The organism is Pseudomonas sp. LS_2 (assembly GCF_042709235.1).
Lineage (GTDB): Bacteria > Pseudomonadota > Gammaproteobacteria > Pseudomonadales > Pseudomonadaceae > Aquipseudomonas.
Window position 1 is genome coordinate 114,088 of the sequence record NZ_JAVAYC010000010.1, and the last position, 53,889, is coordinate 167,976.

60 protein-coding genes (2 of these 60 cut by a window edge) are annotated in these 53,889 nt (G+C 64.5%); 22 read left to right on the plus strand and 38 right to left on the minus strand.

Features of this window, described 5'->3' with window-relative positions; translation table 11 throughout:
• On the minus strand, positions 1 to 70 hold the 5' portion of the coding sequence (locus tag RAC97_RS11730) for a YihY/virulence factor BrkB family protein (RefSeq protein WP_375099448.1). It extends 896 nt beyond the left edge of the window; the window shows 70 of its 966 coding nt (coding positions 1–70); it begins with the start codon at positions 68 to 70; the stop codon falls past the left edge of the window.
• Positions 71 to 198: 128 nt separating this feature from the next.
• Positions 199 to 378, minus strand: a complete 180-nt coding sequence (locus RAC97_RS11735; protein WP_375099449.1) for a CsbD family protein — start codon at positions 376 to 378, stop codon at positions 199 to 201.
• A 178-nt stretch (positions 379 to 556) separates the two neighbouring features.
• On the opposite strand from RAC97_RS11735, the gene RAC97_RS11740 reads away from it, so the two are divergent.
• Positions 557 to 937, plus strand: coding sequence for a hypothetical protein (locus RAC97_RS11740; RefSeq protein ID WP_375099450.1), 381 nt, complete (start codon positions 557 to 559; stop codon positions 935 to 937).
• 1 nt (position 938) lies between these two features.
• Here the strand turns inward: RAC97_RS11740 and RAC97_RS11745 are convergent, their stop codons facing one another.
• Complete coding sequence (locus RAC97_RS11745; RefSeq protein WP_375099451.1) at positions 939 to 1,775, minus strand: S1 RNA-binding domain-containing protein; 837 nt, start codon at positions 1,773 to 1,775, stop codon at positions 939 to 941.
• A gap of 107 nt (positions 1,776 to 1,882) precedes the next feature.
• On the opposite strand from RAC97_RS11745, the gene RAC97_RS11750 reads away from it, so the two are divergent.
• Positions 1,883 to 2,743 (plus strand): DUF6279 family lipoprotein, encoded by an 861-nt coding sequence (locus tag RAC97_RS11750; protein WP_375099452.1) that lies wholly within the window; start codon positions 1,883 to 1,885, stop codon positions 2,741 to 2,743.
• Between the two features lie 93 nt (positions 2,744 to 2,836).
• Here RAC97_RS11750 and aceK read toward each other — a convergent pair whose 3' ends face one another.
• Positions 2,837 to 4,552, minus strand: coding sequence for a bifunctional isocitrate dehydrogenase kinase/phosphatase (aceK, locus tag RAC97_RS11755; RefSeq protein ID WP_375099453.1), 1,716 nt, complete (start codon positions 4,550 to 4,552; stop codon positions 2,837 to 2,839).
• A gap of 310 nt (positions 4,553 to 4,862) precedes the next feature.
• Here aceK and RAC97_RS11760 point away from each other — a divergent pair, with 310 nt between their 5' ends.
• Positions 4,863 to 5,738: a DMT family transporter gene (locus RAC97_RS11760; protein ID WP_375099454.1), complete on the plus strand. Its 876-nt coding sequence runs from the start codon at positions 4,863 to 4,865 to the stop codon at positions 5,736 to 5,738.
• A gap of 12 nt (positions 5,739 to 5,750) precedes the next feature.
• On the opposite strand, the gene RAC97_RS11765 is transcribed toward RAC97_RS11760, so the two are convergent.
• The 4 genes from RAC97_RS11765 to cysK all read right to left on the minus strand — a co-directional run bounded on the left by RAC97_RS11765 (position 5,751) and on the right by cysK (position 9,078).
• Positions 5,751 to 6,632, minus strand: a complete 882-nt coding sequence (locus tag RAC97_RS11765; protein ID WP_375099455.1) for a DMT family transporter — start codon at positions 6,630 to 6,632, stop codon at positions 5,751 to 5,753.
• A 108-nt stretch (positions 6,633 to 6,740) separates the two neighbouring features.
• Positions 6,741 to 6,902, minus strand: a complete 162-nt coding sequence (locus tag RAC97_RS11770) for a hypothetical protein (protein ID WP_375099456.1) — start codon at positions 6,900 to 6,902, stop codon at positions 6,741 to 6,743.
• A gap of 96 nt (positions 6,903 to 6,998) precedes the next feature.
• Positions 6,999 to 7,934 (minus strand): aspartyl/asparaginyl beta-hydroxylase domain-containing protein, encoded by a 936-nt coding sequence (locus RAC97_RS11775; RefSeq protein ID WP_375099457.1) that lies wholly within the window; start codon positions 7,932 to 7,934, stop codon positions 6,999 to 7,001.
• 169 nt (positions 7,935 to 8,103) lie between these two features.
• Positions 8,104 to 9,078 (minus strand): cysteine synthase A, encoded by a 975-nt coding sequence (gene cysK / locus RAC97_RS11780; RefSeq protein ID WP_375099458.1) that lies wholly within the window; start codon positions 9,076 to 9,078, stop codon positions 8,104 to 8,106.
• A 126-nt stretch (positions 9,079 to 9,204) separates the two neighbouring features.
• Here cysK and RAC97_RS11785 point away from each other — a divergent pair, with 126 nt between their 5' ends.
• The 3 genes from RAC97_RS11785 (at position 9,205) to RAC97_RS11795 (ending at position 12,522) form a co-directional block, all read left to right on the plus strand.
• Entirely contained in the window at positions 9,205 to 10,278 is a 1,074-nt protein-coding gene (locus RAC97_RS11785) for a DUF748 domain-containing protein (RefSeq protein ID WP_375099459.1), read from the plus strand.
• 209 nt (positions 10,279 to 10,487) lie between these two features.
• Positions 10,488 to 11,333 (plus strand): MoxR family ATPase, encoded by an 846-nt coding sequence (locus RAC97_RS11790; RefSeq protein ID WP_060510353.1) that lies wholly within the window; start codon positions 10,488 to 10,490, stop codon positions 11,331 to 11,333.
• Between the two features lie 10 nt (positions 11,334 to 11,343).
• The gene (locus RAC97_RS11795) at positions 11,344 to 12,522 is read left to right on the plus strand and encodes a VWA domain-containing protein (RefSeq protein ID WP_375099460.1); all 1,179 of its coding nucleotides are present in this window, start codon (positions 11,344 to 11,346) and stop codon (positions 12,520 to 12,522) included.
• A gap of 51 nt (positions 12,523 to 12,573) precedes the next feature.
• Here the strand turns inward: RAC97_RS11795 and RAC97_RS11800 are convergent, their stop codons facing one another.
• From RAC97_RS11800 to RAC97_RS11815, 4 genes are read right to left on the minus strand one after another with little or no spacing between them, the layout of a single operon-like run.
• Positions 12,574 to 13,491: a biotin-dependent carboxyltransferase family protein gene (locus tag RAC97_RS11800; protein WP_375099461.1), complete on the minus strand. Its 918-nt coding sequence runs from the start codon at positions 13,489 to 13,491 to the stop codon at positions 12,574 to 12,576.
• Positions 13,488 to 14,183, minus strand: coding sequence for a 5-oxoprolinase subunit PxpB (pxpB, locus tag RAC97_RS11805; RefSeq protein WP_375099462.1), 696 nt, complete (start codon positions 14,181 to 14,183; stop codon positions 13,488 to 13,490). The genes RAC97_RS11800 and pxpB overlap by 4 nt, the downstream gene beginning before the upstream one ends.
• Complete coding sequence (locus RAC97_RS11810; RefSeq protein WP_375099463.1) at positions 14,180 to 14,959, minus strand: 5-oxoprolinase subunit PxpA; 780 nt, start codon at positions 14,957 to 14,959, stop codon at positions 14,180 to 14,182. Before RAC97_RS11810 ends, pxpB begins: the two co-directional genes overlap by 4 nt.
• A gap of 10 nt (positions 14,960 to 14,969) precedes the next feature.
• Positions 14,970 to 16,256: an MFS transporter gene (locus tag RAC97_RS11815; RefSeq protein WP_375099464.1), complete on the minus strand. Its 1,287-nt coding sequence runs from the start codon at positions 16,254 to 16,256 to the stop codon at positions 14,970 to 14,972.
• Positions 16,257 to 16,385: 129 nt separating this feature from the next.
• Here RAC97_RS11815 and RAC97_RS11820 point away from each other — a divergent pair, with 129 nt between their 5' ends.
• Positions 16,386 to 17,297 (plus strand): LysR family transcriptional regulator, encoded by a 912-nt coding sequence (locus RAC97_RS11820; RefSeq protein ID WP_375099465.1) that lies wholly within the window; start codon positions 16,386 to 16,388, stop codon positions 17,295 to 17,297.
• A gap of 122 nt (positions 17,298 to 17,419) precedes the next feature.
• Here RAC97_RS11820 and RAC97_RS11825 read toward each other — a convergent pair whose 3' ends face one another.
• Genes RAC97_RS11825 through RAC97_RS11835 form a run of 3 tightly spaced genes read right to left on the minus strand, consistent with a single transcriptional unit; the run spans position 17,420 to position 19,243 of the window.
• Positions 17,420 to 17,941, minus strand: a complete 522-nt coding sequence (locus tag RAC97_RS11825) for a DUF2937 family protein (protein WP_375099467.1) — start codon at positions 17,939 to 17,941, stop codon at positions 17,420 to 17,422.
• 9 nt (positions 17,942 to 17,950) lie between these two features.
• Entirely contained in the window at positions 17,951 to 18,718 is a 768-nt protein-coding gene (locus RAC97_RS11830; protein ID WP_375099468.1) for a class II glutamine amidotransferase, read from the minus strand.
• 15 nt (positions 18,719 to 18,733) lie between these two features.
• On the minus strand, positions 18,734 to 19,243 hold the full coding sequence (locus RAC97_RS11835; protein WP_375099469.1) for an MFS transporter: 510 nt from the start codon (positions 19,241 to 19,243) through the stop codon (positions 18,734 to 18,736).
• An 89-nt stretch (positions 19,244 to 19,332) separates the two neighbouring features.
• Between RAC97_RS11835 and RAC97_RS11840 the strand changes: the two genes are divergently transcribed.
• Both RAC97_RS11840 and RAC97_RS11845 read left to right on the plus strand, forming a co-directional pair.
• On the plus strand, positions 19,333 to 21,372 hold the full coding sequence (locus RAC97_RS11840) for a S9 family peptidase (RefSeq protein ID WP_375099470.1): 2,040 nt from the start codon (positions 19,333 to 19,335) through the stop codon (positions 21,370 to 21,372).
• A 104-nt stretch (positions 21,373 to 21,476) separates the two neighbouring features.
• A complete protein-coding gene (locus RAC97_RS11845; RefSeq protein WP_375099471.1) occupies positions 21,477 to 21,950 on the plus strand; it encodes a cyclic nucleotide-binding domain-containing protein in 474 nt (157 codons plus the stop codon).
• On the opposite strand, the gene RAC97_RS11850 is transcribed toward RAC97_RS11845, so the two are convergent.
• Entirely contained in the window at positions 21,947 to 22,222 is a 276-nt protein-coding gene (locus RAC97_RS11850) for a hypothetical protein (protein WP_375099472.1), read from the minus strand. The two genes, RAC97_RS11845 and RAC97_RS11850, sit on opposite strands and share 4 nt — an antisense overlap.
• Before the next feature lie 131 nt (positions 22,223 to 22,353).
• Here RAC97_RS11850 and RAC97_RS11855 point away from each other — a divergent pair, with 131 nt between their 5' ends.
• The 3 genes from RAC97_RS11855 to RAC97_RS11865 all read left to right on the plus strand — a co-directional run bounded on the left by RAC97_RS11855 (position 22,354) and on the right by RAC97_RS11865 (position 23,683).
• Positions 22,354 to 22,725, plus strand: a complete 372-nt coding sequence (locus RAC97_RS11855) for a YajD family HNH nuclease (protein WP_375099473.1) — start codon at positions 22,354 to 22,356, stop codon at positions 22,723 to 22,725.
• Positions 22,726 to 22,798: 73 nt separating this feature from the next.
• Positions 22,799 to 23,269 carry an RNA methyltransferase gene (locus tag RAC97_RS11860; protein ID WP_033699757.1) on the plus strand — a complete coding sequence of 157 codons (471 nt, stop codon included), beginning with the start codon at positions 22,799 to 22,801 and terminating at the stop codon, positions 23,267 to 23,269.
• 84 nt (positions 23,270 to 23,353) lie between these two features.
• Positions 23,354 to 23,683 carry a DUF2892 domain-containing protein gene (locus tag RAC97_RS11865; RefSeq protein ID WP_375099474.1) on the plus strand — a complete coding sequence of 110 codons (330 nt, stop codon included), beginning with the start codon at positions 23,354 to 23,356 and terminating at the stop codon, positions 23,681 to 23,683.
• Between the two features lie 70 nt (positions 23,684 to 23,753).
• On the opposite strand, the gene RAC97_RS11870 is transcribed toward RAC97_RS11865, so the two are convergent.
• Positions 23,754 to 24,959, minus strand: a complete 1,206-nt coding sequence (locus RAC97_RS11870; protein ID WP_375099475.1) for a hypothetical protein — start codon at positions 24,957 to 24,959, stop codon at positions 23,754 to 23,756.
• Positions 24,960 to 25,000: 41 nt separating this feature from the next.
• Positions 25,001 to 25,450: a YcgN family cysteine cluster protein gene (locus RAC97_RS11875; RefSeq protein ID WP_375099476.1), complete on the minus strand. Its 450-nt coding sequence runs from the start codon at positions 25,448 to 25,450 to the stop codon at positions 25,001 to 25,003.
• 145 nt (positions 25,451 to 25,595) lie between these two features.
• On the opposite strand from RAC97_RS11875, the gene RAC97_RS11880 reads away from it, so the two are divergent.
• Positions 25,596 to 26,189 carry a nitroreductase family protein gene (locus RAC97_RS11880; protein ID WP_375099477.1) on the plus strand — a complete coding sequence of 198 codons (594 nt, stop codon included), beginning with the start codon at positions 25,596 to 25,598 and terminating at the stop codon, positions 26,187 to 26,189.
• Positions 26,190 to 26,250: 61 nt separating this feature from the next.
• Here the strand turns inward: RAC97_RS11880 and RAC97_RS11885 are convergent, their stop codons facing one another.
• The 5 genes from RAC97_RS11885 to RAC97_RS11905 form a co-directional block, all read right to left on the minus strand.
• Positions 26,251 to 27,183: a D-2-hydroxyacid dehydrogenase gene (locus RAC97_RS11885; protein ID WP_375099478.1), complete on the minus strand. Its 933-nt coding sequence runs from the start codon at positions 27,181 to 27,183 to the stop codon at positions 26,251 to 26,253.
• A gap of 79 nt (positions 27,184 to 27,262) precedes the next feature.
• Positions 27,263 to 27,556 carry a YcgL domain-containing protein gene (locus tag RAC97_RS11890; RefSeq protein ID WP_375099479.1) on the minus strand — a complete coding sequence of 98 codons (294 nt, stop codon included), beginning with the start codon at positions 27,554 to 27,556 and terminating at the stop codon, positions 27,263 to 27,265.
• Complete coding sequence (gene rnd, locus RAC97_RS11895) at positions 27,553 to 28,686, minus strand: ribonuclease D (RefSeq protein ID WP_375099480.1); 1,134 nt, start codon at positions 28,684 to 28,686, stop codon at positions 27,553 to 27,555. Before rnd ends, RAC97_RS11890 begins: the two co-directional genes overlap by 4 nt.
• Positions 28,687 to 28,779: 93 nt before the next feature.
• Positions 28,780 to 30,417: a phosphoethanolamine transferase gene (locus RAC97_RS11900; RefSeq protein WP_375099481.1), complete on the minus strand. Its 1,638-nt coding sequence runs from the start codon at positions 30,415 to 30,417 to the stop codon at positions 28,780 to 28,782.
• A 161-nt stretch (positions 30,418 to 30,578) separates the two neighbouring features.
• Positions 30,579 to 30,944, minus strand: a complete 366-nt coding sequence (locus RAC97_RS11905) for a 5-carboxymethyl-2-hydroxymuconate Delta-isomerase (protein ID WP_375099482.1) — start codon at positions 30,942 to 30,944, stop codon at positions 30,579 to 30,581.
• A 118-nt stretch (positions 30,945 to 31,062) separates the two neighbouring features.
• Here RAC97_RS11905 and RAC97_RS11910 point away from each other — a divergent pair, with 118 nt between their 5' ends.
• Complete coding sequence (locus tag RAC97_RS11910) at positions 31,063 to 31,299, plus strand: YdcH family protein (RefSeq protein ID WP_375099483.1); 237 nt, start codon at positions 31,063 to 31,065, stop codon at positions 31,297 to 31,299.
• A gap of 132 nt (positions 31,300 to 31,431) precedes the next feature.
• Here RAC97_RS11910 and RAC97_RS11915 read toward each other — a convergent pair whose 3' ends face one another.
• The gene (locus RAC97_RS11915; protein WP_375099529.1) at positions 31,432 to 32,613 is read right to left on the minus strand and encodes a trans-sulfuration enzyme family protein; all 1,182 of its coding nucleotides are present in this window, start codon (positions 32,611 to 32,613) and stop codon (positions 31,432 to 31,434) included.
• 130 nt (positions 32,614 to 32,743) lie between these two features.
• Here RAC97_RS11915 and RAC97_RS11920 point away from each other — a divergent pair, with 130 nt between their 5' ends.
• From RAC97_RS11920 to RAC97_RS11930, 3 genes are all read left to right on the plus strand, one after another.
• Entirely contained in the window at positions 32,744 to 33,202 is a 459-nt protein-coding gene (locus RAC97_RS11920; RefSeq protein ID WP_375099484.1) for an Lrp/AsnC family transcriptional regulator, read from the plus strand.
• 124 nt (positions 33,203 to 33,326) lie between these two features.
• A complete protein-coding gene (gene moaA, locus RAC97_RS11925) occupies positions 33,327 to 34,331 on the plus strand; it encodes a GTP 3',8-cyclase MoaA (protein WP_375099485.1) in 1,005 nt (334 codons plus the stop codon).
• Between the two features lie 224 nt (positions 34,332 to 34,555).
• Positions 34,556 to 35,446: a LysR family transcriptional regulator gene (locus RAC97_RS11930; protein WP_375099486.1), complete on the plus strand. Its 891-nt coding sequence runs from the start codon at positions 34,556 to 34,558 to the stop codon at positions 35,444 to 35,446.
• A 66-nt stretch (positions 35,447 to 35,512) separates the two neighbouring features.
• On the opposite strand, the gene RAC97_RS11935 is transcribed toward RAC97_RS11930, so the two are convergent.
• Together RAC97_RS11935 and RAC97_RS11940 are read right to left on the minus strand one after the other, a co-directional pair.
• Entirely contained in the window at positions 35,513 to 36,025 is a 513-nt protein-coding gene (locus RAC97_RS11935; protein WP_375099487.1) for a nuclear transport factor 2 family protein, read from the minus strand.
• Positions 36,022 to 37,143: an amidase gene (locus RAC97_RS11940; protein WP_375099488.1), complete on the minus strand. Its 1,122-nt coding sequence runs from the start codon at positions 37,141 to 37,143 to the stop codon at positions 36,022 to 36,024. Before RAC97_RS11940 ends, RAC97_RS11935 begins: the two co-directional genes overlap by 4 nt.
• 148 nt (positions 37,144 to 37,291) lie before the next feature.
• Here RAC97_RS11940 and RAC97_RS11945 point away from each other — a divergent pair, with 148 nt between their 5' ends.
• Complete coding sequence (locus tag RAC97_RS11945; RefSeq protein ID WP_375099489.1) at positions 37,292 to 37,771, plus strand: MarR family winged helix-turn-helix transcriptional regulator; 480 nt, start codon at positions 37,292 to 37,294, stop codon at positions 37,769 to 37,771.
• 124 nt (positions 37,772 to 37,895) lie between these two features.
• Here RAC97_RS11945 and RAC97_RS11950 read toward each other — a convergent pair whose 3' ends face one another.
• The 11 genes from RAC97_RS11950 to RAC97_RS12000 form a co-directional block, all read right to left on the minus strand.
• Positions 37,896 to 38,393: a flavin reductase gene (locus RAC97_RS11950; protein ID WP_375099490.1), complete on the minus strand. Its 498-nt coding sequence runs from the start codon at positions 38,391 to 38,393 to the stop codon at positions 37,896 to 37,898.
• An 11-nt stretch (positions 38,394 to 38,404) separates the two neighbouring features.
• The gene (locus tag RAC97_RS11955) at positions 38,405 to 39,364 is read right to left on the minus strand and encodes a PDR/VanB family oxidoreductase (RefSeq protein WP_375099491.1); all 960 of its coding nucleotides are present in this window, start codon (positions 39,362 to 39,364) and stop codon (positions 38,405 to 38,407) included.
• 31 nt (positions 39,365 to 39,395) lie between these two features.
• Complete coding sequence (locus tag RAC97_RS11960; protein WP_375099493.1) at positions 39,396 to 40,136, minus strand: SDR family NAD(P)-dependent oxidoreductase; 741 nt, start codon at positions 40,134 to 40,136, stop codon at positions 39,396 to 39,398.
• Between the two features lie 10 nt (positions 40,137 to 40,146).
• On the minus strand, positions 40,147 to 40,623 hold the full coding sequence (locus RAC97_RS11965) for an aromatic-ring-hydroxylating dioxygenase subunit beta (protein ID WP_375099494.1): 477 nt from the start codon (positions 40,621 to 40,623) through the stop codon (positions 40,147 to 40,149).
• A 16-nt stretch (positions 40,624 to 40,639) separates the two neighbouring features.
• A complete protein-coding gene (locus tag RAC97_RS11970) occupies positions 40,640 to 41,914 on the minus strand; it encodes a Rieske 2Fe-2S domain-containing protein (RefSeq protein ID WP_375099495.1) in 1,275 nt (424 codons plus the stop codon).
• Positions 41,915 to 41,968: 54 nt separating this feature from the next.
• Entirely contained in the window at positions 41,969 to 42,331 is a 363-nt protein-coding gene (locus RAC97_RS11975; RefSeq protein WP_375099496.1) for an IacB protein, read from the minus strand.
• 17 nt (positions 42,332 to 42,348) lie between these two features.
• Complete coding sequence (gene iacA, locus RAC97_RS11980; protein ID WP_375099497.1) at positions 42,349 to 43,518, minus strand: indole-3-acetate monooxygenase; 1,170 nt, start codon at positions 43,516 to 43,518, stop codon at positions 42,349 to 42,351.
• A 595-nt stretch (positions 43,519 to 44,113) separates the two neighbouring features.
• Positions 44,114 to 45,079: an arsenic resistance protein gene (locus tag RAC97_RS11985; RefSeq protein ID WP_375099498.1), complete on the minus strand. Its 966-nt coding sequence runs from the start codon at positions 45,077 to 45,079 to the stop codon at positions 44,114 to 44,116.
• A 130-nt stretch (positions 45,080 to 45,209) separates the two neighbouring features.
• Positions 45,210 to 46,145, minus strand: coding sequence for a catechol 1,2-dioxygenase (catA, locus tag RAC97_RS11990; RefSeq protein WP_375099499.1), 936 nt, complete (start codon positions 46,143 to 46,145; stop codon positions 45,210 to 45,212).
• A 39-nt stretch (positions 46,146 to 46,184) separates the two neighbouring features.
• A complete protein-coding gene (gene catC / locus RAC97_RS11995) occupies positions 46,185 to 46,475 on the minus strand; it encodes a muconolactone Delta-isomerase (RefSeq protein WP_375099500.1) in 291 nt (96 codons plus the stop codon).
• A gap of 28 nt (positions 46,476 to 46,503) precedes the next feature.
• Complete coding sequence (locus RAC97_RS12000; protein WP_375099501.1) at positions 46,504 to 47,625, minus strand: muconate cycloisomerase family protein; 1,122 nt, start codon at positions 47,623 to 47,625, stop codon at positions 46,504 to 46,506.
• Positions 47,626 to 47,727: 102 nt separating this feature from the next.
• On the opposite strand from RAC97_RS12000, the gene RAC97_RS12005 reads away from it, so the two are divergent.
• Positions 47,728 to 48,636 (plus strand): LysR family transcriptional regulator, encoded by a 909-nt coding sequence (locus RAC97_RS12005; RefSeq protein ID WP_375099502.1) that lies wholly within the window; start codon positions 47,728 to 47,730, stop codon positions 48,634 to 48,636.
• On the opposite strand, the gene RAC97_RS12010 is transcribed toward RAC97_RS12005, so the two are convergent.
• A complete protein-coding gene (locus tag RAC97_RS12010) occupies positions 48,596 to 49,486 on the minus strand; it encodes a LysR substrate-binding domain-containing protein (protein ID WP_375099503.1) in 891 nt (296 codons plus the stop codon). The genes RAC97_RS12005 and RAC97_RS12010 overlap by 41 nt on opposite strands.
• Before the next feature lie 138 nt (positions 49,487 to 49,624).
• On the opposite strand from RAC97_RS12010, the gene RAC97_RS12015 reads away from it, so the two are divergent.
• From RAC97_RS12015 to RAC97_RS12025, 3 genes are all read left to right on the plus strand, one after another.
• The gene (locus RAC97_RS12015) at positions 49,625 to 50,356 is read left to right on the plus strand and encodes an SDR family oxidoreductase (RefSeq protein WP_375099504.1); all 732 of its coding nucleotides are present in this window, start codon (positions 49,625 to 49,627) and stop codon (positions 50,354 to 50,356) included.
• A 14-nt stretch (positions 50,357 to 50,370) separates the two neighbouring features.
• Positions 50,371 to 50,874 (plus strand): DUF1097 domain-containing protein, encoded by a 504-nt coding sequence (locus RAC97_RS12020; protein WP_375099505.1) that lies wholly within the window; start codon positions 50,371 to 50,373, stop codon positions 50,872 to 50,874.
• A gap of 852 nt (positions 50,875 to 51,726) precedes the next feature.
• Positions 51,727 to 53,889, plus strand: the 5' portion of a protein-coding gene (locus RAC97_RS12025) for a winged helix-turn-helix domain-containing protein (RefSeq protein WP_375099506.1). It continues 690 nt past the right edge of the window; only the first 2,163 of its 2,853 coding nucleotides appear in the window; its start codon is at positions 51,727 to 51,729; its stop codon lies beyond the right edge, outside the window.

Here is a 53,889-nt window from a genome sequence, read left to right on the forward strand (position 1 = left end):
CGAGAAATTCGCTGACGGTGCGCACCAGCACGCGGTGCAGTGGCAGGCCGCGCAGGTGGGGAAGAATCATAGCGTCTCCTTTCGCCGCTTGATCATCGTGGTTGCAAGTCTAATAGACCACGGCAGTAACGTACTGCTCCCTGGATAGAGCGGAAAAAACAACGGCCCCTCCTGGGGGCCGCCTTGTTCAAGCGCCGATCAAGGCTTTTTCAATGCATCTTTCACTTTGCCCTTGATCTGCTGGGCTTCGCCCTTGCGCTCCTGCATCTCGCCCTCGGCGCGCAGACGCTCGTTGTCGGTGGCCTTGCCGACGCCTTGCTTGACGTTGCCCACCGCTTCATTGGCCATGCCTTTGATTTTGTCTTTAGTGCCACTCATGGGAGTTCTCCTAAGGCGAGACACGTAGATCCGTGTCGACAAAAAGTCGACCGCTGCCCCACTGCAGGAGTTTCAAACATTTCAAATACCACTGCCGAACGGCACCCCGGCTTGCCCGGCGCCTGCGCGCCCCGCACAATGGCGGGCCTTACCCCAGCGTCAACTCGCAGGAACCTGCATGAAACTCGACAAACCCACCGCCATCGCCCGCCGCAACCAGGCGCTGGCACGGCCGGTGCTCGACCGCGACAACACCCTGTTCGCCATTCTCGACAAGAAGCGCAACCTGTGGTGGTTCGAAGTGCCCGCAGCGCTGCTGCGCAAGGGCCAGCCCGACTGGGTCAACCTGCTGCTGCACACCCCGGAAACCGACGAACTGCAGCACCTGAAAGTGCCGGTCAACTTCCTTCGCGCGCACCAGGAGCAGATGGAAATACGCCACCCCGGCAAGCGCCGCTCGACCATCAGCCTGGCCCTGAGCGCCGACCGCGATTCACTGCTGCGCGACACCCGCCCAGGCGGCGAGCAGCTGGATTTCAGTACCTTCGTGCAGGCCTGATTCAGGCCTTCTCGATACGGTCGTCATGGATGACGATGCGGCCCTGCTTGAACAACGCGCCAATGGCCTTCTTGAAGTTACCCTTGCTGACGTTGAACATCTGGCTGATGACCGCTGGGTCGCTCTTGTCGCACACCGGCAGCACCCCACCGGCTGCCTCCAGGCGCGCCATGATCTGCTCGTGCAGCCCGTCGGCAAGGGCCTGGCCCACCGGCTGCAGGCTCAAGGCGATCTTGCCGTCGGCGCGCAGTTCCTTGATGAACCCCTTCTCGTGCATGCCCGAACGCAGGAACTTGAACACCTCGTTCTTGTGGATCAGGCCCCAGTGGCGGTTGTTGATGATGGCCTTGAAGCCCAGCGGCGTTTCGCCTGCCACCAGCAGCTCGACCGGCTGACCGACCTTGTAGTCGACCGGGGTACGGTCCAGGTAGCGGTCCAGGCGCGCGGTGGCGGTAATGCGCCGGGTACGTTTGTCCAGGTAGGCATGGACCACGCAGTACTCGCCGATCTTCAGGGGCCGCGACTCTTCCGAGTACGGCATCAGCAGGTCCTTGGACAGCCCCCAGTCGAGGAAGATGCCGGCACCGTTGATGTCCTTGACCTTGAGGCTGGCGAACTCGCCCACCTGCATCTTCGGTTTCTCGGTGGTGGCGATCAGTTGGTCTTCGCTGTCGAGGTAGACGAACACGTTGAGCCAGTCGTCCAGCTCCAGGGCCGCGTCCTTGGGGAAGTAGCGCCGTGGCAAGAGGATCTCGCCGTCGGCGCCGCCATCCAGGTACAGGCCGAATTCCACGTGTTTAACGATTTGCAAACTGTTGTAACGCCCAAGCAGAGCCATTTCCGATGTTCCTCGAGACAAGGCGGCTATTCTACACCTCAACCGGCCAGGAACCACCGCGCCCAACCTGCGTCTATTGCCTGGCACATTCCAGCAAGGATTCGCGCATGCCATTTCGCCTGCTACAGTCGCTGCTTCTCGCACTGGCCTTCGCCCTGACCCTGTCGGCTTGCAGCCGTATCGACCTGGCCTATCGCAACCTCGACCGCCTCGTGCCGTGGTCGCTGGGCGACTACCTGGACATGAACCGCGAACAGCGGGCCTTGCTCGACGAACGGCTGAAGCAGCACCTGGCCTGGCACTGCAAGACCCAGCTGCCCGGCTACCTCGACTGGCTCGACCAGGTGCAGGCGATGGTGGCCAACAACGCCGTCACCGACCAGGCCTTGCAGCAACGCACCGCCGAGGCACGCGAGGCCATTGGCCGGGTGACCGAAGCCATCACCCCTTCGGCAACCGAATTGCTGCGCGGCATGAGCCAGGCCCAGGTAGAGGAGATGCGCCAGGCTTTCGACGAGGATATCGCCGAGCGCCGCAAGGAGTACGTCGACACCCCGCTGCCCAAGCAGATCGAAGCGCGCGCCACGCGCATGGAAAAACGCCTCGCCACTTGGTTCGGCGAGCTCAATGCCACCCAGCGCCTGCGGGTGATGACCTGGTCCCAGGCCCTGGGAGAGCAGAACCGCCAATGGATCGCCAACCGCGCCCACTGGCAGCAACAACTGCTGCTGGTGATGGACCAGCGTGACACACCGAGCTTCGAGCCACGCCTGGCGCAGTTGCTGCAGCGCAAGGAAAGCCTTTGGACTCCGGAATACCGCATTGCCTTCCAGAACACCGAGCGCGAGGCCCGCAGCCTGCTGGTGGACTTGATGCATGAAAGCAGCCCGGCCCAGCGCCAGTTCCTGCAACAACGCCTGGCCAAGGTGCGTAGCGACTTCAGCGAGTTGAAGTGCCTTAGAAGCTGACACCTGCTGTGGATTCTTCGCGGGCAAGCCTGCGCCTACCGGTAGCGCGAGGCCCCTGTGAGAGCGGGCTTGCCCGCGAAGCGGTTTGTACGATTACCGCCCCTTGCGCCGATACGGAAACACGTCGATCACCTTCCCTTCCCGGATCTTCTCCTGCAACCCCTGCCAGTAACCGGCATCGTACAGCTCCCCATGCAAGCGGCTGAACAACCGGCGCTGGCCGATATCGGCAAACAGAAACGGCGGGAATTCCTCGGGAAACACGTCCAGCGGCCCGATCGAGTACCACGGCTCGCCGGACATCTCGTCCTCCGGGTAGCGCGGCGGCGGAATGTGCCGGAAGTTCACCTCGGTGAGGAAACTGATTTCGTCATAGTCGTAGAACACCACCCGGCCATGGCGGGTGACACCGAAGTTCTTCAGCAGCATGTCGCCGGGAAAGATATTCGCCGCCGCCAACTGCTTGATCGCCAGGCCGTAGTCCTCCAGCGCCTCTAGCACCTGGGCTTCGCTGGCCTGCTCCAGGTACAGGTTGAGCGGGGTCATGCGCCGTTCGGTCCAGCAGTGACGCACCAGCACCGTGTCGCCTTCCAAGGCCACCGTGGACGGTGCCACCTCCAGCAGCTCGGCCAGGCATTCGGGATCGAACTTGGCACGAGGAAAGCGAAAGTCGGCGAACTCCTGGGTATCGGCCATGCGCCCGACGCGATCGACGCTTTTCACCAGGCGGTATTTCTCGATCACCGTGGCGCGGTCCACCGTCTTGGAGGGCGAGAAACGGTCCTTGATGATCTTGAACACGGTATTGAAGCCCGGCAGGGTGAACACGCTCATGACCATGCCGCGCACTCCAGGGGCCATGATGAAGCGGTCGTCGGTACTGGCCAGGTGGTTGATCAACGCGCGGTAGAACTCCGACTTGCCATGCTTGTAGAAACCAATGGAGGTGTACAGCTCGGCGATGTGCTTGCCCGGCAGGATGCGCTTGAGAAAGTTGACGAACTCCGCCGGCACCGGGACATCGACCATGAAGTACGAACGGGTGAAAGAGAAGATGATCGACACCTCGGCCTCGTCGGTAATCACGCCATCGGCCTCGATACCATGGCCTTCGCGGTGCAACAGCGGGATCACCAGCGGCCACTGCTCGTCCTGGGTATGCAGGCGGCCGACCAGGTAGGCGCCTTTGTTGCGGTACAGCACCGGCACGAACAACTCCACCGCCAGCGCCGGGTCCTTGCACACCCAGTCGGGCAGGCAATCGCGCAGTTGCAGCTCCAGGCGCGCCAGGTCGCCTTCCAGATCGCCGCAGGGCACCGAGAACGGATAGTCGGCGAGCATCGCCCGCAGCAGCGCATCGAGGCCGCCCCGGGCGCTGTAGGTCCGGGTCTGCGCGGCGCGCTCGCGGCCACGCATGGCCGGGCGGGTGGTGTGGATGAACATGCAGCCATCGCTGATCTGGTCGTGGCTGAACAGGCTGCAGAACAGCGAGTTGTACCAGGTCTCGGACAGCTCGTCGTCCAGGCGCGGGTCGATCAGGTGGATATAGGCGCTCTTGACCAGCGGCCACTGCTCGACATCCAGCAGCACGGCCTGCTCGAAACTGTCGCGCAACCAACCATTGACCTCGGCGACCTTCTCTTCGTACAGGTTGATACGCGCTGCCGCCGCCTGCTGTATCGCCTGCCACTGCGCCTGCTCGAAGCGCTGGCGGGCGCCCAGGGTGATCTGGCGGAAGTGCTCGCGGTAATTGTCGAAGCCATCGAGGATCATCCGGGCGATGGCGGCAGCGGGCCAGGGCTGGGTCATACGGTGGTCTCTGCGCAGGGTATAACGGCTGAGCTTAGTCCGATCCCGGCAACTCGCAGGCTCGAACGGCGTAACCGTCTGTTCCGAGCCACAGGGTTTGCGCGATTCGTGTGGGAGCGGGTTTACCCGCGAAGAGAACACCGCGGTGTATGGCACCGGCATCGCCGGTGTTCGCGGGTGAACCCGCTCCCACAGATTTCTCGCGTCTTATGAGAACGGTGATCCCCCGCGAATGACTTCACAAGAAACAACAGGCGTTGGTCCCGCCGCTCACGTAAACTCGCGCCCCTGCCCCCTGCCGGAGAATCATGTGAGCCCCATCGCCCTCACCCGCCTGCTGACCCTCGCCGCTGTCTGGGGGGCGAGTTTCCTGTTCATGCGCATCATCGCCCCGGTACTGGGCACGGTGCCGACGGCGTTCTTCCGTGTGTCGATCGCCTGCCTGGGGCTGGTGGCCATCATCGCGGCAGCCCGAGTGCGCTGGGACTTCAACGGCAAGCTCGGGGCCTGCCTGCTGCTGGGGATGATCAACTCGGGCATACCGGCCACCTTCTATTCGGTGGCCGCCCAGGTGCTGCCGGCTGGCTACTCGGCGATCTTCAACGCCACCACGCCGCTGATGGGCGTACTGATCGGCGCGCTGTTCTTTCGCGAGGCGATGACCCTGCCCAAGCTGTGCGGCATCTTCCTCGGCCTGTTCGGGGTCGGCATTCTCAGTGGCGCAGGCCCGGTGGCGCTGGATCTGGCACTGCTGCAGGGCGCGCTGTCGTGTCTGGCGGCGACCACCTGCTATGGCTTGGCCGGGTTCCTGGCGCGACGTTGGGTCAGCGACCTGGACAGCCGCCTGTCAGCCCTGGGCAGCATGCTCGGCGCCACCCTGATGATGACCCCACTGTTCGCCTGGAGCGCCCTGGCCCAGCCGCCTGCCAGCTGGGGTGGCTGGCAGGTGTGGCTGTCGTTGCTGGGCCTGGGCCTTGTTTGCACCGCGTTCGCCTACATCCTGTATTTCCGCCTGCTGGCCGAGATCGGGCCGATCAAGGCCAGTACCACCACCTTCCTGATTCCCGTGTTCGGGGTGCTGTGGGGCGCCTGGCTGCTGGACGAGCCGCTGTCGATGGCGCACCTGTATGGCGGGTTGATGATTGGCGTGGCGCTGTGGTTGGTGCTGCGTCCCGCGCGTCGCTGAAAACCGCGTTGCTCAGGCATCAGCTGTCTTGAGCATCGGCTTGCGAAATACGAACAACAGCCCTACCACGATCAGCCCCATGCCCAGCAGGCTCAGCGGTGCCAGGCGGTTGCCGAAGATAAGGAAGTCCATCACCGCCGTCACCGCCGGCACCAGGTAGAACAGGCTGGTGACATTGACCAGGTTGCCCCGCGCGATCAGCCGGTACAGCAGCAGCGTGGCCAACAGCGACACCACCAGCCCCATCCACAACAGCACGGCGACGAAGCTGCCAGTCCACTGTACGTGCAGCGGCTGCCACGGCGCGAACAGCGCGCACATCACAAAGCCTGCCAGGTACTGCAACGGCAAGGTCCCCATGGGGTTGTCGGCAATGCGTTTCTGCATGATCGAACCACAGGTCATGCTGGCGAGCGCCAGCAGGGCGAACAGCATTCCGACCAAGGACACCCCGCCCAGGTTGATGCCCTGGTACACCACCATGACCAACCCGGCCAGCCCGAGCCCCAGGCCGAACAGACGGCTCCAGGAACGCTGGCGCTCCATCAGGGCCACGGTGAGGATCGGTTGCACACCCATGACCGTAGCCATGACGCCTGGGGTGACCTGGGTATCGAGCGCCAGCAGGTAGAAGATCTGGTAGGCGCCCAGCAGCACCGCCCCGGTCGCCAGCGCTTGCAAGATGGCATCGCGCCGCCTGGGCCAGCGCAGCCCGAGCAAGGGGGCGAGCAGCAGCAGGCCGCCGAGCGCCAGCAACGAGCGCAACAAGAGAAACGCAAAGGGGCTGGCCTGGGTCAGGCCGAGCTTGGAGACGATCGCCCCGCTGCTCCACAGCAGGACGAACAGGCTGGTAGTGGCCGCCGAGGCCACGGATGCTTTGGAAAAGACAGACATGTATTGCCACCTGTTGTTTGGCAAATGAGCCGAACGGCGGACGGGTCGCGAGGAAAGTGCGAGGGAAATGCCGCCGTGTTCAGTGAGGTGCGAGGTATGGAGGGCCGATCAGCCCAGCACGACCACGCTTGGGGGCGCTACCACGCCCCGCACCACGTCACTGACAGGTGGTGGGTAGTGACTGATCATGGCCGGCTGCTGGCTGCCACGCACGACCACGCCCGCGACAGGCGCGAGAACAGAGGCGATGGTGGAAGGGACGGCTGGCATGAACAGGTCTTCGGAAGAGGTGAATATTTCGGAATATATCGACGAAGCCATCGCAGGGCAAGCCCGCGATGGCACGCGCTCAGATAACGCCAGGCCTCAGAAAAGCCATTTGACCAGCAAATACGCCACCACCACCGCCAGCACCGGCCGCAGCACGCGGTAGGCCTTGGGGTTGGCACGCTTGAACTGCTTCACATGGCCGCTGATGCGGTTGCTGAAGCGCTTGCTCCAGGCATACGCCTGGTTGATCCCGCCCACGCGCTCGTCATCGAGGTTCTGCGGCGCGGTAGCGCGTCCGAGGAAGGCGCTGACCTTGCGGTTGACGCGGGTCATGAAGGCATTGCTCAGCGGGCGCTCGATGTCGCAGAACAGGATCACCCGGGTGACGTCCGTCTCGTTCTTCACCCAGTGCACGTAGGTTTCGTCGAACATCACATCCTCGCCGTCGCGCCAGGCATACACCTGGCCATCGACGTAGATGCGGCAGTTGTCCGAATTGGGCGTGGACAGCCCCAGGTGGTAGCGCAGGGAACCGGCGAACGGGTCACGGTGCGGGTTCAGGTGGCTGCCGCCGGGCAGCAAGGCAAACATCGCACCCTTGACGTTGGGAATGCTGCTCACCAGTTCGACAGTCCTGGGGCACAGCGCTTCGGCCGAGGGCAGCGGCTTGTCGTACCATTTCAGGTAGAAACGCTTCCAGCCCTTCTTGAAGAACGAGCCGAAACCGGCGTCGTTGTCCTTCTCGGCGGCGCGAATGTAACCCTCGTCGAACAGGCGCATGGCCTCTTCGCGAATCACCTGCCAATTGTCCTTGAGCACGTCCAGTTCCGGGAAGCGCTGGCGGTCCAGGTAAGGCTTGGACGGCACGCCGGAGAACAGGTACATCAGGCTGTTGTACGGGGCGAACAGCGCCGAGTGATTGACGAACTGGCGCAGCACCGGTAGGCGGGCCTTGCCGCGCAGGTGCACGAATAGCACGCTGGCGAAGAACACCAGTAGTACGCCGGCCTTGGCGAGGAAGGAAAAAGTCATGCAACACTCCTTGGAGGGGAAATCTGGCCATCCCCGAATAGCCGGACATCATAAACCCATCCGGCCCCGGTAAAAACAACCGGGGCCGGATCGCAGTGTTGGCTATTTTGCAACAAAGGGCTCAGGCCGCATTGCCATGGATCAGCGGCGGCCCTGGCGCAGCAGATGCTTACTGCTGGTTTTCCTGCTCGGTGAACAGGTCGGCGAACAGCATGCTCGACAGGTAGCGCTCGCCGGAGTCCGGGAGGATCACCACGATGGTCTTGCCCTGCATCTCGGGTTTCTCGGCCAGGCGCACCGCGGCTGCCATCGCCGCGCCGCAGGAAATACCGCAGAGAATGCCCTCCTCCTGCATCAGCCGCAGGGCCATGGCCTTGGATTCGTCATCGCTGACGGTCTCGACCTGGTCGATGATCGACAGGTCGAGGTTCTTCGGCACGAAGCCTGCGCCGATACCCTGGATCTTGTGCGGGCTGGGCTTGAGCTCCTGGCCGGCCAGGGTCTGGCTGATCAGCGGCGAGGCCAACGGCTCCACCGCTACCGACAGAATCGACTTGCCCTGGGTGTGTTTGATGTAGCGCGATACCCCGGTGATGGTGCCGCCAGTGCCGACGCCCGCCACCAGTACGTCGACGGCGCCATCGGTGTCGTTCCAGATCTCGGGGCCAGTGGTCTTCTCATGGATGGCCGGGTTGGCCGGGTTGTCGAACTGGCCCGGCAGGAAATACCTGGCCGGGTCCGAGGCGACGATTTCGTTGGCCTTCTTGATCGCACCCTTCATGCCCTTGGCCGGCTCGGTCAGCACCAGCTCGGCACCCAGGGCCTTGAGCACCTTGCGCCGCTCCAGGCTCATCGAGGCCGGCATGGTCAGCAACAGTTTGTAGCCACGGGCGGCGGCGACGAACGCCAGGCCAATGCCGGTGTTGCCGGAAGTAGGCTCGACGATGGTCATGCCCGGCTTGAGCTTGCCGCTGCCCTCGGCGTCCCAGACCATGTTCGCGCCGATCCGGCATTTCACCGAGTAGCCTGGGTTGCGACCCTCGACCTTGGCCAGGATGGTCACCCCGCGCGGGGCGATGCGGTTGATCTGCACCAGCGGCGTGTTGCCGATGGAATGGGCGTTGTCTGCGTAGATACGGCTCATGGCAGCGGTCCTTGAACGAGCGGGAAAGCTTCAAGGGTAAGCCTGCCCCACCAGGCCGTAAAGCCCGTTCGAACTCCCGCGCGCAGGCTGTGGTCCACCGCACATCCCGCCCCTGGAGAGCCTTCGATGAAAGCCCGCTACCGTTGGCCGCTGGTGGCCCTGGGCAGCCTGATCGTGCTGCTGGTGGCCCTGCACCTGGCCCTGCCTTACCTTGTGCGCAACTACCTCAACGACAAGCTCGCCGACATGGGCGAGTACCGTGGCCAGGTGATCGACGTGGACCTGGCCTGGTGGCGCGGCGCATACCAGATCAACGGACTGAAGATCGTCAAGGTCAGTGGCAAGGTGCCCGTGCCGCTGCTCGAGGCACCGCTGATCGACCTGTCGGTGAGCTGGCAGGCACTCTGGCAGGACCAGGCCGTGGTGGCCGAGGTGACGTTCGTCGAGCCGGTGCTGAACTTTGTCGACGGCGGTAGCCAGCAGGCATCGCAGACCGGCCAGGGCACCGACTGGCGCCAGCAGCTGGAAAAGCTGCTGCCCATCACCCTCAACGAAGTGCGCATCGATAACGGTACCCTGGTCTTTCGCAACTTCACTTCCAAGCCACCGGTGGAGCTAAAGGCCACCCAGCTCCAGGCCAGTATCCGCAACCTGACCAACGTACGCGACGCCCAGGGCCGACGCGACGCCAGTTTCGAAGCCACCGCCCGGCTGCTGGGCGATGCGCGGGCCGAAAGCCGCGCCACCTTCGACCCCTTCAGCGACTTCGACGACTTCGACTTCCGCCTGCGCGCCACTGGCATTCAACTGCGCAGCCTCAACGACTTCGCCAGCGCCTACGGCAAGTTCGATTTCAATGCCGGCCATGGTGACGTCGTGATCGAGGCGCAGGCCGAAGGTGGCCAGCTCAATGGCTACATCAAGCCGCTGCTGCGCGATGTGGACGTGTTCAACTGGCAGCAGGATGTCGAGAACAAGGACAAAGGCTTCTTCCGCTCGGTGTGGGAGGCGCTGGTGGGCGCCAGCGAAACGGTGCTCAAGAACCAGCCGAAGAACCAGTTCGCCACCCGCGTGGAGCTCAGCGGCAGTGTGCACCAGCAGGACATCAGCGCCTTCGAGGCATTCTTGCAGATACTGCGCAACGGCTTCGTCCAGGCGTTCAATGCACGCTATGAGCAACCTGCTCCTGATTCCGACTGAAACAGACGTGACGGACCATTCAGGGACTGAATGACGGGTCTGCGTTTCCAGCTTCCAGGGCGCGGGGTATAGTCGCTGACGAATTATAAATATGTGTTGCCAGCGCCGGCCTCTTCGCGGGTAAACCCGCTCCCACAGGTATTGCATGACTCCTGTGGGAGCGGGTTTACCCGCGAAGAAGCCGCCCCTGCCCCCCAGAGGATCGGTTCATGAAGTTCGAAGGCACCCGCGACTACGTCGCCACAGACGACCTGAAGCTTGCGGTCAACGCGGCGATCACCCTGGAGCGCCCGCTGCTGGTCAAAGGCGAGCCTGGCACAGGCAAGACCATGCTCGCCGAGCAACTGGCGGCATCCTTCGGCGCCCGCCTGATCACCTGGCACATCAAGTCCACCACCAAGGCCCACCAGGGCCTTTACGAGTACGACGCGGTCAGCCGCCTGCGCGACTCGCAGCTGGGCGTGGACAAGGTCCATGACGTACGTAACTACCTGAAGAAAGGCAAGCTGTGGGAGGCCTTCGAGGCCGATGAGCGGGTCATCCTGCTGATCGATGAAATCGACAAGGCCGACATCGAGTTTCCCAACGACCTGTTGCAGGAACTCGACAAGATGGAGTTCTACGTCTACGAAATCGACGAGACCATCAAGGCCAGGCAGCGCCCGATCATCATCATTACCTCCAACAACGAAAAAGAGCTGCCCGACGCCTTCCTGCGCCGCTGCTTCTTCCACTACATCGCCTTCCCCGACCGCAGCACCCTGCAGCAGATCGTCGACGTGCACTATCCGAACATCAGCCAGTCGCTGGTCAGCGAGGCGCTGGACGTGTTCTTCGACGTGCGCAAGGTGCCGGGCCTCAAGAAAAAGCCCTCCACTTCCGAGCTGGTCGACTGGCTCAAGCTGCTGATGGCCGACAACATCGGCGAAGCGGTACTGCGCGAGCGCGACCCGACCAAGGCCATCCCGCCGTTGGCCGGTGCCCTGGTGAAGAACGAGCAGGATGTGCAACTGCTCGAGCGCCTGGCGTTCATGAGCCGACGCGGCAACCGCTGAGGGGCTGGCCATGCTGCTCAACCTGTTCAACGAAATGCGCGCGGCCAAGGTACCGGTGTCGGTGCGCGAGCTGCTCGACCTGCACCATGCCCTGCAACGCCACGTGGTGTTCGCCGACATGGACGAGTTCTACTACCTGGCCCGCGCCATCCTGGTGAAGGACGAGCGCCACTTCGACAAGTTCGACCGTGCCTTCGGCGCCTATTTCAAGGGGCTGGAGAACCTCGACCGGCACCTCGAGGCGTTGATTCCGGAAGATTGGCTGCGCAAGGAGTTCGAGCGTTCGCTCACCGATGAAGAGCGCGCGCAGATCCAGTCCCTGGGTGGGCTGGACAAGCTGATCGAGGAATTCAAGAAGCGCCTCGAAGAGCAGAAGGAACGCCACGCCGGCGGCAACAAGTGGATCGGCACCGGCGGCACCAGCCCGTTCGGCTCGGGCGGCTTTAACCCCGAGGGCATCCGCGTGGGCGAGGCTGGCAAGCGCCAGGGCAAGGCGGTCAAGGTGTGGGACCAGCGCGAGTACAAGAACCTCGACGACCAGGTCGAGCTCGGCACCCGCAATATAAAACTGGCCCTGCGCCGCCTGCGCAAGTTCGCTCGCGAGGGCGCGGCCGAGGAGCTGGACATCGACGGCACCATCGACCACACCGCACGCGATGCGGGCCTGTTGAACATCCAGATGCGCCCGGAACGGCGCAACACGGTCAAGCTGCTGTTGCTGTTCGACATCGGCGGCTCGATGGACGCCCACGTGAAGGTCTGCGAAGAGCTGTTCTCGGCCTGCAAGACCGAGTTCAAGCACCTGGAGTACTACTATTTCCACAACTTCGTCTATGAGTCGGTGTGGAAGAACAACCTGCGCCGCACCTCCGAGCGCTTCTCGACCTTCGACCTGCTGCACAAGTACGGCGACGACTACAAGGTGGTGTTCGTTGGCGACGCGGCCATGGCGCCCTATGAGATCACCCAGCCGGGCGGCAGCGTCGAGCACTGGAACGAGGAAGCCGGGTACGTGTGGATGCAACGCTTCATGGAGAAATTCAAGAAGATCATCTGGATCAACCCCTACCCGAAACAGACCTGGGACTACACCGCCTCGACCCATCTGGTGCGGGACCTGGTCGAGGACAAGATGTTCCCGCTGACCTTGCAGGGCTTGGAAGACGGGATGCGCTACTTGTCCAAGTAGTGTTGCCTGCACTGGCCCTATCGCGGGACAAGCCCGCGATAGGCCGCCGAGTCAGCACCAACGTTGCCGATACGCTTGCTGCTCGCGCCACGCCTCATCCTGCACCACCGCCGTGAACCGCACCTGCGCCCCCGGCATGCACTGCGCCAACTGCGCCAATGCTAACGGCGTCAATGCGCCCAACCGCGGATACCCACCAATGGTCTGCCGGTCATTGAGCAGCACGATCGGCTGCCCATCCGGCGGCACTTGTACCGCGCCCAAGGGAATGCCCTCGGAAATCATTGGCGCCCCCTGGTACTCCAGCTGCGGCCCGAGCAGTCGAATGCCCATGCGGTCGCCACGCGCATCCAGGGTCCAGTCGCGGTTGAACACCTCGAACAGGCTGGTGCCACTGAAATAGCCGATCTGCGCGCCCATCACCAGGTCCAGCACTGGATGGTCGGCGTAGATCAGGCGCAGCGGCTCGGGCACCTCACGCAGTGCTGGAGCGTCACCGGCGAAGCGCAATACCTGCCCCTTGCCCAGCGCCTCACCATGACCTTCGATACCGCCCAATTCCTCACGTACCACTGTGGAGCAACTGCCCAGTACCGCCGCCCCCCGGAATCCGCCCGTCGCCGCCAGGTAGGCACGAATGCCCTGGCGCGGCTGCCTGAACACCAGGCGCTGACCTTTGTTCAGGGTGAAGCTGCGCCAGGGCGCTACGGGCTCATCGTCGATGCGGGCATCCAGGTCGGCACCGGCCAGGGCCAGCACGCAATCGGCCTCGGCCACTACGCTGAAACCACCCAGCGCCACTTCCACCACCGGCGCGCCCAACGCATTGCCCAGCAGCCAGTTGGCCCAGTTCATCGCCACCCAATCCAGCGCGCCGCCTTGAGTCACGCCCAGGTGGCGCACGCCGAAGCGCCCGCCATCCTGCAACTGGCACAGCGCGGTGCTGGCCTCGATCTTCAACTGCGTCATGCCTGGGCCTCCAGCGGGCTGTCGTCGCCGCCCAATGCCAAGAATTCATTGCGCGACACCGCCACGAAACGCACCCGATCGCCAGGTTGCAGCAGGCTATAGCCCTCACGATCACGGTCGAACAGGCGCACTGGGGTACGCCCGATCAGGTTCCAGCCGCCCGGCGACACCGCCGGGTAGGCGGCGGTCTGGCGTTCGGCGATGCCCACGCTGCCAGCTGCCACGCGCTTGCGCGGGGTGCTCAGGCGCGGCGTGGCCAGGCGCTCGTCCACAAGGCCCATGAAGCCGAAGCCTGGGGCGAAACCCAGGGCGAATACCGGGTACTCACGCTCGCTGTGCGCGCGCACCACCCCGCCCTCGCCAAGGCCGCTGCGGGCCGCCAGCACAGGGAGTTCCGGGCCGACACTTGGGTGGTACCACACGGGAATTTCGTGCCGACGGCCCGTGTTGCCGGCATCTGGCTGCAGGTCGCGCAACGCCTCTTGAATGCGCATCCGTGCCTCGCCGGGGGCCAGCTCGGACTGCACCATCAGCGTGGTGTAGGACGGTACCAGGTCCACCAGGTGCTCGCCGAACGCCTGGCTCAGGCGTTGGCTGGCAGCGAGGATCCACGGCATGTTGGCTTCATCGATGGCATCGAACAAGCGCACCATCAGACTGTCGATCGCCACCACTTCGATACGTGGGTTCATGCCTGCTCCAGCGCATCGAGGGCCTGGCGGATCTGGCGCACCGCTGCCACCGAGCTTTCGTTGTCGCCATGTACGCACAAGGTGCTGGCGTGCAAGTGCAGCGCACTGCCATCGTCGGCCACCAGCGCCTCGCCACGGGCCAGGCGAATGGCTTGATCGAGCACCTGCGCCGGATCATGGTGCACAGCACCCGGCAAACGCCGCGACACCAGGTGGCCGCTGGCGGTATAGGCACGGTCGGCGAATGCCTCGAACCACAGTGGCACACCGATTTCATCGCCCAGGGCCTGGGCGACGCGGTCGTCGGCGGTGGCCATCAGCATCAGCGGCAGGTTGGCGTCATAGGCGGCCACTGCTTCCAGCACGGCACGCAGCTTGAGCGGGTCGGCCATCATGTCGTTGTAGAGCGCGCCATGGGGCTTAACGTAGGCCACCCGCCCGCCCAGCACCTTGCAGATGCCATCCAGCGCGCCGATCTGGTAATGCAGCAGGTCGCGGATTTCTTCCATGCTGCACGCCATCGAGCGACGGCCGAAGCCAACCAGGTCCGGGTAGGCCGGGTGGGCGCCGATGGCTACCCCGTGTTCCAGCGCCAGGCCCACGGTGCGGCGCATGATGCTGGGGTCGCCGGCATGGTAGCCACAGGCGATGTTGGCGCAGTCGACGTACGGCATCACCTCGGCATCCAGCCCCATGCGCCAGCTGCCGAAACTTTCGCCCATGTCGCAATTGAGTAGCAGGCGTTTCACCTGGCGTGCTCCTGTTCGAGGGTTCATGTTGCCTACCTTACCGTGCCTGGAGCTCTTTGCCGCGGGTTTCCGGCAGGCTGAGCGCCGCGAGGATCACCACGCCATAGGAAACCGCCGCGAAGCCGCCGATGCCCAGGCCCAGCGATACCTTCTGGCTGAGCAGGCCGATCAGCAGCGGGAAGAAGGCGGCGATGGCACGGCCGATGTTGTAGCAGAACCCCTGCCCCGAGCCACGAATGCGGGTGGGGAACAGCTCGGTGAGGAACGAGCCCATGCCGCTGAAAATGCCCGAGGCGAAGAAGCCTAGCGGGAAGCCCAGCCACAGCATCACGCCATCGCTGACCGACATCTGCGTGTACAGCAGTACGATCACGAACGAACCCACGGCGAACAGGATGAAGTTCTTCTTGCGGCCCAGGATGTCGGTGAGGTAGGCGCTGATCACATAGCCCACGTACGAGCCGACGATCACCATCGCCAGGTAGCCGCCGGTGCCCAGCACGCTGAGGCCACGTTCGTTCTTCAGGAAAGTCGGCAACCAGGAGGTAATGGCGTAGTAGCCACCGAGCGCGCCGGTGGTCAGCAGCGAGGCACGCAGGGTGATCCACAGCATGCCGGGGGCGAAGATTTCGTAGAAGTGCGAGGGTGCCTCGGCCTGCTCGACTTTCTTGGCTTCGCGGTACACCTCGGGGTCTTTCACCAGGCGGCGCACGAAAATCACGAAGATGGCCGGCAGCAAACCCAGCAGGAACAGCGCGCGCCAGGCGTACTCTGGCGGCAGCAGGGAGAACAACAGCGCGTACAGGATGGCGGTCAGGCCCCAGCCGATGGCCCAACCTGACTGCACCATGCCCACCGCCTTGCCGCGGTCCTGGGCGCGGATCACCTCACCGATCAACACCGCGCCAGCGGTCCACTCGCCGCCAAAGCCGAAGCCCATCAGGGTACGGGCGATCAACAGCTGCTCGTAGTTCTGCGCGAAGCCGCACAGGAAGGTGAAGAACGCGAACCACAGTACCGTCAGTTGCAGGGTGCGCACCCGGCCGATGCGGTCGGAGAGGATGCCAGCGATCCAACCGCCCAGGGCCGAGGCGATCAGCGTGCTGGTGTGGATCAGTCCGGCCTCGGCGGTGCTGATGCCCCACAGCGCGATCAGGGTGGGGATGACGAAGCTGAGCATCTGGGTGTCCATGCCGTCCAGGCCATAGCCAATCTTGCAGCTCCAGAAGGTGCGTCGTTGCTGAGTGTCGATGTCGCGGTACCAGGCGAAGGGGCCGCTCGAAGGTCGGGCGGGGGCCTGCGGTTGCACGCCGGTCGGGTTCATGAATGCCTCGGCTTGTTGGTATTGTTTTACGGACGACGCGCGGCGTCGTGGCCTGGCACCATTGTTCAAAGGCCGCGCCGTTTGCGTCCAACGAGAAAAACCTCGGGTCTGGAACAAGAAAAACCGATCATGAACCTACGTTTCCTCGAAACCTTCGTCTGGGTCGCCCGACTCAAGAGCTTTCGCCTCACCGCCGAGAAGCTGTTCACCACCCAGGCGTCGGTATCCAGCCGTATCGCCGCACTGGAGGCCGACCTTGGCGTGAAGCTGCTGCTGCGCGACTCGCGCGGCGTGAGCCTGACACCCGGAGGTAGCAAAGTGCTGGAATACGCCGAGCACATGCTCGACACCGCCCAGTCCATGAAACAGTCGCTGGGCGGCGAGCGCGCCAAGGTCGGGCGCATTCGCCTGGGGGTGATGGACACGGTGATCCACACCTGGATGAGCGCGTTGGTAGCCGAACTGAGCGTGCTCTACCCGCAGGTGGAAATCGAATTGGTCGCCGATACGGCGTTGAACTTGCGCGAACAGCTGCAAAAAGGCTTTCTCGATGTGATCCTGCAAACCGACCTGGTGCGCGAGACGACTGTCCGCAGCCTGGACCTGGCGCGCTACCCGATGGGCTGGGTGGTGGCCGCAGGCTCGCTGCACCAGCGCAGCTACGCCTCGCTGGCGGAACTGGCGCGCGAGCGGGTCATCACCTTCTCGAAGAACTCACGTCCGCACCAGGAGGTGCAAAGCCTGCTGCAAGCCGCAGGCGCCCAGGCGCCGAGGTTGAACTGCGTAAACTCGGTGGCGGCGATCACCCGGCTGCTGCGCGATGGCTTCGGCATCGGCGCCCTGCCCCCGGCGTTGGTCGATGCGGAACTGGCGCGAGGTGAGCTGGTGCTGCTGGCCGGCCTGGAGCCGCCGCCGAGCCTGGAGCTGGTGGTGAGCTGGCAGACGGGGGTGGAGTTGGTAGACGAGGTGGTGACCTTGTGCAGGCAGGTGCTGGCGCGTTATGCGCAGGATGTGGGGGAGCAGAGGATTGTGTTGGTCTGAAAAACGGCGGCGCCCTTTTCGCGGGTAAACCCGCTCCCACAAGTACGGCGCCGTTTTCAAGTACAGCGCTGTACCTGTGGGAGCGGGTTTACCCGCGAAAAGGGCGCCACAGAAAGCCCTGCCTAGCGCCAGCTCTCCTTCACCGACTTGCGCCGCCCGCCGAGAATCACCCAGCCAACCACCAGCAACAGGCTCTCGACCACGAACGCCAGCAGGAAGCCAGCACCAATACCCCAGCCAACGGCCTCAGGCACCAGCAAAATCTGGTAGCTGTAGCCCTTGAGCGTCTCCTCGCGCAGCTGCGGGTCGGGCTGGGCCAGCACATGCCAGCTGCGGCTCACCCAGCTGCCTTGCAGCGCCTGCCATTCGTTCTCCAGCAACTGGTTGCGGATCATCAGGCTTTCGATGCTGTTCGCATCGCTGTTGAACACCGGGTCGTCACTGCTGCGGTAGTGCCGCAACAACGCCTGCAGGTCGCCGTTGAAGAAGCGCGTGGCGGTTTCCTGGAAGCCCGACAGCGCCTGGCGCGACTCCAGCAAGTGCGCCTCGACCCGCTGGCTGTAGTCCTTGACCAGCCCCGGCACCTGGATACCGGCCAGCAGGCCGAAGGTGAACAGCAACAAACGCAGGTAGCTTCTGAACATGCGGTGTCCTTACCCCTTGGCGACGCACTCGCCATGTCGCCACAGGGCCCATTGACCTGGGGCGTACTGCTGCCAGGTCTCGTTCTCGGTCAGGGCCTCGGTGGCGATCACCGTGACCACGTCGTTGGGAGTGGTTTCGGCCTGGAAATCCACGATCAGGTCGACATCCTTCAACCGCGCAGCGCCGAACGGCGCGCGTCGGGTAATGTGCACAAGCTTGGTCGAGCAGAAGCAGAACAGCCAGTCGCCGTCGCTGAGCAGGCAGTTGAACACGCCCTTGCCGCGGTATTCGGCGCAGGCCGAGACCAGCACCGGCAGCAGTTGCTCAACGGCCACCGGCTCCGGAAACGCTTCGCGCACGCGGTTGAGCAAATCGCAGAACGCCGCTTCGCTGTCGGTGTCGCCAACGGGCCGGTAGAAGGTGGTGCGCCCGTGCAGGTCGGCCAACTGGCCGTTGTGCGCGAAGCACCAGTTGCGCCCCCACAGTTCGCGCACGAACGGGTGGGTGTTGGACAGGCAGACCTTGCCGACGTTGGCCTGGCGGATGTGGCCGATGACCACCTCGCTCTTGATCGGGTAGCGCTGCACCAGGTTGGCTACTTCCGACTCGCTGCTCGCCGCCGGGTCCTGGAACAGGCGCAGGCCGCGCCCTTCGTAGAAGCCGATGCCCCAGCCATCGCGGTGCGGGCCGGTACGCCCGCCACGTTGCATCAGTCCTGTGAAACTGAAGACGATATCGGTGGGAACGTTGGCGCTCATGCCCAGCAATTCACACATAAGGTTGGCTCCGTCCTAGACCCGCGGCTCGACGCGACCGCCCGTGGCGCCGGGGCGGCGTGGCGGCAGCGGCGCGGGCTCCTCGAGGTAGCGGTCGCGACGGTCGGCCGTCACCTCGGCCGGTGCCGTTACTTCAGCGTCCTCGGCGGCCTGGCGCCTGGCAGCGGCCTCGGCCTTCTCGCGGCGAGCACGGGCGCGCTTTTCCAGGGGCCAGCGGATGAACACGAACACCGCATACAGGACGAAGGCGATAAGGCCGTACATGGCAAGGTCGGATGCCGCGCGCCAGGCGTTGTTGCCGACCTTGAAGGCGACGTCCAGAGCGGTGATGGCAATGGCCGGGGCGAAGGCCTCCTTGACCGGGTCGACAATGGTCGGGGTCAGCAGCAGCACCGCCACGATCACCCGCAGCGGCTCGCGCAGCCAGCGCCACATCCAGCCGGTGAATTTGAAACTCACCCACAGGCAGCCCAGGGCGGCAAGGGCGTACAGGCCCCAGGCGAGGGTATAGTCGTTCTCGGTCATGGTGTTCGTGCAAGCCAGGCAAAGAGGCGCCTATGATAAACACTTTTGCGGGCGCAGGCGCCCCCCAGTCCTCAGCCCAGAGATCGCCCATGCAGACCATCACCGCCCCTATCGCTCACCAAGCCGAAGGCTCCGACCCCTACGCCTGGCTGCAAGACCGCGACACGCCCGAGGTCCTGGCCTACCTGAACGCCGAAAACGCCTACCAGGAAAGCTGCCTGGCAAGCCAAGCGCCCCTGCGCGAGCAACTGTTCGAGGAAATCAAGGGCCGCATCCTGGAAACCGACCTTTCGCTGCCCTCGCCCTGGGGCCCTTACCTGTACTACACCCGCACCACCGCCGGCGACGAGTACCCTCGCCACTACCGCTGCCCGCGCCCGGCCGACGACAGCAACACCGTCGATGAAAGCCAGGAGCAGCTGCTGCTCGACCCCAACGAGCTGGCCGCCGGCGGCTTCCTGGCCCTGGGCGCATTCAACGTCAGCCCCGACCACAAGCTGCTGGCCTACAGCCTCGATACCAGCGGCGACGAGATCTACACCCTGTACATCAAGGACCTGGCCAGCGGCTGCTTCAGCGCCCTGCCCTTCGACAACTGCGACGGCAGCATGACCTGGGCGAACGACAGCCGCACGCTGTTCTTCGCCGAACTGGACGACACCCACCGCCCCTGGCGCCTGATGCGTCACACCCTGGATGAGCAAGGTGCGCAGCAGGTGTTCGAAGAACCCGACGGGCGCTTTTTCCTGCACTGCTACCGCGCCAGCTCCGAGCGCCAGTTGGTGCTGCTGCTCAACAGCAAGACCACCAGCGAAGCCTGGGTGCTCGACGCCGCGACACCGCACGCGCAATTCCAGTGCCTGGCGCCGCGCGAGGAAGGCCACGAATACTTCCCCGACCATGGCCAGCTCGACGGCCAGTGGCGCTGGTTCATCCGCAGCAACCAGCACGGCATCAACTTCGCCCTGTTCCAGGCCCCCGCCGACCACGTCCCCAGCCGCGAGCAATGGCAGGTGCTGGTGGCGCACCGCGACGACATCATGCTTGAAGGCCTTAGCCTGAACGCCGACGCCCTGAGCCTGAGCCTGCGCGAAGGCGGCCTGCCGATCATCGAGGTGCATCCTCGGGGTCTTGCGGCCTACCGCGTCGAACTGCCGGACGCCGCCTACAGCCTCTACGTGCAGGACAGCCTGGAGTTCACCAGCCCACGCATCCGCCTGCGCTACGAGGCGCTTAACCGCCCGGCCCAGGTACGCCAGCTGGCTCTTGCCAGCGGGCAGCAACAGGTGCTCAAGCAAACCCCGGTGCTCGGCCCGTTCGATGCCGACGACTACATCAGCCAGCGCCTGTGGGCGACCGCCAAGGATGGCACCCAGGTGCCGATCAGCCTGGTGCGCCGCCGCGACACCCTGGGCCAGCGCGTGCCGCTGTACCTCTATGGCTACGGCGCCTACGGCGAAAGCCTCGACCCGTGGTTCTCCCACGCCCGCCTGAGCCTGCTCGAACGCGGCGTAGCCTTTGCCATCGCCCACGTGCGTGGCGGCGGCGAGCTGGGCGAGGCCTGGTACCGGGCCGGCAAGCAAGAGCACAAGCAGAACAGCTTCGACGACTTCATCGCCTGCGCAGAGCATTTGATCGCCGAGGGCGTAACCACCCGCGAACGCCTGGCAATCAGTGGTGGCAGTGCCGGTGGCCTGCTGATGGGCGCGGTGCTCAACCAGCGCCCGGAACTGTTCCGCTGCGCCATCGCCGAGGTGCCGTTCGTCGACGTGCTCAACACCATGCTCGACCCCGAGCTGCCGCTGACCGTCACCGAGTACGACGAATGGGGCAACCCCGAAGAGCCTGAGGTGTACGACCGAATCAAGGCCTATGCCCCCTACGAGAACGTCACGGCCCAGGCCTACCCGGCCATGCTGGTGATCGCCGGCTACAACGACAGCCGCGTGCAGTACTGGGAGGCGGCCAAGTGGGTGGCGCGCCTGCGCACCCTGAAGACCGACGATCACCTGTTGCTGCTCAAGACCGAGATGGGCGCCGGCCACGGCGGCATGAGCGGACGCTACCAGGGGCTGCGCGACGTGGCGCTGGAATATGCGTTCGTCTTCAATGAACTGGGCGTGGTGTAAAACGCGTTTTTCGTTGTCGAACGTTTCGGTCACCCAACAAGGCAGCGCAAACCCGCTCCCACAGGGTACGCAGCGCACTCCAGATTTTCGACGAAGAACAAAACATGCACGACCCGACCCATCTCAACACCGAAATCCGCGACATGCTGCTGGACTGCGGGCTGTTCGACAGCCTGCCACCAGCCGACTGCCTTAGCGCCGCTGGCTACTTCAGCCTGGCCAGCATGAGCGAGGGCGAAACCATCTTCCAGGAGGGTGACGCCGGGACCTTCATGTGCATCCTGCACCGCGGCGTGGTCTCGGTGCGCAAGACCGACGGCAGCGGTGCGCAGGTGGAAATCGCCACCCTGCGCAAGGGCCGGGCCTTTGGCGAGATGGCCGTGCTCGACGGCGAGCGGCGCTCGGCGAGCTGCGTGGCAGCCAGCGATTGCCAATTGCTGACCCTGGGCCGCGACTCGCTGGACAAGATGCTCAACGAAGCCCCGCGCATCGCCGCGCGGATCATTCGTGCGCTGGCCGTGGCGCTGTCCAGGCGCCTGCGCATGCAGGACGGCCAGCGCCTGGCGCAGCAGGTCTAGTCAGCTTTCGGTGCTGGCTTGCCAGGGTCCGGCGAAAGGCCCGGCAAGGGCTGGTCCTTCGGCGGGCCGGGCACCGGTATCGGCGGCAGCAAGGGCGCGCCGGGCTGGCTGTCATGGGCCTTGGGCGGCGTGCTGGGGGTGATCTGCGGGTACGGCGTTGGCGTGGCCGTACCTGGCGCGCCGGGCACCGGGGTAACGATTCGCGGCGTCTGGCCGGCCTCGGCCGATGGCACGGCCAGCAGCAGCCACGTTGCGAGGAGCGCACGGAACATCAGCCACCTCCTGTCGGGAACATTCCTACAGGCTACGCCTTAGTTGAGGTTTCTGCCTGTCCGTTCGTACCCCTGGCGCGCTAGACTCAAGGCATTACCGTCATTGGCCCGCTCAACACCAAGGAACCGCCATGAGTTCTGCATTCACCTCCGCCGCCACCGCCCGCCTCGACCGCATCCTCGCCGATGCCAAGCGCGACAAGGAAATGGGCTACCGCGACAAGGCGCTGAAGATGTACCCCCACGTCTGTGGCCGCTGCGCCCGCGAGTTCTCCGGCAAACGCCTGTCGGAGCTGACCGTGCACCACCGCGACCACAACCACGACAACAACCCCCAGGACGACTCCAACTGGGAGCTGTTGTGCCTGTACTGCCACGACAACGAGCACTCGCGCTACACCGACCAACAGTATTTCAGTGACGGCTCGCTGAGCACGCCGAAAATCGACAAGGCCACCCACAACCCGTTCGCCGGGCTGGCCAGCCTGCTGAAGAAAGACTGACCGTCGATTCATCCGCCCACGGGGTCGGCAAGCCCGTATAATCGCGCTCTTTTTTTGCGAAGGTCCCCGACCCGTGGCGAACAAACGGTACAGCTGCATCGGCCTGTTCAACCCCAAGTCAGCCGAGAACGTCGGCTCGGTCATGCGCGCCGCAGGCTGCTACGGCGTCAACTCGGTGTTCTACACCGGCAAGCGCTACGAGCGCGCCCGCGACTTCGTCACCGATACCAAGCGGGTGCACTACGACATCCCGCTGATCGGCATCGACGACCTGCAGCGCATCATTCCCCTGGGCTGCACACCGGTTGCCGTCGAACTGGTCGAAGGCGCCCGCCCGCTACCCGAGTACACCCACCCCGACCGCGCCATCTACATCTTCGGCCCCGAAGACGGCAGCCTCGATGCCAGCGTGCGCGCCTGGTGCGAAGAAACCATCTATATCCCCACCGAGGGCTGCATGAACCTCGCCGCCACCGTCAACGTAGTGCTCTACGACCGTCTGGCCAAGGGCTTGAACACCCGCTCCGGGCCCAAGTTCAAGTAGCCTCGCCTGGCCTTTGGGCAATTGCCGGGAACAGCGCGCGGCTGCGTGCTGTCAGTTTGCAGACACCCCAAAGGAGAGGTTCCCATGCGCGATATTCATTCAGCTTCCGACCGCAACGTCCACGGCTGGGAGCGCGCCAGCTCGCTGGCCGGTGGCGCATTGATGATTGGCAAAGGGCTGCGCCATGGCGGCGCGATCGGCCTGTTGCAGGTGGTGGTCGGCGGCCTGGCCCTGGCCCGTGGGGTCAGCGGGCATTGCTCGACCAAGGCCTGGTGGCAGCGTCATCGCGCCGAATACCTGGGCCTGCGCGCAGACATCCAGCGCAGCGCGCGCGAGCTCGAAGCGCTCAAGGCCAGCGCCGACGCTGCGACGCGCGGGGTCACGGTGACCGGCAAGGACCCGCTGGCAGGCTGAAGGCTTGCGCACTCCCTGCAGGAGCGGGCCAGGCCGCTCCTGCAGGGAGTGCGCCGACGACAGAAGCCAGCTACTTCAACAGCTTGCTCTGCAGCACCTCGGACTCACGCCCCAACACGCTCTCGCTGAGCTGGACGAACATCTCGGTGCTGACGCGCGGCACACGCATCAACGCGCGAGTGACGTCGTCCAGCGAGCGCTTGTCGTGGTTGTGCAGGCGAATTTCCCGGTCCAGCGCCTGCAACAGCAACACACCCCGGGCCACTTGGGCGGCGTCCACCTGCTCGCCGCGCAAGCTCTTCACCTTCGCCGCCTGCTTGTTCAGGCGCGCCTGCAAGGCCTGGTAGCGGTCGTCGCTGATGCCCCCCGCACGGCGCAGCAACTCGGTGGCGTAGTACTCGGCCAGGCTCTCGCCCAGCCAGTCGCTGCGGTCCTGGTCGTTGACCTGGGCGAACAACTGCACCACCTCGCGCAGCAGTGGGCTGGTCCCGCGCTCGTCGATCAATGGCCGGCTGCTGTGCAGATACAGCGAGTTGTGCCCGACGCGAGCTCCCCGCCACATGTCGTCACGTGCGCCCACCACCAGCAGCTTGGGCGGGTTGCGCGGGAACACCGCTTGCAGTTGCGGCCAAACGAAGGTCAGCAAGGTCAGCGTGTCCATGCGCCGCATGCCCTGGCCTTGCGGCGCGGCCACGGTGACTTCGGTATCGCCCAGGCGCGCGCGACGGCTACCCAGGTTACCGGCCAGCATCCAGCCAGTGGGCCGGTCGAACAGCCGCGAGACGTTGTCGATGCGAAACTTCTGCTTGCCGATGCGCGGCCAGGCGGTCTCGACGCTCCAGCCGTTCGGCAGCTCGAAGGCCAGGCGCGAGACCAGCTCGGTGCCGTCCTGCTGGTCGAGGCGCGCTGGCGGCACCAACTGGTCGCCGCGCACCAACGCCCAGTGCTCGGTGATGCGCGCCTCGTGCACACCGCCCTTGGGTTGCGCGTCCAGGCGCACGCGATAGCTCAGGCTGGTCTTGCCCGGCGCCGGGCGCCACACGCCACGCTTGCCCTGCTGCTGCCATTGGCCATCGGCGAGAAAATCGCTGTAGCTGGCCGTACCCTCGAGGTCGAAGTCCAGGCTCCGCACCGCGCGGCCCTCGGACAGGGTCAGGCGCACCTCGGCCTGGCCCTTTTGCGGCAACAGGCGTACCTGGTAATCCAGCTCGACCTTCTTGGCCCAGGCCGGGGAGCAGGCCAGCAGGCCCAGGAGCAACAACAACGGGCGACGCATACAGAAACTCCTTGTTCCCCAGAGGCGAACGCGCAGTGGGGTCAGCCGGCGCGAAAAATCAGGTGGTCTTCCCAGTCGTCTTCATCCACATCGTTCTCGCTGAGCATGCGCCCGGACTGGGAAATCCGCTGCTCGTGGACCTGCGTGCGGTCGCCGCACACCAGGTGGTGCCAGGCCGGCAGGTCCTTGCCCTCGCTGACCAGCCGGTAGCCGCAGGTGCTGGGCAGCCACTTGAACTGGTCGGCCTTGCCCGGCGTGAGCTGGATGCAGTCGGGCACATGGACGAAACGGTTGGGATAGTCGCTGCACTGGCAGGTGGTCATGTCCAGTAACTTGCAGGCGATTCGCGTGTAATAGACGCTGTTGTCCTCCTCGTCCTCGAGCTTTTGCAGGCAGCACAGGCCACAGCCGTCGCAAAGCGACTCCCATTCCTGCGGGCTCAGTTGGTCGAGGGTCTTGCGCCGCCAGAAGGGCGCGGGGTCGGCGATCATCACACGGGTTCCTGCGTTGAACTTGAGGCCGCGGCACGCGGCGGCGCCAGTCTAGAGGCTGGCCTTCGGCAACGCCAGACCGCTTGTCAGCACCGGGCGCAAGCAGTAGCGTGCACACTTTCCCCGCGAACCCCAGGAGCCCCCCATGAGCGCAACCCCACGCATTGCCGACCATGCCATCGACGAGCAGTTCATCAAGCGCTGGTCTCCCAGGGCCTTCACCGCCGAGCCGATCAGCGAGCAGACCCTGCTGAGTTTCCTGGAAGCCGCGCGCTGGGCGCCCTCGGCCTTCAATTCGCAGCCTTGGCGCTTCCTTTATGCCCGCCGCGACACGCCGAACTGGGAGCGCTTCCTGAACCTGCTGGTACCGGCCAACCGCAGTTGGGCGCACCAGGCCTCGGCGCTGGTGGTGGTGATTTCCAAGACCACCTTTGCCGCCCCCGGCAGCAGCGAGGAGAAACCGGCGCTGTGGCACACCTTCGACACCGGTTCCGCCTGGGGACACCTGGCGCTGCAAGCGACCCTCAGTGGCTGGCACACCCATGGCATGGCCGGGTTCGACCAGGCACTGGCACGCACTGAGTTGAAAGTGCCGCAGGGTTACGAGCTGCATGCGATGGTGGCGATCGGCAAACTGGGTGACAAGGCGAGCCTGGCCGAGGGCTTGCAGGCACGTGAAATGCCGAGCCCGCGTCGGCCGTTGAGCGAGTTGGCGGCTGAGGGGGATTTCAGCCTGTAATCTGCATCGGCCTTTGGCCTCTTCGCAGGCAAACCCGCGAAGAGGCCAAAGGAGGTTACCCTTAATACCCCCGCAGGAAATCCACTTCCCCGCGCAAGTCCTGCCCCGCCTGGTACGCCCGCAGGTTCTCGACGAACAACCGCACCATCGCCACCGGCGAGGTCGGTGCCGAGCTGTGCCCGGTCAGCAGCAAACCCCACGCAGTCCAGAACGGGTGCCGCTGGGGCAACGGCTCCTGCCGGCAAACGTCGATCACCGCCGCGGCCAGGTGTCCTTGCTTCAACGCTTCCACCAAATCGGCATCGACCACCGCCACACCACGCCCGGCGTTGATGAACTGCGCGCTCGGCTTGAAGCACTTGAACAGCGCCGCGTCGTACAGGTCGTGGGTAGCCGGGGTATCGGGCAGCAGGTTGAGCACGTAGTCGGCCTGCGCTACCCGCCGTGGCAGGTCCGCAAGCGCAGCCACCTCGACGAACGGCGCCTGCTGGCGGGCAGTGCTGGCAATGCCACGCAAGGTCACGCCAAAGGGAGCCAGGAACTCGGCCACCTGCTGGCCGATATCGCCCGCGCCCACCACCAGCACCTCACGCCCCGCAAGGCCCTGCCCTGGGCGACCATCCCAGCGCTTCTCCACCTGGCTGACCAGGCGGCTGAGCACCTCGCGTTCGTGAATCAGCATGTAGGTCAGCATGTATTCGGCCATCACCTGGCCGAAGATGCCCACCGCGCGGGTCAGGCGGTAGTCACGGGGCAGGCCCGCAGCCAGCAGCGGGGTGATACCCGCCCAGGTCGACTGCACCCAGCTCGGCGTGTGGCCCTGGCGCAGCAGGCTGGCGAGCAGGTCGGGCTGGCCCAGCCAAACCGTGCAGTGTGGCGCATGGCGCGCCAGTTCGGCGGAGTCGCCACTGGTCAGGACCTCCAAGTCCGGTGCCGCCTCGCCCAGCAGGCGAGCGTAGTTGGCATGATCCTGTTCAGCGATCAGAACGCGCATTTCAAGACAACCTTAAAAACAACGAAGGCGGCCGCACGGGCGGTCGCCTTGGAAAATGGTGGTGGCACGACGGCCTGGGTCAGGCCGGGTCGTTACGCCGCAACAGTTCTTCGGGCAGGTGCTCGATGTACTCGTCGTCCGGCGGCGGCATTTGCAGGTGGTAACCCTGGTTGTCGAGGTTTTCCAGCACCTTGGCGATGTCCTCGCGGGCCAGTTTGCGCTCGGGGCTCAGCACCAGGTCGAAGGCATGCACCGGGGTGCCGAAGAACGGCAGCAGCCCTTCAGGCACGCGCTCCAGACCCTCGGCCTTGAGCACGTAGAGGTACATCTCGTTCTTGCGAGGGCTCTTGTAGATCGAACAAATGCGTTTCATCGAGGTTCTCCGGCGCCTGCCAGGCTATCGAGCAGGGCCTGGCCCATGCGCTCGCGACGCCAGCCGCGCAGCGAATCGGGCAGTTGATAGGGGCCGTTGGGGTAGCCGCTTTTAAGCAGGGCTTCGAGGGTTTTCTTGCGCAGCATCAGCTCCGGGGCAATCTGCAAGCGCTCGCCTTCCGCCTGGCCAACGGCGCGCAGTCGCTTGAGGATGCCGGCTGCCTCGATCGGCAGCGGCTCGGGCAATGGCTGCGGCCATTGCTCGGGCGGCAAGGCAGCAGCGCGCTGCATCAGTTCGATGAGGAACTCGCCGTCCTGGCGGATGGTGCGCGGGTGCATGTCGTCGATCTTGGCCAACGCCGACAGGCTGCTGGGCTGCCCCTTGGCCATCGGCCACAGGGCATGCTCCTTGAGAATGCGGTTGCGCGGCACGTCACGGCCACGGGCCTCGCGCTCGCGCCAGGCGCACAGCTCGCGCAGCACCGACAGCTGTTGCGGTTGCAGCTTCCAGGCCAGCTTGACGTCGCGGTACAGGCTTTCCGGCTCGACTTCGCGACGCAGCTGGGCCACGAGCTCGGCGCCGTCGTCCAGCACCCAGGCGTACTTGTCGTCCGACAGGCGCGGACGCAGGGCCTCGAACAGCTCGGCCAGGTGCACGGCATCTTCGGCGGCGTAGCTGACCTGGGTCTCGGACAAGGGGCGTTGCAGCCAGTCCGAACGGGTCTCGCCCTTTGGCAGCTCGAGACCCAGCACTTCCTGCACCAGGCGCGAATAGCCCATCGAGAAGCCAATGTTCAGGTAGCCGGCGGCCAGTTGCGTGTCGAACAGCGGCTGCGGCAGCTTGCCGGTCAGACGCAGCAACACCTCCAGGTCTTCGCTGCAGGCGTGCAGCACCTTGACCACGGCGCCGTCTTCGAGCAGCTCGGCCAAGGGTCGCCAGTCGCGGATCAACAGCGGGTCGATCAGGTAGGCATGCTTGCCATCGCCGATCTGCACCAGGCCGGCTTTCGGGTAGAAGGTATCGACCCGCATGAATTCGGTATCGAGGGCCACGAACGGCAGTTCGCGCCAGCGCCGGCAGTGCTCGGCCAGGCTCTGGTCGTCACGGATCCAGTGTATTTCGATGGCCACGAGGCTCTCCCACAAACATTGGCGCGCAGTATATACGGCGTGGGCGCTGGGGGTGAAACCCGGGCCATCCGTGGTGGATCAATGGTGCTCCGCTCAAGACCTGGCGGCCAGCCAGGGCCGGCACCCGGCGAACAGGTCCAGCGACTGCCGGTAGACCCCGGTCTGCACTTGCAACAGCCCGAGCATCGAGTGGAACAGGTTGTCCTGGCTCAACGGCGCACCACGCAGCTTGCCCAGGCAGGCAGTGTCGACGGCGAAATCCTTCTGGTAGCTGTCGGAGAACCACATCAGCAAGGGCACGTGTTTCTGCTGGTCCGGGGCGATGGCGTAGGGTGTGCCATGCAGGAACAGGTTGTATTCGCCCAGCGACTCGCCGTGGTCGGACAGGTAGATCATCGCCGTGTCGACCTTGTCCTGCTTGCCGCGCAAGGTGTCGATCAGCGCCGACAGCAGGCTGTCGGTGTAGGCCAGGGTGTTGTCGTAACCGTTGGTGATTTCGTCGCGGCTGCACTGGTCCAGTGCGTTGCTGCGGCATACCGGCTGGAAAGGTTCCTGGCCTTGCGGGTAGCGCTTGAAGTATTCCGGGCCGTGGCTGCCCATCTGGTGCAACACCAGCACGGTGTCCCGGTCGAGGTTGTCGATCAGCTCGTCCAGACCTTGCAAGAGGATCTGGTCGTGGCATTCACCGCCAGCGCACAAGGTCGGGTCCTTGAGGTTGCTGAGGTCGACGAACTGCACCCGGTCGCAGGTGCCCTTGCAGCCAGACTGGTTGTCACGCCACTGCACGGCGAGGCCGACACGCTGGAGGATATCCAGCAGGCCTTCGCGGTTCTTGGCCACCCGGGCGTCGTAGTCCTTGCGCGGCATGCCGGAAAACATGCAAGGCACCGACACCGCCGTTTCAGTGCCGCATGAATGCACGTCGGTGAAGCCCAGCAGGCCCTCTTGCCTGGCCAGCTTGGGCGTGGTGTCGCGGGCATAGCCGAGCACGCCGAAGTTGTCGGCCCGTGCACTCTCGCCCACCACCAGGACAGTCAGCGACTTGTGGGCATGCTGCTGCCAGGCCGCCTCGCGCCGGGCATCTTCGCCATAGTGCTGGAAGGGTTGGGCAGCGCTGCCCAGGCGTTCGCTGGCATAGCTGAACGAGGCGCCAACGATGTTGCTTGGCGTCAGCATCAGGCGAATCTCATGGTGGTTGCGCAGCAACGACGCCAGGCCTTGGTAGTTGGCCAGCCCCACCGAACCCACGGCCACCACGCAGGCCCCGCTCACCACCAGCTTGCCCAGCAGTTCGCGGTGCCAGGTGCGGTAGGCGATCGGAGCCTTGATCACCAGCAACGAAGGCAGCACGCCAAGCCCCAACAGATAGAGGGCAAACTTCAGCGAGAGCAGGTCACGGACTTCGGCGGGGTTGGTTTCGGCGATATTGCGAAACATACCGCCATCGATAAGTACGCCATAGTGGTTCATGAAGTAAGCGACCCCTGCGCCGCTCATGAACAACAGGATCAATACCGGTTTGAGTATGTAACGGAAGGCCAGTAACGTGAGCACCAGGTTGAACGCAAAGAACATCAGCACAGCAAATGCCAGCATCAACCAGAGCCCGACCACGCCGGGCGGCACGACACTTTGCAAATGCTCCCAGAGGTAGGCGTTGAAGCCAATCAGCAGGTACAGGCTGGCCAGCAGCGTGACCCATTCGGCCCGCAGTTTCTTGAAGTTGAGCATGATGATCGCATCACCGTTCGAGTGTCGGCCCCTGTGCCGGAGGCAGGTGGGGAAGTGGGCCGAATTGTGGGAAGCGTACCATCAATATTTTGTGAAAAAGACGCCAACAATCGGTAATGCTGGCGCCTTGGCATATTCTTTAACTTTCATTCAGCCGTTATTCAGCCAGGCAGGTGAAGTTTGGCGTACGGCTCGCGATCGATATCCAGTACTTCCACGCACAGTTGGATATCCAGCCCGGCCTGGGCTGGGATCGCCTCGCGCAGCACTTCCAGCAGGCTTTCGGACAACTGCTTCTTCACCAGAGGCGTGCGCCCACTGAGAATCGCCAGACGCACGTGGGCGAAGGCGCGCTCGCCAGGGGCAGAGCCGACCCGGTAATGGGAGAAGGCCTGGGCGCGGCTCTTGATATCCAGCTCTTCGGCGAACTGGCCGCTGGCGAACAGGGTGCTGTTCAGACGCAGCAACAAGGTATCGACCTTCAGCTCGCGCAGGTTGTCGCTGTATTCCAGGTTCAGGTGGGGCATGGCACTCAGGTCCGGGTGATGTCAGGAAGCGACAGCCTACGCCCCCACCCAGCCTCGCGCAAAGCGGCTATCCTCAAAGATCAGCGCCTTTCGCCAACCCCAGAACAGAGGTGAAGAAATGCCCGTTCCGCATGACTTGCTAGCCGACCTGCACATCACTGCCGACCATTTTCAGGCCTTGATCGACAAGGACCAGACGCTGCACCAACTGCACAAGGACTACAACGCCAAGGACAAGGAGGTGGTAGCCGCCGAAGGCAATGGCACCGCCGACGATGCCGTCAGCCGCCTGCGCAAGGAGCGCCTGCTGATCAAGGACAAGATCGAGCGGATCATCCATCCACCGAAATCCTGAATACGTTCCCACACTGATTCGCCAGTTCCTGAACCCTCGCGGGGCAAGCCCGCTCCCACAGGTTCCCCGCTGTATTCGAAGCAGCGGGGAACCTGTGGGAGCGGGCTTGCCCCGCGATGACGTCAGCTGCCGTTACACCAAGGCCGCAGCCTTCAGCCCCGCTTCCAGGTCATCGATCAGGTCGCGGTAATCCTCGATCCCGATCGACAGGCGCAGCAGGGTCTCGCCAATCCCCATCAGCCCTTTCTGCTCCGGGCTCAGGGAGTTGTGCGACATGCTCCAGGAGTGGTTGATCATGCTCTCCACGCCGCCCAGCGAGTCGGCCAGGACAAAGATCGACAACGCCTCCACCAGGCGATTCACCGCGGCCCGGTCGCCCTTGATACGCATCGCCACCACCGCACCGCCGGTACGCATCTGACGCTTGCACAGCGCATGCTGCGGATGGCTCTCAAGCCCTGGGTAGAAGACCTGCTCCACCTGCGGATGCCGCTCCAGGTGCTGCGCCACGCGCAAGGCGTTGGCGCTCTGGCGCTCCATGCGCACATCCAGGGTCTTCAGGCCGCGCAACGCCAGGTAGCAGTCGAACGGCCCCTGGATCGCCCCCACCGCCATGCTGATCTTGCGCAGGCGCGCCAACAGCTCGGCGTTGCCCGCCACCACTACGCCGCCGGTGAGGTCGGAGTGACCACCGATGTACTTGCTCGCGGAATGCATCACCAGGTCCACGCCCAGGGTGATCGGCTGCTGGTTCCACGGCGAGCAGAAGGTGTTGTCGATACAGGTAAGGATGCCGCGCTCACGCGCCAGGTCGCACAGCGCCCTGATGTCCACCAGGTGCAGCAGCGGGTTGGTCGGCGACTCGAGCCAGATCATCCGGGTGTCCGGGCGAATGGCGGCGGCGACGGCGTCCAGGTCGTTGAGGTCCACGTAGGTGGTGGTCAGCCCCGAGGTGACCGAACGGTAGTCTTCCATCAAGCGGAAGGTGCCGCCGTAGACGCCGTTCATCACCACCACATGGGCGTCCTTGGGCAGCAGCTCGAGCACCGTGGCGGTGGCGCTCACGCCCGAGGCGCAGGCTACCGCGCCTACGCCTTCCTCGAGCGCCGCCACACAGGTCTCGTAGGCATGCCGGGTAGGGTTGCCAACGCGGCTGTAGGCGTATTCGGGGTGATCGTCCAGGCCGCGCTTGATGAAGGAGCTGGAGGTGACGATGGCCGGGAAGATGGCATTGTCGGCGACGCTGGACTGCTCGCCTGCGTGGATGGTACGGGTGGCGAAATTGCGCGGTTTGTCGGACATGGTCGGGTCCAGTGACTGAATGAGTGACGGAAAGAAAGGCGCCACTATGGCATATCCATCGCCTGCGGCAATGGTCGTGGAAAAGCATTCCTTACCTGGGCTACTCTCGAGAAACTTTTTCTCCACACAAGCCCTTTTCGCCATGGACAGTTTCGACCAGCACATCCTCACCCTGCTCCAGCGTGACGCCTCGATGTCTCTCAAGGACCTCGCCGAGGCGGTCAACCTGTCCACCACGCCATGCTGGAAGCGGGTCAAGCGCCTTGAAGAGGACGGCTACATACGCGGGCGCGTGGCCCTGCTCGACCCTGAGCGCCTGGGGCTGGGCCTGAGCGTGTTCGTCCAGCTCAAGACCCAGCGCCACGACAGTGCCTGGCTGGAGCTATTCGCCAGGACCGTGACCGGCTTCGAGGAAGTGATGGAGTTCTACCGCATGTCGGGCGACTGGGACTACATGCTGCGGGTAGTGGTCAGCGACATCGCCGCCTACGACCGCTTCTACAAGAAGCTGATCACCAGTACCGAGGGCTTGTCGAACATCACCTCCAGCTTCGCCATGGAGCAGATCAAATACACCACGGCGTTTCCCGTACGCCGCTAAGGCGGTGATAGACGCCACTTATCAAGCGGTCGGTCAAAGCAATTTGACGCCAGTGCCAACTGGTTATAGCGTGGGAATTGTCCGCCGCATTCGCGCGGCCCTTACCCCTTGCACGAGCATCCAAGTGGAAGAACGCACCCAGGCCCTGATCGACGGCTTCAACCGAAGAATCGACTACCTGCGGATGTCGGTTACCGACCGCTGCGACTTCCGCTGTGTCTACTGCATGGCCGAAGACATGCAGTTCCTGCCGCGCCAGCAGATCCTCAGCCTCGAAGAGCTCTACCAGGTCGCCGAACGTTTCGTCGCCCTGGGTACCCGCAAGATTCGCCTGACCGGTGGTGAACCCCTGGTACGCCAGGGCATCGTCGAGCTGTGCGGGCGCATCGCCGCCCTGCCCGGCCTGCGCGAACTGTGCCTGACCAGCAACGGCTCGCAGCTCGGGCGCTTGGCCCAGCCGCTGTTCGATGCCGGTGTAACCCGCTTGAACATCAGCCTCGACAGCCTCGATGCCGCGCGCTTCAAAGCCCTGACCCGCACTGGCGACCTGGCCCAGGTCATCGAAGGCATCGACGCCGCGCGCCGGGCCGGGTTCAAGCGCACAAAGCTCAACTGTGTGGTGCTCAAGGGGCGTAACGACGATGAGCTGGTCGACCTGGTGCGCTTCGCCATCGACCGCGAACTGGACATCTCCTTCATCGAGGAAATGCCCCTGGGGGTCATCAGTGAGCATGAGCGCGGCGAGTCGTTCTATTCCAGCGAGCAGGTGCGCGAACGCTTGGCCGAGCACTTTACCCTGATCGAGTCCGCCGAATCTTCCCAAGGCCCAGCACGCTACTGGCGCCTGGCCGAGGCGCCGAACAGCCGGGTCGGTTTCATCTCCCCGCACAGCCATAACTTCTGCGCCACCTGCAACCGCGTGCGCCTCACCGTGGAAGGCCGCCTGCTGCTGTGCCTGGGCAACGAACACTCCATGGACCTCAAGCAAGTACTGCGCGCCCACCCCGGCGACAGCGCCCGCCTGGAAAGCGCCATTCGCGAGGCCGTGCATCTCAAGCCCTACCGCCATCATTTCGAAGTGGGCGGTGAGGTGCAGATCCTGCGCTTCATGAACATGACCGGCGGCTGACCCGCCCAGGCCGAACCGCCAGGCTGGCGGGTGCCGGTAGCCCACCTGCCGAGCCAAGACACGACCCTGCCCCTGCAGCAGCGGGTTTGCCCGCGAAGCAGGTACTGCGGCGCATGCCAGGTGCCCGACGCCCTCGATCACTTGCATCATATGGCCATTAATTAATGATGGCCTGCCTGGACGCACTTGGTTAAGGTCGTCATATCTCCGCCCCAGGCCACCCCATGGACATCAAGCAGCTCAAGTTCCTCATCGCCCTCGACCAGACCCGCCACTTCGGCCAGGCCGCCGCGCTGTGCCACATCACCCAGCCGACCCTGTCGATGCGCCTGCGTAACCTCGAAGACGAACTGGACCTGGTGCTGGTCAAGCGGGGCCAACGCTTCGAAGGCTTCACCGAGGCCGGCGAGCGTATCCTGGCCTGGGCCCGCACCCTGCTCGCCGCCCACGATGGCCTGCAGGCCGAGGCCGCCAGTTGCCGTGGCCAGGTGGTCGGCAGCCTGCGCCTGGGTACGGTGCCGCTGGCCAGCTTCAACCCCATGCGCCTGCTGCTGCCGCTGCGTGAGAAATACCCAGAGCTGCACTTCCAGCTCAGCGCGCTGAGCTCCGAACAGGTGGTCGATGGCTTGAGCCGCAACCAGCTGGACATGGGCATCTGCTACCTGGACCAAGTCAGCACCAACTATTTCGAAGTGATCGAACTGGGCACCACCACCATGGGCCTGCTGCACGACACCCGCCACTTCAACTTCGATGGCCCGCAACTGCGCTGGGAAGACCTCGGCGACCTGCCGCTGGGGCAACTGAGCAAGGGCATGCACTACCGCCAGTCGCTGGACCTGAGCTTCCGCAGTCGGGGCCTGGAGCCCTTGGCGGTGCTGGAGAGCGACTCGACCTTCCACCTGATCCAAGCGCTCAACGCCGGTATCTGCTGCGCGGTGATGCCGCTGGACTGCGGCCTGGAAAACCTCAGCGAGCACCTGCGCATCATTCCGGTGGTCGATGCCAGCATCCATAGTCCGTTGGGCCTGCTGCTGCGCCGTAGCGAACCACGCTCGGCAATTGCCGAGCAGTGCTTTGCCGAGGCCAAGGTGTTGTTCGGCGCCGCCAGCTGACACCTGCTACAGGGTCTGCGGGTAACTCTGGAAGCGGGCTTGCCCGCCAAGCGCCACACCCCGGCGCTACTTGCCAGGCACCGGCAACGCCGCCTCACTGTTCCAGCCACTCACCGGCCGGCTGAACAGGTTCTCGGTGGTGAAATGCGCCATGCGCCACTGCCCCTCTTCCAACGCAAACGCTACGCGCAACTGCGCGGCGTTCAGGTGCGAGGCGCCGCTGGCAAAGGTGCTGGTCTGCAACATCACCCACTGCCCCTCCCCACGCTCACCATCGACCTGGATCACCTCGCTGGTGAGAAAGTGCACGTTCAAGGCAAAGTGCGCCGGCGGCTTCATGTAGGTGGCGAACATGTCGCGGATCGCCTCCCGCCCGCGGTAACCGCCAAAGCTGTTGGCGTACTTCGCGCCCTTGCCTTCCCAAAGCGCCTCGCGGGTGAACAGCCCGGCCAGCTCATCCAGTGGCGTGTCGGCATCAAGGCGGTCGCACAGGGCCATGTAGCGGTTGATGCACACGCGAATCGCCTGCTGGCTTTCGAACGCCTGCAAGCGTGCCTGCAACGCGGCGAGCTCGCTCATACGCCACCCCGCTGCACGTTCAGCAACAAGCGCTCGGCAATCGCCAGCAACTTCTCGTCGGCGCCCTTGGCCGCCACCAGTTGCAGGCCCACCGGCAGACCGGCTTCGCTGCCCAGGGGAATGCTCAAGGCCGGGTGACCGGACAGGTTGAACGGCCGCACCAACGAGGTCATGCCCAGCACTGCGCGGGTGTCGGCGGCGTCTTCAAGGCGCAGCGGGAAGTCCGGCAGGGTCGGCAGGGCCAGTACATCGAAGCTCGCCAGGGCCTGGTCGACCTCGGCGGTGAAGCGCTCGCGCACTTGTTCGGCTTCAGCCAAGGCAGCATCACGGGTCTGCCCGGCCGCAGCCAGGCGACCGGCGATGTCGGCGCCCACCTTGCCGGTTTCCAGCAAATGGCCACAGGCTGCGAAGGTCTCGCGGTTGATCACCACCATGCCGGCCTCGTAAGCCGCGCCGAAGTGCTGCAATTGAACGTTGCCCAGCGCCAACCCGCTGGCCGCCAAGGTAGCGTGCACCACCTTCTGGATGGCTGCCTCGGCAGTCACCCGCAGCACACCGATGCGCACGCTGCCCGGCACCTGTGCGGGGCAGAACGTGGGGTCGATCATGCTCATGGCCCGCACCAGCATCGGCAGGCTGGCGGCGAACGGGCCGACGCAATCGAGGCTGGTGTGCGTGGGCATTACCCCGGCGCGGCTCACCCGGCCAAAGGTCGGCTTGAAACCGAACACGCCGCAGCAAGCGGCCGGCACCCGCACCGAGCCGCCGGTATCGGTGCCCAGGCTGAAATCGGCCAGGCCCAGGGCCACCGCCGCCGCCGAGCCACTGGAGGAGCCCCCCGGAATACGCCCAGGGAACCGCGGGTTCGGCGCGGTGCCGGTATGGTGGTTGATGCCGGTGGTGCCGAAGGCCAGTTCGTGCAGGCCGACCTTGCCGGTCAGGCGTGCGCCGGCCTTGAGCAGCAGGCGCACTACCTCGGCGTGCCGGTCGGCCAGAGGCGCGTCCTGCAAGGCAGGGCTGGAGGCGCGGGTGGCGCTGCCGGCAACGTCGATGGTGTCCTTGACCATGACCCGTGGACCATCGCCACCGAGGTCGAGGGTTTCAACGATGATGCTCATGACGTGTCTGTTCCCCTAGCGAGCGACGCCGTACGTGGCGCCTGCGTTAAGTTGATACATCAACATGAATATTCCCGTAATATGCCTGGGTTTTCGGCGAACCCGCTGCCGACACCCCATGACGAACTTCCAACCTGTCAGTGAAACGATGAGTCAAGCGAAGAAGAAAAGCACCAGCCATCACGACCCCGCCAGCGACGATTTTCGCAAGGAGGACTTTCCCTTCTACTGGCTGGCCCGTGTACACGGACGCTACACCCAGAACATGGAACGGCTGCTGAAGAAGGTCGACCTCGACGTGCCGCGCTGGCGGGTGCTGTGGATCCTCAACGAGAACGGCGAGTCGAGCATTTCGGAAATCTCCACCCACGCCATCGCCAAGCTCTCCACCATCACCAAGATCGTCTACCGCATGAAGGAAGACGGCCTGGTCGAGACCGCCACCAGCGCCGACGACGGCCGGGTGACCCAGGTACGCATCACCGAGGAAGGCCTGCACACCATCGAGCGCATGCAGGACGTGACCCGCGAGCTGTTCCAGCGTAGCTTCAAGGGCCTGACCGATGCCCAGGTGCAGCGTCTGAACCGCATGCTCGAAGTGGTGTTCCACAACCTCGAGAGTTTCTGAGGCCTGCGCTGCTACACCTATCCCTGTGGGAGCGGGTTTACCCGCGAAAAGAACACCGCGGTGTATGGCCAGGGCTACGCCCTGGTTCGCGGGTAAACCCGCTCCCACACCGTCCTCAAGAGGCTCAACAAGCCTTCGACGCCTCGCTCACCCGGTGATACGCCCGGTTGAAGTACACCAGCCCATCGTCCGCGCCACCCTGGCCGATGCCCTGCACCTCGCAATAGAAGATGCTGTGCGAGCCCACTTCATGCACCTGGGCGATGCGGCAGTCGAAGTTCACCAGCGCCTCCTGCATCACCGGCGCCCCGCTTTCCAGCACGCTCCAGTGAGTGGTGGCGAAGCGCTCTTCCATGCTCATGGTCTTGTTGGCGAATGCCCCCGACAGCGCCTGGTGCGTGCCGGCCAGCACGTTCACGCACAAGGTGCCATTGGCCTTGAAATGCGCGTTGGAGTGGGAATTGCGGTTCATGCACACCAGCAAGGTGGGCGGTGAATCGGTCACGCTGCACACCGCCGAGGCAGTGAAGCCGAAGCGCCCGGCAGGACCATCGGTAGTGATCACCGAGACCGCGCCGCCGAGCATGGCCATCGCGTTGCGAAAACTGCTTGTGTCGACCATGGTCGTTCTCCTCAGATATCCAGCACGAGTTTCTTGGAGCGGGCCCGCGAGCAACACACCAGGATCTGGTCGTTGGCGGCTTTTTCGTCGTCGGTCAGGTACACGTCGCGGTGGTCCGGCTCGCCTTCGAGCACATCGCACAGGCAGGTGCCACACACGCCCTGCTCGCAGGAAATCTCGATCTTGATGCCTACGCCGGCCAAGGCGTCGAGAATGGTCTGGCCCTCGGCAACCTGCACGACCTTGTTGCTGCGCGCAGCGACCACCTCGAAGCTGTCGCCCGAGGCGTCCACCTCGACCTGGAAGTACTCCTTGTGGATATGGTCCTCGGCATAGCCCTGGCTGCGAGCCCCGGCGATCACCCAGTCCATGAAGCCCGACGGGCCGCAGGTGTACATATGGGTGCCGACCTGGGCCTTGCCGAGCACGGCGGCCAGGTCCAGGCGCTGGGCCGGGTCTTCGTCGTCGAAGTGGGTGCGCACCTTGTCGGCGAAGGGCGCATCGCCCAACTCCTTGAGGAACGCGCTGCGGCTGCGCGAGCGGCCGCAGTAGTGCAGCTCGAACTCAGCGCCGCACTGGTGCAGCGCATGGGCCATGGCGATCATCGGGGTGATGCCGATGCCCCCACCCAGCAGGATCGAGCGCCGCGCCGAAGGCTCCAGCGGGAACAGGTTGCGCGGCGCGCTGATCTGTACCTCGCGCCCTTCCAGCAAGGTGTCGTGCACGCCCAGCGAACCGCCGCGCGAGGCGGGGTCCTTGAGCACGCCCAGGCGGTACACCTGGGCATCGGCCGGGTCGCTGCACAGCGAGTACTGGCGCACCAGCCCCGGGGCGATGTGGATATCCACGTGCGCGCCGGCCTCGAAGCGAGGCAGCGACGCGCCGTCGGTGCGGGCCAGGTCGAGGACGACGACGCCGTCGCCCTGCACCTCGCGCTTGCGCACCACTACGTTCAACAATTGTTCAGTCATGGCCGGTGTCCCGTGGTTCGCCAATGGAGGTTCAACGCATGAACAGCCCGCCGTTCACGTCCCAGGTCGCCCCGGTAGTGAAGTAGGCTTCGGGCCGCGCCAGTTGCACGATCAGGTCGCCGAGGAAATCTGCATCCCCCAGGCGCTGTACCGGAATGTTCGCCAGCAGCCCCGGCAGGCGCTCGGCCGGCACCGCGGCGTGCACCGCAGGCGAGTCGATCGGCCCTGGGGCGATGGCATTGACGGTGACGCCACGGCTTGCGAATTCCTTGGCGAAGATCTTGGTCAGGGTGACGATGGCGCCCTTGCTCGCGGCGTAGTGGGCGCCGGTGGCGGTGCCGCCGTTCTGCCCGGCCAGCGAGGCCATGTTGATGATGCGCCCATAGCCCGCTTCGGCCAGGTGCGCACCAAGCACCTGGCAGCCGAGGAACACGCTGCGCAGGTTCACACCCACCACCGCGTCGAACTCCTCGGGGCTGATCTGCATCAGCGGCGTGGTCTTGGTGATGGCGGCGTTGTTGACCACCACGTGCAGCGCGCCAAAGTGCTCCAGCACCTGGGCCAGGGCCTGCTCGAAGTCGGCCTTGCTGGCAACGTCCAGCTTTACCGCCAGCACCCGGCCGCCCTGCCCTTGCAACTGCTCGGCGCAGGCCTGGGCCTGGGCCAGGTCGCGGTCCGAGACCACCACGTCGAAGCCTGCGGCCAGCAGGCGAGCGCAGAAGCGCGCCCCCAACCCTTGCCCAGCCCCCGTGACCAGTGCGACTTGATTCATCACGCCGCCCTCAGAGGATGTAGCCGATACCGGCAAGGGTATCGTCGCTGTTGATCAGGCTGATCAGCTTGCGCTGGATCTTGAAGCCGCCCTCGTGACGCACCAGCTCGAAGGTCAGGTCGGCGCTGTAGTGCTTGAGGCTTTCCTTGCGGAACTCACGCAGGTTCTGGGCACAGCGCACGGTTACCGTGGCGCCGTCGTCGGCCAGCACGCGAATGCGCGAAATGGTGCGCACCGTGCGTGGCTGCGGGCTGGTGGAGATCGACTCGCCGCCGATCAACCGCTGCACGCGCAGCTTGCGCATGTGGTGATCGTCGTAGGCGTAGTTCAAGGTGTTCTCGAAGTCGGTGGCCTTGGGGTCGATCGGGATGATGTAGGTGCCCTTCTCGCTCCACAGGTTCAGCCAGGCGTCGAACTCGCCGTGGTCGAGCATGTCGCCCTCCTGCCAGATGAAGGCGGTGACTTCTTGCAGCAATTGCAGGTTCATGGGGGTTCTCCAGGGCTCAGGCCGACATCATCTTTTTCCACTGCTGGTACGCCGCGCGCATGCCGGTCTCGGCACTCACGTCGGAGATCAGCCCGTCTTCACTCGGCTTCTCGCCGGGCAGGCCACGGTTGAGCATGATCCACAGATCCTCTCCGGCCTTGGCACCCTTCTGCACACGCTCCCACGCCTCCGAGTCATCCGGGGTGCCAAAGCCCATGGGGCCTTGGAAGTGCTCGTGCAGGCGCAGGCGGTAGCGGTTGGCCACGGCCGGGCCACCGTCCATGGTGATGACCGCGTGGTGGATCTCGGTCTCGGTCACCGAGATCGGTTGCAGCACGCGGAAGAACGCCATCGAGCAAGCGACGTTGGGGAACAGGTTGAGGTTGAAACCCGAGCCGCCGACCGCACGCACGATTCGGCGTACCTGCTGCTCCTCTATACCCTCGTCACGCAGCTCGGCAGCCAGGCCTTCGAAGCGCTCGGGAATGGGTTTGTCCAGGTCGGCTTCCAGGTCAACCAGCTCGGGAATCATCACCATCACGCTGTGGCCGTTGCCCAGGTCCTCGACGTAGCCAGGACCTTTGACGAAGTCGAACAGCTCCAGGGTTTCTTCATCCACCGAGGACAGGAACGACTTGTGCACCAGCGGGAAGTGGTAGGCGTCGGTGGTGTTCTCCAGCTGGATCTTCCAGTTGCCCGGGAAGCGGAAGCGGTGCTCGCCGGGCACTTTCACGCCGTAGCCGGCGCCTTGCTTCATGAACAGGTCGATCCACTTCTTCGCAGCGCCCAGGAAGTCTTCCAGGGGCTCGATGTCGTCCTTGAAGGTGGCGAAGATCATCCCGGCGTAGCTCTCCACGCGCAGGCTCACCAGCGGCAGCTCGGACTTGTCCAGGCAGTCGCCGTAGCTCTCCGGGTGCGGAATGCCACGCAGCGAGCCGTCCAAGGCATAGCCCCAGCCGTGGTAGGGGCAGACGAAGCTGGCGGTCTTGCCCTTCTTGTGTTCGCACACCGTGGCGCCGCGGTGGCGGCAACGGTTGAGCAGCACGTGCACGTCTTTCTTGCGGTCGCGCACCACGATCACCGGCTGCTTGCCGATGTAGGTGGTCTTGTAGTTGCCCGACTCGGGGATCTCGCTCTCATGGGCGACCCAGATCCAGGTGCTGTGGAAGATCTTCTCGAGCTCGGCATCGAACAGCGCCGGGTCGGTGTACAGCGAGGTGTGCACGCGGTCGGCCTGTACCAGCTCAGCGGGGTCGACCGCCAGGTTGACGGCGGGAATCAGGTGGGTCACGGAAGGCTCCTTGCCAGCCTCGGTGCTGGCAGTGCTGGTGTTCTGTGGAAGGGTTCAGCTGCGCTGGATGATCAGTTCGCGGCCAACCCGCGCCTCGACCTTGGCATAGCGCCAGAGCTTGAACGGGCCGTCGCCCACGGCGGTGGTGCGAAACAGGTTGCAGGCGGCGTGCACGGTCTCGATGTCCGGGACGTCGGCCAGCAGGTAGGTGGTCCAGGGGAAGCCATCGGAGGGGCCGACCATGCCTTGGTCGTCGTCCATGTTGCCCAGCACGTTCACCCCAGCCAGGTCGTGGATACCGTTCCACATGGCGCTGAATGCGGCCCAGACTTGCAGTTGCTCCTCACGCGGGGCGTCGAAGAAGTTCTGGTTGATGCCCATGCAGAACAGCACGCGCAGGGGTTTCTTGTCGCTCATGAGAATCTCCTCGAAAGTTACAGGTAGCCCGGCAGAGGCTGTTTGCCGAAGAACATCGCTCCGGCGTTCTGGTAGGTGACATCGCCCATGAAGGCATGCTGGGTGACCACCTGGGCGTCGTTGACGCAGCGCGCCAGGGGGCTGTCGTTGTAGATACCGGTCATGCCCGAGAGCATCTGCGCCGAGCGCGCCACATCCGCAGCCACGCGGGTGGCGTGGGTCGAGGACAGGCGCAGCAGGTTGGTGGCTTGCACCGGCACCGGGTCGCCAGCCAGCACGTGCTGCCAGGCCGCATCGATGGACTCGTAGAAGAACGCCCGCGCCGAACGCAGCGCCGCCTCGCACTTGGCCACGTCGACCTGGGCCAGGGGCCGGTCGGCCAGCGCCGGGGCACCGGTTACCGAGATACGCCCGCTGGCCATGCCGGCCAGTTCGTCCAGGGCCGCGCGGGCCACGCCCAGGCCGACCACCGAGAGCACCTGGGTGGCGAAGGACAGCGACGGGTAGCGGAAGAACGCCTCGTCGAGGTTGGGCTGGCCGCCGCGAATAAAGGTCCACTCCTCGCCTACCAGCACGTCCTCGACCACCAGGTCGTGGCTGCCGGTGCCGAGCAGGCCGACGGTGTCCCAGGTCTCCTCGATGCGGGCACTGGCACGGGGAATCACCGCCAGGCGCGGCAGGTCGAGCTTATCGCCATTGCGCGGGGCGATACCCACGCCGACGATGTCGGCGCCCATCGAGCCGCTGGAGTATTTCCAGCGGCCGTTGATACGAAAGCCGCCGGCGACCACCTCAGCCGGTTGCGGTGGGAAGATGCCGCCGGCGAATACGGTGTCGGGGTTGTTGCGGTACAGGTTGGAGATGGTTTCCAGCGGCAGCGCGGCCAGGTACACCGGGCTCATGCCAAAGCTCGCCACCCAACCGGCGGAGCCGTCGGCGTGGGAGATGCGCTCGACCATTTCGCAGAACTCGGCCGGCGAGCACTCCAGGCCGCCAAAGCGCTTGGGCACCAGGGCGCGGTACACGCCATGGGCCTTGAACGCATCGATCACATCCCGGGAAATATGGCGCTGGCGGTCGAATTCGCCCAGGCGGGCACGATCGCGAATTCCATCAAGCAAGGCCTCGAACGCAGGGCCGGAAGAAAGCGCAGACGCAGAGGCGGCGCTCAGGCAAAGCGGATCCATGGAGTTTCTCCGTCTTCAGCTACGGGTTGGAACAAGGTGGCAGGGGTGAGCAAATTCACCGGGAAGCAGTGGCGACGTGGCGCGCCTGGGTACAGACAGGCACCGACCACTCGCACGGGATGCGAGATTGGCGGCATGGCATTGACCTTCTTGTTGTGTTTGCCGATGGGGTGAATTTGGGATTATTTACGTGAATTGTCAATTAATTTTTCACGCGAAAAATCCACAAAAAAATTGCAATAGAAGGTCTTGAATATTGATAAGCACCTGTTAAATAAGGAGATATTTGTTTTTTGCAGGCGGGAAGATTTTTTATTTTTTCTAAAAAAATCTTTGGAATAGCGGAAAAATCTAGAATATTTGGCGCCCCCCCCTGTAGGAGCGGCGCGCTCAGGAGCAGTGCAAATCGTGTGGGAGCGGGTTTATCGGATCGCCGCACCGCCGCGAAAAGAACACCGCGGTGTATGGCCAGGGCTTCGCCCTGGTTCGCGGGTGAACCCGCTCCCACAGGAAATGCGTCGCGCCTACGACCACAGTTCTATACGCGACAGCGTAGCCTCAGAGGCTATGCGATCTCCTACAGGGCTCGCGTCAGTCAGCCTCGATCCCGGCACAGCCATGCAGGCACGACCCGCACATACACCAACTCGAACACCAGCTCCACCAGGGTCTGGGTGATGACCGCCGCCGCCGCAAGCCCGCGCAGCTCCTCCGGCAAGGCCAGGGCCAGCGGTAACACCACCAGCGAATTGCGCGTCGAGGCACTGAACGTCGCCGCCCTCGCCGCACCAGCGGGCAGCTTGAAGGCCCGCGCCACCAACGCGCCGATGATCGGGGCCAGGACCGCGAACGCGATATACACCGGCAGCACCGGGGCGAGCTTGTCGATCTGGCTCACCACCGGGGCGATCTGCGCCCCCACCACTACGATCAATACCGCCGCCATCGCCGGAACGGGCAACCAGGCCCAGGCGTCGGCCCATACCCGCACCGCAGCGCTGCGCTTGACTTGGGTCTCGGTCAGCAGGGCCAGGAGCAACGGCGTGACAATCAGCACCAGGAAGGCATCGAAAAACGGTGCCACCTGCACCTCGACCCCGGTGCTACCGCTGAGCATCAGGCTCAGGTACAGCGGCAGCAATGCGAGCTGAAGCAGCAGCAAGATAGGCGTAGCAGCAAGAATCAAGCGCGAGTCGCCTCGACCGATGTGGGTGAACACCACCACATAGTCGATGCACGGCGTCAGCAGCACCAAAAGCACGCCGACAAGGATGGCGGGCTGCCCCTCCAGAAAGCGTGTCAGGCCCCAGACCAGCAGTGGTGTCAACACGAAGTTAGTGAGCAACAGCGCGGCCATGAAGGGCTTGTTGCGCAGGCCCTCGCGCAGGTTCAGGAAGGGGATCTGGAGAAACATCGCGTACATCAGAATGGCGATGCTGGGCGTTACCAGGGCCGACAGCCCTTGCGCAGCGGATGGCGCCAGCAGCCCACCGATGGCGGCGAGGATCACCGCGGCAAAATAGAGGGGAATCTGGTGGTGCTCGAGAGTGTCTCGGGTCATGGGGCGCTCAAGGTCAGGGCAGGACGAATGCCCTGCATGATGGCCCATCAAGCCCCTCGCGTCGCGCTACCCACGAAAAAACCCAGGCCATCCCGCGAGGGATGACCCAGGCCTGAAACCAGTCGCTGGATCAGGCGTCCTGCAAGGCACGCGGACGCTGGCTGCGGTCCTCGGCGCCAGGCGCCTTGGCGGTCTGCAACTGGAAGTCGAAGTTCAGCTCAGCGAAGCGCTCGCCCTGCACGCCACGGTCACGGGCCGCAGCGGCATCGTCGATGAAACGCAAGTCGCCGATCAGCCCATCGCGGGTGGCGTAGGCGAAGTCATCCCATAGGTACTCGTCACCCGCCAGGTTGATCTGCGTGGTCAGGTGGCGATGCCCCGGCGCCGAGACGAAGAAGTGGATGTGCGCCGGGCGCTGGCCATGGCGGCCCAACAGGTCGAGGGCTTCCTGGGTGGTACCGGTAGGTGGGCAACCATAGCCGACCGGCACGATGCTGCGCACGCGATAGCGGCCTTCGGCATCGGTGAGGATACGACGGCGCAGGTTGAATTCCGATTGGCGGGTATCGAAGTGCGAATAGGTGCCCTTGGTGTTGGCATGCCACACATCGACGGTGGCACCCGCCACCGGCTTGCCGTCGGTGTCCCGCACCTGGCCACTCAAGAACATCACGGTGCCAGGGTCGGTGCCATCGTCCATGCGCGCCTCGCCTTCGGAAAGCGGGGCGCCGGCCACGTACAGCGGGCCTTCGATGGTGCGCGGGGTGCCGCCGGTGAGGCCGGCCTGCTCATCGCGGGCATCTTGCAGCAGGTCGAGGAAGTGCTCGATGCCCAGGCCCGCCACCAGCAGGCCGGCTTCCTGGTTCGAGCCCATGCGGTTGAGGTAGTCCACCGCCTTCCAGAATTCGTCGTCGGTCACTTCCAGGTCTTCGATCAGGCGCGCGACATCGTTGAGGATGCGCAGCACGATCTGCTTGAACCTTGGGCTGCCCTGCTCGTTGCCGAGCCCGGCCACTTCCTTGAAGAACGCTTGTACATCGGCAGTCTGGGAAATCTTCACGGTCATTTTTGCTTACCTCGAATTGTTCTTGTCAGGTAGAGGGGATCAGCGATCGTCCTGGTGAATCGACGAGGGGTGACGGCACAGGCCATCGATCTCGATCTCCATGTACGGGAACAGCGGCAATTGCATCAGGGTATCGTGCAGCGCCTCGACACTGGGCAGGTCGAACACGCTGTAGTTGGCGTAGTGCCCGGCGATGCGCCACAGGTGGCGCCAACTGCCCTCGCGCTGCAGGCGCTGGGCCAGTTCCTTTTCGTCGGCCTTCAATTGCGCGGCCTTGGCCGGGTCCATGTCGACCGGCAGTTTCACGGTCATCTTCACGTGGAACAGCATGGGTGGCTCTCCTTGAATGGCAAAGGGTTCAGCGGCGGGCGAAGCGGGCCAGGCGCGCTTCGTCCAATTCCAGGCCCAGGCCTGGCGTACGTGGTACGTGCAGCTGGAAGTCGTGGTACTCCGGCGCCTGGGTGACGATTTCCTCGGTCAGCAACAGCGGGCCGAACAGTTCGGTGCCCCAGGTCAACTGGCGCAGGGTGACAAAAGCATGGGCCGAAGCCAGGGTACCGACCGCGCCTTCGAGCATGGTGCCACCATACAGCGCGATACCGGCAGCCTCGGCGATCTGCGCGGTGCGCAGTACGGCGCGGGGGCCACCGTTCTTGGCGATCTTCAGGGCGAAGATGCTGGCGGCGCCATCGGCGGCCAGGCTGAAGGCATCCTCGACGCTCTCGATGGATTCGTCAGCCATGATCGGTGCCGGGCTGCGCTGGTTCAGGCGGACCTGGCCACTGCGGTTGATGCGCGAGATGGGCTGTTCGATCAGATCGATGCCGTTGTCGCCCAGCACCTGGCAGGCACGGATGGCCTGGGACTCGTCCCAGTACTGGTTGACGTCCACCCGCACGCTGGCCTGCTCGCCCAGTTCGCGCTTGATCGCCACCACGTGCTTGAGGTCTTGCTCCAGCGGGTTGGCGCCGATCTTCAGCTTGAACAGGCGGTGACGGCGAATCTCCAGCATATGCTGGGCTTCGGCGATATCGCGGGCGGTGTCGCCGCTGGCCAGGGTCCAGGCCACTTCCAGGCTGTCGCGCACGCGCCCGCCCAGCAGCTCGCTGACCGGCAGCCCCAGGCGCTTGCCCTGGGCATCGAGCAGCGCGCTTTCGATGGCGGACTTGGCGAAGGTGTTGCCCTTGGCCAGCTTGTCCAGCTTGAGCATGGCGGCATTGACGTTGTCGGCTGGCAGGCCGATCAGCGCGGGCGCCAGGTGGGCGTCGATATTGGTCTTGATGCTTTCCGGGCTCTCGTAGCCATAGGCCAGCCCACCGATGGTGGTGGCTTCGCCGATACCTTCGACGCCATCGCTGCAACGCAGGCGCAGGATCACCAGGGTCTGCTGCTGCATGGTGTGCATCGCCAGCTTGTGCGGGCGGATGGTCGGCAGGTCGACGATAAACGTCTCCAGTCGCTCGATCAGGGCATTGCTCATCGGTCAGGACATCCCGTGGGTTCACAGATGAAGCAAGGATTGCGCGCGGGTCGGGGAACGGTCCAATATCAAATGAATCTCCCACCATACCCTGGAGGTCTTGTGGAGCTCCGTCACCTGCGTTACTTCAAGGTACTCGCCGAAACCTTGAACTTCACCCGCGCCGCCGAACTGCTGCACATCGCCCAACCGCCACTGAGCCGTCAGATCAGCCAGCTAGAAGACCAGCTCGGCACCGTGCTGGTACTGCGCGAGCGCCCTCTGCGCCTGACCGAGGCCGGGCGCTTTTTCTATGAGCAGACCTGCAACGTATTGCGCCAGCTTGAACAGATCAGCGAGAACACCCGGCGCATTGGCGAAGGCCAGCGCCAGTGGCTGGGCATCGGCTTCGCGCCCTCGACCCTGTATGGCGTGCTGCCCGAGCTGATTCGCGAACTGCGCCGCGACGCCGAGCTGCAACTGGGGCTGAACGAGATGACCACGGTGCAGCAGGTGGAGGCACTGAAGAGCGGCCGTATCGACATCGCCTTCGGGCGCATTCGCATCGAGGACTCGGCCATCACCCAGCAGGTGCTGCGCGAAGACCCACTGGTGGCCGTGCTGCCCAGCGGGCATGCCTTGGCGGGCCGGGCCCTGACCCTCGAGCAACTGGCCGCAGAACCCTTCGTCCTGTACCCGGCCAACCCGCGCCCCAGCTACGCCGACCATATTCTCGCGCTGTTCGCCCACCATGGCCTGAGCGTGAAGGTCAGCCAGTGGAGCAACGAGTTGCAGACCGCCCTGGGGCTGGTGGCCGCAGGGCTGGGCGTGACCCTGGCGCCGGCCTCGGTACAACAACAGCACCGCCCGGACATCGAATACGCCAACCTGCTCGACCCCAGCGCGGTCAGCCCGATCATCCTCAGCCGACGCAAGGGTGACATGAGCCCGATGGTGCAGCGCTGCCTGGCGTTGATCGAGCAGGTCAACCTCAGCGCACCGGCCCCAGGCATTCGCCCAACCACTGGCTGAACACCCGTACTCGCGCCGACAGCTGGCGGCTTTGCGGGTATACCACCGACACCGGTAACGGCGGTGGGGCCAGCTCCGGCAGCAACACCCGCAGTTGGCCTGCGGCCAGCTGGTCGGCAATGCGGTAGCGCGGCACCTGCACGATGCCCAGCCCCGACAGCGCCGCACCGGTATAGAGGTCGGCCCCGGTCACCGAGACCTTGGACGGCAACTGGCGCTCGACCACCTCCCGCCCGACCTTGAACTCCAACCCCAGCACCCGGCCGCTGGCGCTGGAAACATAGGCCACGGCGAAGTGCCGGTCCAGGTCGTCGAGGCTGCTCGGCGTGCCGTATCGGTCCAGGTACGCGGGGCTGGCCACCGTCACCTGCTCGAGGCTGGCGACCCGCCGGCCGATCAGCGACGAGTCTTGCAGGGTGCCGGCGCGCAGCACGCAGTCCACGCCTTCGCGAACCAGGTCCACCAGGCGGTCGTCCTCGCCGATGTGCAAGGTGATATCGGGGTAGCGCGCCAGGAATTCGCCCAGGGCAGGCATCAGGAAATAGCGCGCCAGGGTGCCTTGCAGGTTGACCCGCAGCAGGCCCTTGGGCGGGGCGTCGCGAAAGGCGCTCTCGCTTTCCTCGAGGTCCGCCAGCAGGCGAACGCAGCGCTGGTAGTAAGCCTCGCCATCGTGGGTCGGACGCACGTGCCGGGTGGTGCGCTCCAGAAGGCGCACGCCCAGGCGCTGCTCCAGGCGCTTGATCAGGTTGGTGACGGTGGCGCGAGGAATCAGCAGGTCTTCGGCGGCCTGGGAGAAACTGCGGCGCTCGACGATACGCACGAATACCTGCATTTCCTGGAAGCGGTCCATTTCGGGCTCCTGTGACAGGGGATGCACGCTGACTGTTCATGTAAATGAAACACTGATAGCAAAAACCAGGCAATTATTTATTGCGTAGAACAGCCCACACTTCCCCTCACCTGTTCAGCCCTAGTAGGAGGAAGACCCATGAGCACTCCCGTAGCCCTCGTCACCGGCGCTTCCCGCGGTATCGGCGCCGCCATTGCCCGACGCTTGTCCCGCGACGGTTTCGCCGTCGCCATCAACTACGCCAACAGCAGCAGCGAGGCCGAGGCGCTAGTCGCAGAGCTGCAAGAGGCCGGGGGCAAAGCCATCGCCATCAAGGCCGACATCGCCAGCCCCGGCCAGGTCCAAACGATGTTCTTCACTGTCGAAAAGCAGCTGGGGCCCATCGATGTGCTGGTGAACAACGCCGGGATCCTCAAGTTGAGCCCAGTGGCCGACGCCAGCGACGAACTGTTCGCCGAGACCTTCGCCATCAATACCCAAGGCGTATTCAACACCTTGCGCGCCGCCGCCACACGCCTGAACGATGGCGGACGGGTGATCAACCTGTCGACCACCGCCCTGGCGTTGAACCTGCCCGGCTACGCGATCTACAGCGCCTCCAAGGCTGCCGTCGAGGCCTTTACCCGGGTCTTCGCCAAGGAACTGCGCGGGCGCAGCATCACGGTCAACGCCGTGGCCCCGGGGCCGGTGGCCACCCAGCTGTTCTTCAATGGCAAGACCGAAGAGCAGATCCAGTACTTCGCCAAGCTGTCGCCGCTCGAACGCCTCGGCCAGCCCGACGACATCGCCAATGTGGTGGCCTTTCTCGCCAGCCCCGAAAGCGGCTGGATCAATGGCCAGGTATTGCGTGCCAACGGCGGCATCGCCTGAATCAGGAGACCGACATGAGCCATTCTTCCGCATCGCCTCGTGCCTACCTCACCGTGACCTTGGTCGCAGCCATCACCGCCTCGCTGGCCGCAGCCTGCGCCCTGGCTTTCGGGCTGCCGGTGTGGGCCATGTTCATCGGCTGGATCGCCTTCTTCACTCGTGGCTTGACCACCCGCGCGACCCTGGAGAACCTGGCCTGCATGTGGCTGGGCATGACCATCGGCGCGGTGGCGGCCAGCATCATCGGCCTGCTGTCGCCAAGCGTCGGCCCGCTGCTGGCGATACCGCCGGTGGTGTTCGGTGTCGCACTGCTGGTAGTCAGCCTGCGTGGGCTACCGGTGCTGAACAACCTGCTGAGCTACTTCCTCGGCCTGGTGGCATGGTTCGCCGCGCACCTGGAGCCATCGCTGGAAAGCCTCCAGCACCTGGCCAGCGCCGGTACCCTGGGTTCGTTCGCCGGCTGGCTTTCGCACCACGCCCCCAAACGCCTGCTCACGGCCAGCGCGTCGCCGCACTGATCGCAACATGTCGGTGCTCGCGCGCTAGAAGGCAGGACCCGGCGCGCGTGCGCCGGGTTTCAATACGTTGTGAAACTCAAGCACAGGCGACTTCATAACGCGTTGGCGAAATCCCGCCTTATCCATTTAAACGCCCGTTAACACTTTCATAACACTTATTAACATAGTGTTTGCAGTCAGCAACAATTGAGCAATTACTCAAATAACGTTTCGCACGCTTAAATCAGGCGTTGCCAGTTTCCAGAGGCGCCCGCCACCTCCATTCGGATAGAACCCTCGATCGTTCCCTAGTTTGCGACACCGTTCACAAATACAACGCTGGCGATTTTCCGCCAGCGAACCGATACCCCCCTCCCTTGCCCTGAGCGCATGCAAGAGGTTTCAGCCACATCGCCCGCGCGCTTGTGGCACAACCTCGACACAGCCACCGCGGCCCTTTCGCAGCTAGGCCTCCAGCCTTTTTCGGTCTCCCCAGGGTCGGCGTGCCGAGTGACTGGAGAGTCACTTTCATTCGGCTTTCCGAACAACCCCAGGTGCATCATCCGGGTTACCGAACATTCGATCAACGAAGTTATATCGTCATAATTTTCGTCGAGAGTTCTACCCCGCACATTCGACGGCTTTATTATTACCATGGCACGATACTTGCGCTCTTTTTTCCTCCGACAACATCGGCTACATACAACTTTCACACGCCCTGCCGCTGTGAATTCCGTGCATAGGCACATGGGCTCTGCTTCAAAGACGAACAGAGACACCATTACTCCGGAAAGTGCCGTTTCTCTGCCCTGTGAACACCATAAAAAGGCGCCCAAAATCGCTGATAACTAACTCATTCACAAAGGTTTGATCATGCCGTTCAACAGAACCCAGCCCGGACAGAAAGTCACCCTCGACGCCCTGGATCTCCCTGACCCGGAGAACGCCTTGTGCTTCGGCCCCTTCGTGCTCTTCCCCCAGCAGCAGCTGCTGTTCAAGCATGGTGAACCCGTGCATTTGGGCAGCCGTGCCCTGCAACTGCTGGTCACCCTGGCCAGCCGCAGCGGCGAGCTGCTGGAGAAGAACGAACTGCTGGCGCTGGTCTGGCCCAAGGTGGTGGTCGAGGAATGCAACCTGCGCGCACAGATGACCACGCTGCGCCGGGTGCTGGGTGATGAAGGAGACTTTACCCACATCGTCACGGTGCCAGGGCGAGGCTATCGCTTCGTGGCGCCGGTGACCGTCCGCGAAGCCAGCGTCGCACCGGCCATTTCCCCCAGGGCCGACCCCGAACTGCCGAGCCTGGGCGGTAGCGTGATGGGGCATGAGCATACGTTGCAAGCCTTGGGTGAGGAGCTGCGCGGGCGTCGCCTGGTGACCCTCACCGGCAGCGGCGGCATAGGCAAGAGCACCCTGGCTCTGGCCTTGGCCAATGCCCTGGAGGCGGACTTCCCTGGAGGGCGCACCTTCGTCGACCTCACCGACAACTTCAACGGCGTCGCCCAGCAGCTCGCCAGCGCCCTGGCCATCAAGACAAGCCCCAGGCCCCTGGCCGAGCTTGCCGCACGGCTGGGCAACAGCCGGCACCTGTTGATCCTCGACAACTGCGACCAGGCCCTGGAGGACACCGCCAGCACCGTCGAGGCGCTGCTGCGCATGGTGCCGTCCTGCCACATCCTGCTCACCAGTCGCGAAGCGCTGCACGCCGAAGGCGAGTTCGTCCATGAAGTGGCGCCGTTGTGCGCACAGCCCCCGGTCCCCACCTGCCGCGCCGACGAGGCGCTGGCCGCCCCGGCAGTGCGCCTGCTGGTGGAGCGAGCCGCCGCGCTGGACAGCAGCTTTCGCTTCAGCGATGCCGAGGTGCCTGCGGCCCAGGCGATCTGCCGCATGCTCGACGGCAACCCGCTGGCCATCGAAATCGCCGCCTCCCATGTCCGAGCCTTTGGCCTGGGCTACCTGGTGGAACTGCTCGAAGGCGACTTCCGCCTGCAAATGGCCAGCCGGCGCAACAGCTCGCCACGTCATCGCACGCTACAAGCCTTGCTCGACTGGAGCCATGCCCGCCTCAGCGCCCAGGAGCAGGCCATGCTGCACCAGTTGTCGATCTTCACCGGCTCCTTCACCCTGGCCAGCGCCAAGGCCGTGGTCGACGTCAACCCAGGCCAGTTCCAGGACTCTGCCTGGCTGCTCGAAAGCCTGCTGGACAAGTCGCTGCTGCTGGCCGCCAGCGATACCCCGGTTAAACGCTACCGGCTGACCCACAGCACACGCCTGTACGCCGCCCAGAAACTCGGTCAGCACCACGACGCCCGCGCCCTGGCGCAGCGCCATGCAAGCTACACCCTGGGCGAACAACGGCGCGCCTCGCTTGAACTCGAACAACTGACCCCTGACGCCTGGCTGGCCCAGCAAAGCCAGAATATCGAGTGCGTGCGCGCTGCCCTGGCCTGGTGCTTCGGCGCCCAGGGCGACCCGACCCTGGGCGTGGAGCTGGTGCTGGCGAGCGTGCCGCTGTGGCTGCGCTTGTCGCTGATCGGGGAGTGCCACCAGTGGGTCAACAATGGTCTGCTGTTCGCCGCTGCCAGCACCCGCCAACGCATGCAACTGCTGACCATCTCGGCCAGTGTCATGACCCTGGCCCAAGGCGCCGGGCAAGCCATTCGCACCGCCTGGCAACAGGTGATCGACGACGCCCGCATCCTGGGCGACTCCGAACACGAACTGCGGGGCCTGTGGGGCCTTTGGCAGGACCTGTGCTGCTGTAACCAGCATCAGGAAGCCTTGCAGTTGGCCGAACGCTACATCCAGCTCAGCGACCATACCAACAGCCTCGAACGGCGCCTGCTGGGCCGGCGCATGCGCGCCAGCCCACTGTTCTACATGGCCGACTTCGAAGGCGCGCGACACGCCATCAGCGAAGCCTTGAGCTTCCCACAGATGTCACGCAGCCATGTGCTCGACAGCCACTTCAACCAGGCAATCGCCACCCACTCGCTCAAGGCGCAGGTCCAGCTGTTGCAGGGCCAGGTCGGGCAG

Coding starts and splice junctions, on each gene's coding strand:
- RAC97_RS11735 (WP_375099449.1), bottom strand. CDS start 378: ATGAGTGGCACTAAAGACAAAATCAAAGGCATGGCCAATGAAGCGGTG.
- RAC97_RS11740 (WP_375099450.1), top strand. CDS start 557: ATGAAACTCGACAAACCCACCGCCATCGCCCGCCGCAACCAGGCGCTG.
- RAC97_RS11745 (WP_375099451.1), bottom strand. CDS start 1,775: ATGGCTCTGCTTGGGCGTTACAACAGTTTGCAAATCGTTAAACACGTG.
- RAC97_RS11750 (WP_375099452.1), top strand. CDS start 1,883: ATGCCATTTCGCCTGCTACAGTCGCTGCTTCTCGCACTGGCCTTCGCC.
- aceK (WP_375099453.1), bottom strand. CDS start 4,552: ATGACCCAGCCCTGGCCCGCTGCCGCCATCGCCCGGATGATCCTCGAT.
- RAC97_RS11765 (WP_375099455.1), bottom strand. CDS start 6,632: ATGTCTGTCTTTTCCAAAGCATCCGTGGCCTCGGCGGCCACTACCAGC.
- RAC97_RS11770 (WP_375099456.1), bottom strand. CDS start 6,902: ATGCCAGCCGTCCCTTCCACCATCGCCTCTGTTCTCGCGCCTGTCGCG.
- RAC97_RS11775 (WP_375099457.1), bottom strand. CDS start 7,934: ATGACTTTTTCCTTCCTCGCCAAGGCCGGCGTACTACTGGTGTTCTTC.
- cysK (WP_375099458.1), bottom strand. CDS start 9,078: ATGAGCCGTATCTACGCAGACAACGCCCATTCCATCGGCAACACGCCG.
- RAC97_RS11785 (WP_375099459.1), top strand. CDS start 9,205: ATGAAAGCCCGCTACCGTTGGCCGCTGGTGGCCCTGGGCAGCCTGATC.
- RAC97_RS11790 (WP_060510353.1), top strand. CDS start 10,488: ATGAAGTTCGAAGGCACCCGCGACTACGTCGCCACAGACGACCTGAAG.
- RAC97_RS11795 (WP_375099460.1), top strand. CDS start 11,344: ATGCTGCTCAACCTGTTCAACGAAATGCGCGCGGCCAAGGTACCGGTG.
- RAC97_RS11800 (WP_375099461.1), bottom strand. CDS start 13,491: ATGACGCAGTTGAAGATCGAGGCCAGCACCGCGCTGTGCCAGTTGCAG.
- pxpB (WP_375099462.1), bottom strand. CDS start 14,183: ATGAACCCACGTATCGAAGTGGTGGCGATCGACAGTCTGATGGTGCGC.
- RAC97_RS11810 (WP_375099463.1), bottom strand. CDS start 14,959: ATGAACCCTCGAACAGGAGCACGCCAGGTGAAACGCCTGCTACTCAAT.
- RAC97_RS11815 (WP_375099464.1), bottom strand. CDS start 16,256: ATGAACCCGACCGGCGTGCAACCGCAGGCCCCCGCCCGACCTTCGAGC.
- RAC97_RS11820 (WP_375099465.1), top strand. CDS start 16,386: ATGAACCTACGTTTCCTCGAAACCTTCGTCTGGGTCGCCCGACTCAAG.
- RAC97_RS11825 (WP_375099467.1), bottom strand. CDS start 17,941: ATGTTCAGAAGCTACCTGCGTTTGTTGCTGTTCACCTTCGGCCTGCTG.
- RAC97_RS11830 (WP_375099468.1), bottom strand. CDS start 18,718: ATGTGTGAATTGCTGGGCATGAGCGCCAACGTTCCCACCGATATCGTC.
- RAC97_RS11835 (WP_375099469.1), bottom strand. CDS start 19,243: ATGACCGAGAACGACTATACCCTCGCCTGGGGCCTGTACGCCCTTGCC.
- RAC97_RS11840 (WP_375099470.1), top strand. CDS start 19,333: ATGCAGACCATCACCGCCCCTATCGCTCACCAAGCCGAAGGCTCCGAC.
- RAC97_RS11845 (WP_375099471.1), top strand. CDS start 21,477: ATGCACGACCCGACCCATCTCAACACCGAAATCCGCGACATGCTGCTG.
- RAC97_RS11850 (WP_375099472.1), bottom strand. CDS start 22,222: ATGTTCCGTGCGCTCCTCGCAACGTGGCTGCTGCTGGCCGTGCCATCG.
- RAC97_RS11855 (WP_375099473.1), top strand. CDS start 22,354: ATGAGTTCTGCATTCACCTCCGCCGCCACCGCCCGCCTCGACCGCATC.
- RAC97_RS11865 (WP_375099474.1), top strand. CDS start 23,354: ATGCGCGATATTCATTCAGCTTCCGACCGCAACGTCCACGGCTGGGAG.
- RAC97_RS11870 (WP_375099475.1), bottom strand. CDS start 24,959: ATGCGTCGCCCGTTGTTGTTGCTCCTGGGCCTGCTGGCCTGCTCCCCG.
- RAC97_RS11875 (WP_375099476.1), bottom strand. CDS start 25,450: ATGATCGCCGACCCCGCGCCCTTCTGGCGGCGCAAGACCCTCGACCAA.
- RAC97_RS11880 (WP_375099477.1), top strand. CDS start 25,596: ATGAGCGCAACCCCACGCATTGCCGACCATGCCATCGACGAGCAGTTC.
- RAC97_RS11885 (WP_375099478.1), bottom strand. CDS start 27,183: ATGCGCGTTCTGATCGCTGAACAGGATCATGCCAACTACGCTCGCCTG.
- RAC97_RS11890 (WP_375099479.1), bottom strand. CDS start 27,556: ATGAAACGCATTTGTTCGATCTACAAGAGCCCTCGCAAGAACGAGATG.
- RAC97_RS11900 (WP_375099481.1), bottom strand. CDS start 30,417: ATGCTCAACTTCAAGAAACTGCGGGCCGAATGGGTCACGCTGCTGGCC.
- RAC97_RS11905 (WP_375099482.1), bottom strand. CDS start 30,944: ATGCCCCACCTGAACCTGGAATACAGCGACAACCTGCGCGAGCTGAAG.
- RAC97_RS11910 (WP_375099483.1), top strand. CDS start 31,063: ATGCCCGTTCCGCATGACTTGCTAGCCGACCTGCACATCACTGCCGAC.
- RAC97_RS11920 (WP_375099484.1), top strand. CDS start 32,744: ATGGACAGTTTCGACCAGCACATCCTCACCCTGCTCCAGCGTGACGCC.
- RAC97_RS11930 (WP_375099486.1), top strand. CDS start 34,556: ATGGACATCAAGCAGCTCAAGTTCCTCATCGCCCTCGACCAGACCCGC.
- RAC97_RS11935 (WP_375099487.1), bottom strand. CDS start 36,025: ATGAGCGAGCTCGCCGCGTTGCAGGCACGCTTGCAGGCGTTCGAAAGC.
- RAC97_RS11940 (WP_375099488.1), bottom strand. CDS start 37,143: ATGAGCATCATCGTTGAAACCCTCGACCTCGGTGGCGATGGTCCACGG.
- RAC97_RS11945 (WP_375099489.1), top strand. CDS start 37,292: ATGAGTCAAGCGAAGAAGAAAAGCACCAGCCATCACGACCCCGCCAGC.
- RAC97_RS11950 (WP_375099490.1), bottom strand. CDS start 38,393: ATGGTCGACACAAGCAGTTTTCGCAACGCGATGGCCATGCTCGGCGGC.
- RAC97_RS11955 (WP_375099491.1), bottom strand. CDS start 39,364: ATGACTGAACAATTGTTGAACGTAGTGGTGCGCAAGCGCGAGGTGCAG.
- RAC97_RS11960 (WP_375099493.1), bottom strand. CDS start 40,136: ATGAATCAAGTCGCACTGGTCACGGGGGCTGGGCAAGGGTTGGGGGCG.
- RAC97_RS11965 (WP_375099494.1), bottom strand. CDS start 40,623: ATGAACCTGCAATTGCTGCAAGAAGTCACCGCCTTCATCTGGCAGGAG.
- RAC97_RS11975 (WP_375099496.1), bottom strand. CDS start 42,331: ATGAGCGACAAGAAACCCCTGCGCGTGCTGTTCTGCATGGGCATCAAC.
- iacA (WP_375099497.1), bottom strand. CDS start 43,518: ATGGATCCGCTTTGCCTGAGCGCCGCCTCTGCGTCTGCGCTTTCTTCC.
- RAC97_RS11985 (WP_375099498.1), bottom strand. CDS start 45,079: ATGACCCGAGACACTCTCGAGCACCACCAGATTCCCCTCTATTTTGCC.
- catA (WP_375099499.1), bottom strand. CDS start 46,145: ATGACCGTGAAGATTTCCCAGACTGCCGATGTACAAGCGTTCTTCAAG.
- catC (WP_375099500.1), bottom strand. CDS start 46,475: ATGCTGTTCCACGTGAAGATGACCGTGAAACTGCCGGTCGACATGGAC.
- RAC97_RS12000 (WP_375099501.1), bottom strand. CDS start 47,625: ATGAGCAATGCCCTGATCGAGCGACTGGAGACGTTTATCGTCGACCTG.
- RAC97_RS12010 (WP_375099503.1), bottom strand. CDS start 49,486: ATGGACCGCTTCCAGGAAATGCAGGTATTCGTGCGTATCGTCGAGCGC.
- RAC97_RS12015 (WP_375099504.1), top strand. CDS start 49,625: ATGAGCACTCCCGTAGCCCTCGTCACCGGCGCTTCCCGCGGTATCGGC.
- RAC97_RS12020 (WP_375099505.1), top strand. CDS start 50,371: ATGAGCCATTCTTCCGCATCGCCTCGTGCCTACCTCACCGTGACCTTG.